The 57,186-nt window shown below is 70.1% G+C and carries 49 protein-coding genes, 1 tRNA gene and 1 pseudogene (1 of these 51 only partly in view); 27 read left to right on the forward strand and 24 right to left on the reverse strand.

Translation table 11 applies throughout. From position 1 onward, the window contains the following. The first annotated feature begins 169 nt into the window (after positions 1–169). Both ABD932_RS02275 and ABD932_RS02280 read left to right on the forward strand, forming a co-directional pair. The gene (locus tag ABD932_RS02275) at positions 170–832 is read left to right on the forward strand and encodes a DegT/DnrJ/EryC1/StrS family aminotransferase (RefSeq protein WP_345008371.1); all 663 of its coding nucleotides are present in this window, start codon (positions 170–172) and stop codon (positions 830–832) included. Positions 833–909: 77 nt separating this feature from the next. Beyond that, positions 910–985 (forward strand) — tRNA-Thr (locus ABD932_RS02280). A 62-nt stretch (positions 986–1,047) separates the two neighbouring features. On the opposite strand, the gene ABD932_RS02285 is transcribed toward ABD932_RS02280, so the two are convergent. After that, positions 1,048–3,795 carry a SpoIIE family protein phosphatase gene (locus ABD932_RS02285; RefSeq protein ID WP_345008372.1) on the reverse strand — a complete coding sequence of 916 codons (2,748 nt, stop codon included), beginning with the start codon at positions 3,793–3,795 and terminating at the stop codon, positions 1,048–1,050. Positions 3,796–4,173: 378 nt separating this feature from the next. Here ABD932_RS02285 and ABD932_RS02290 point away from each other — a divergent pair, with 378 nt between their 5' ends. The 9 genes from ABD932_RS02290 to ABD932_RS02330 all read left to right on the forward strand — a co-directional run bounded on the left by ABD932_RS02290 (position 4,174) and on the right by ABD932_RS02330 (position 18,739). Beyond that, on the forward strand, positions 4,174–9,648 hold the full coding sequence (locus ABD932_RS02290) for a HAMP domain-containing protein (RefSeq protein ID WP_345008373.1): 5,475 nt from the start codon (positions 4,174–4,176) through the stop codon (positions 9,646–9,648). A 244-nt stretch (positions 9,649–9,892) separates the two neighbouring features. Continuing rightward, complete coding sequence (locus ABD932_RS02295) at positions 9,893–10,573, forward strand: response regulator (protein ID WP_345008374.1); 681 nt, start codon at positions 9,893–9,895, stop codon at positions 10,571–10,573. 161 nt (positions 10,574–10,734) lie between these two features. Further along, the gene (locus ABD932_RS02300) at positions 10,735–13,476 is read left to right on the forward strand and encodes a DNA translocase FtsK (RefSeq protein WP_345008375.1); all 2,742 of its coding nucleotides are present in this window, start codon (positions 10,735–10,737) and stop codon (positions 13,474–13,476) included. A 279-nt stretch (positions 13,477–13,755) separates the two neighbouring features. Beyond that, positions 13,756–14,592 (forward strand): helix-turn-helix domain-containing protein, encoded by an 837-nt coding sequence (locus ABD932_RS02305; protein ID WP_126395509.1) that lies wholly within the window; start codon positions 13,756–13,758, stop codon positions 14,590–14,592. A 272-nt stretch (positions 14,593–14,864) separates the two neighbouring features. Next, positions 14,865–16,346, forward strand: a complete 1,482-nt coding sequence (gene rimO / locus ABD932_RS02310; RefSeq protein ID WP_345008376.1) for a 30S ribosomal protein S12 methylthiotransferase RimO — start codon at positions 14,865–14,867, stop codon at positions 16,344–16,346. Next, positions 16,343–17,137: a CDP-diacylglycerol--glycerol-3-phosphate 3-phosphatidyltransferase gene (gene pgsA / locus ABD932_RS02315; RefSeq protein WP_345008377.1), complete on the forward strand. Its 795-nt coding sequence runs from the start codon at positions 16,343–16,345 to the stop codon at positions 17,135–17,137. Before rimO ends, pgsA begins: the two co-directional genes overlap by 4 nt. Then, positions 17,134–17,679 carry a CinA family protein gene (locus ABD932_RS02320; protein ID WP_345008378.1) on the forward strand — a complete coding sequence of 182 codons (546 nt, stop codon included), beginning with the start codon at positions 17,134–17,136 and terminating at the stop codon, positions 17,677–17,679. The genes pgsA and ABD932_RS02320 overlap by 4 nt, the downstream gene beginning before the upstream one ends. A gap of 109 nt (positions 17,680–17,788) precedes the next feature. Next, complete coding sequence (locus ABD932_RS02325; RefSeq protein WP_030046881.1) at positions 17,789–18,169, forward strand: helix-turn-helix domain-containing protein; 381 nt, start codon at positions 17,789–17,791, stop codon at positions 18,167–18,169. Positions 18,170–18,460: 291 nt separating this feature from the next. Beyond that, positions 18,461–18,739: a hypothetical protein gene (locus ABD932_RS02330; RefSeq protein WP_126395513.1), complete on the forward strand. Its 279-nt coding sequence runs from the start codon at positions 18,461–18,463 to the stop codon at positions 18,737–18,739. Here ABD932_RS02330 and ABD932_RS02335 read toward each other — a convergent pair. From ABD932_RS02335 to ABD932_RS02345, 3 genes are all read right to left on the reverse strand, one after another. Beyond that, the gene (locus tag ABD932_RS02335) at positions 18,687–19,451 is read right to left on the reverse strand and encodes an SDR family NAD(P)-dependent oxidoreductase (protein WP_345008379.1); all 765 of its coding nucleotides are present in this window, start codon (positions 19,449–19,451) and stop codon (positions 18,687–18,689) included. The two genes, ABD932_RS02330 and ABD932_RS02335, sit on opposite strands and share 53 nt — an antisense overlap. 32 nt (positions 19,452–19,483) lie before the next feature. Continuing rightward, a complete protein-coding gene (locus ABD932_RS02340; RefSeq protein WP_345008380.1) occupies positions 19,484–20,377 on the reverse strand; it encodes an Fpg/Nei family DNA glycosylase in 894 nt (297 codons plus the stop codon). An 87-nt stretch (positions 20,378–20,464) separates the two neighbouring features. After that, the gene (locus ABD932_RS02345; RefSeq protein ID WP_345008381.1) at positions 20,465–25,546 is read right to left on the reverse strand and encodes an ATP-dependent helicase; all 5,082 of its coding nucleotides are present in this window, start codon (positions 25,544–25,546) and stop codon (positions 20,465–20,467) included. Between the two features lie 233 nt (positions 25,547–25,779). On the opposite strand from ABD932_RS02345, the pseudogene ABD932_RS02350 reads away from it, so the two are divergent. The 3 genes and pseudogenes from ABD932_RS02350 to ABD932_RS02360 all read left to right on the forward strand — a co-directional run. Next, positions 25,780–26,759 (forward strand): annotated as a pseudogene (locus tag ABD932_RS02350) (AraC family transcriptional regulator); the annotation flags it as partial. Next, positions 26,642–27,373 (forward strand): AzlC family ABC transporter permease, encoded by a 732-nt coding sequence (locus ABD932_RS02355; protein ID WP_345008383.1) that lies wholly within the window; start codon positions 26,642–26,644, stop codon positions 27,371–27,373. The pseudogene ABD932_RS02350 and the gene ABD932_RS02355, both read left to right, overlap by 118 nt. After that, positions 27,370–27,678, forward strand: a complete 309-nt coding sequence (locus ABD932_RS02360; RefSeq protein WP_250085885.1) for an AzlD domain-containing protein — start codon at positions 27,370–27,372, stop codon at positions 27,676–27,678. Before ABD932_RS02355 ends, ABD932_RS02360 begins: the two co-directional genes overlap by 4 nt. Positions 27,679–27,687: 9 nt before the next feature. Here the strand turns inward: ABD932_RS02360 and ABD932_RS02365 are convergent, their stop codons facing one another. Continuing rightward, on the reverse strand, positions 27,688–28,629 hold the full coding sequence (locus ABD932_RS02365) for a hypothetical protein (protein ID WP_345008384.1): 942 nt from the start codon (positions 28,627–28,629) through the stop codon (positions 27,688–27,690). An 80-nt stretch (positions 28,630–28,709) separates the two neighbouring features. Between ABD932_RS02365 and ABD932_RS02370 the strand changes: the two genes are divergently transcribed. From ABD932_RS02370 to recX, 4 genes are all read left to right on the forward strand, one after another. Further along, positions 28,710–28,904, forward strand: a complete 195-nt coding sequence (locus tag ABD932_RS02370; RefSeq protein ID WP_345008385.1) for a DUF3046 domain-containing protein — start codon at positions 28,710–28,712, stop codon at positions 28,902–28,904. 60 nt (positions 28,905–28,964) lie between these two features. Continuing rightward, the gene (locus ABD932_RS02375; RefSeq protein ID WP_345008386.1) at positions 28,965–30,242 is read left to right on the forward strand and encodes an AI-2E family transporter; all 1,278 of its coding nucleotides are present in this window, start codon (positions 28,965–28,967) and stop codon (positions 30,240–30,242) included. Positions 30,243–30,616: 374 nt separating this feature from the next. Next, the gene (gene recA / locus ABD932_RS02380; RefSeq protein WP_345008387.1) at positions 30,617–31,741 is read left to right on the forward strand and encodes a recombinase RecA; all 1,125 of its coding nucleotides are present in this window, start codon (positions 30,617–30,619) and stop codon (positions 31,739–31,741) included. 3 nt (positions 31,742–31,744) lie between these two features. Continuing rightward, on the forward strand, positions 31,745–32,728 hold the full coding sequence (recX, locus tag ABD932_RS02385; RefSeq protein ID WP_345008388.1) for a recombination regulator RecX: 984 nt from the start codon (positions 31,745–31,747) through the stop codon (positions 32,726–32,728). Positions 32,729–33,130: 402 nt separating this feature from the next. On the opposite strand, the gene ABD932_RS02390 is transcribed toward recX, so the two are convergent. The 8 genes from ABD932_RS02390 to ABD932_RS02420 form a co-directional block, all read right to left on the reverse strand. Continuing rightward, positions 33,131–33,565: a rhodanese-like domain-containing protein gene (locus ABD932_RS02390; protein ID WP_345008743.1), complete on the reverse strand. Its 435-nt coding sequence runs from the start codon at positions 33,563–33,565 to the stop codon at positions 33,131–33,133. A gap of 243 nt (positions 33,566–33,808) precedes the next feature. After that, entirely contained in the window at positions 33,809–34,396 is a 588-nt protein-coding gene (locus ABD932_RS02395; protein WP_345008389.1) for a cupin domain-containing protein, read from the reverse strand. Between the two features lie 94 nt (positions 34,397–34,490). Then, the gene (locus tag ABD932_RS43915) at positions 34,491–34,577 is read right to left on the reverse strand and encodes a putative leader peptide (RefSeq protein ID WP_313960178.1); all 87 of its coding nucleotides are present in this window, start codon (positions 34,575–34,577) and stop codon (positions 34,491–34,493) included. A 158-nt stretch (positions 34,578–34,735) separates the two neighbouring features. Further along, a complete protein-coding gene (locus ABD932_RS02400; protein WP_345008390.1) occupies positions 34,736–36,379 on the reverse strand; it encodes an FAD-dependent monooxygenase in 1,644 nt (547 codons plus the stop codon). A gap of 176 nt (positions 36,380–36,555) precedes the next feature. Next, positions 36,556–37,464 (reverse strand): amino acid ABC transporter permease, encoded by a 909-nt coding sequence (locus ABD932_RS02405; RefSeq protein WP_345008391.1) that lies wholly within the window; start codon positions 37,462–37,464, stop codon positions 36,556–36,558. Continuing rightward, positions 37,461–38,135 carry an amino acid ABC transporter permease gene (locus tag ABD932_RS02410; protein WP_345008392.1) on the reverse strand — a complete coding sequence of 225 codons (675 nt, stop codon included), beginning with the start codon at positions 38,133–38,135 and terminating at the stop codon, positions 37,461–37,463. Before ABD932_RS02410 ends, ABD932_RS02405 begins: the two co-directional genes overlap by 4 nt. A 96-nt stretch (positions 38,136–38,231) precedes the next feature. Then, positions 38,232–39,077 (reverse strand): glutamate ABC transporter substrate-binding protein, encoded by an 846-nt coding sequence (locus ABD932_RS02415; protein WP_345008393.1) that lies wholly within the window; start codon positions 39,075–39,077, stop codon positions 38,232–38,234. 82 nt (positions 39,078–39,159) lie between these two features. Then, positions 39,160–39,936: an amino acid ABC transporter ATP-binding protein gene (locus tag ABD932_RS02420; protein ID WP_345008394.1), complete on the reverse strand. Its 777-nt coding sequence runs from the start codon at positions 39,934–39,936 to the stop codon at positions 39,160–39,162. A gap of 286 nt (positions 39,937–40,222) precedes the next feature. On the opposite strand from ABD932_RS02420, the gene ABD932_RS02425 reads away from it, so the two are divergent. Together ABD932_RS02425 and ABD932_RS02430 are read left to right on the forward strand one after the other, a co-directional pair. After that, positions 40,223–40,909, forward strand: coding sequence for a response regulator transcription factor (locus ABD932_RS02425; protein ID WP_345008395.1), 687 nt, complete (start codon positions 40,223–40,225; stop codon positions 40,907–40,909). 9 nt (positions 40,910–40,918) lie between these two features. Further along, positions 40,919–42,310, forward strand: coding sequence for a sensor histidine kinase (locus ABD932_RS02430; protein ID WP_345008396.1), 1,392 nt, complete (start codon positions 40,919–40,921; stop codon positions 42,308–42,310). Positions 42,311–42,415: 105 nt separating this feature from the next. Here ABD932_RS02430 and ABD932_RS02435 read toward each other — a convergent pair whose 3' ends face one another. After that, positions 42,416–43,411, reverse strand: coding sequence for a TAXI family TRAP transporter solute-binding subunit (locus tag ABD932_RS02435; RefSeq protein WP_345008397.1), 996 nt, complete (start codon positions 43,409–43,411; stop codon positions 42,416–42,418). 131 nt (positions 43,412–43,542) lie between these two features. On the opposite strand from ABD932_RS02435, the gene ABD932_RS02440 reads away from it, so the two are divergent. Beyond that, positions 43,543–43,947 carry a pyrophosphohydrolase domain-containing protein gene (locus tag ABD932_RS02440; protein ID WP_345008398.1) on the forward strand — a complete coding sequence of 135 codons (405 nt, stop codon included), beginning with the start codon at positions 43,543–43,545 and terminating at the stop codon, positions 43,945–43,947. An 87-nt stretch (positions 43,948–44,034) separates the two neighbouring features. Here ABD932_RS02440 and ABD932_RS02445 read toward each other — a convergent pair whose 3' ends face one another. From ABD932_RS02445 to ABD932_RS02480, 8 genes are all read right to left on the reverse strand, one after another. Then, complete coding sequence (locus ABD932_RS02445; RefSeq protein ID WP_345008399.1) at positions 44,035–44,331, reverse strand: DUF2218 domain-containing protein; 297 nt, start codon at positions 44,329–44,331, stop codon at positions 44,035–44,037. Between the two features lie 171 nt (positions 44,332–44,502). Next, on the reverse strand, positions 44,503–45,285 hold the full coding sequence (locus ABD932_RS02450; RefSeq protein ID WP_345008400.1) for an enoyl-CoA hydratase/isomerase family protein: 783 nt from the start codon (positions 45,283–45,285) through the stop codon (positions 44,503–44,505). Next, a complete protein-coding gene (locus ABD932_RS02455) occupies positions 45,282–46,532 on the reverse strand; it encodes a cytochrome P450 (RefSeq protein ID WP_345008401.1) in 1,251 nt (416 codons plus the stop codon). The genes ABD932_RS02450 and ABD932_RS02455 overlap by 4 nt, the downstream gene beginning before the upstream one ends. 89 nt (positions 46,533–46,621) lie before the next feature. Beyond that, entirely contained in the window at positions 46,622–48,004 is a 1,383-nt protein-coding gene (locus ABD932_RS02460; protein WP_345008402.1) for a cytochrome P450 family protein, read from the reverse strand. Positions 48,005–48,014: 10 nt separating this feature from the next. Further along, positions 48,015–48,575 (reverse strand): GTP-binding protein, encoded by a 561-nt coding sequence (locus tag ABD932_RS02465; RefSeq protein ID WP_345008403.1) that lies wholly within the window; start codon positions 48,573–48,575, stop codon positions 48,015–48,017. Between the two features lie 3 nt (positions 48,576–48,578). Beyond that, complete coding sequence (locus tag ABD932_RS02470; RefSeq protein WP_345008404.1) at positions 48,579–48,962, reverse strand: DUF742 domain-containing protein; 384 nt, start codon at positions 48,960–48,962, stop codon at positions 48,579–48,581. Then, on the reverse strand, positions 48,955–49,806 hold the full coding sequence (locus ABD932_RS02475) for a roadblock/LC7 domain-containing protein (RefSeq protein ID WP_425587396.1): 852 nt from the start codon (positions 49,804–49,806) through the stop codon (positions 48,955–48,957). The genes ABD932_RS02470 and ABD932_RS02475 overlap by 8 nt, the downstream gene beginning before the upstream one ends. Next, positions 49,803–51,002 (reverse strand): ATP-binding protein, encoded by a 1,200-nt coding sequence (locus ABD932_RS02480; protein ID WP_345008745.1) that lies wholly within the window; start codon positions 51,000–51,002, stop codon positions 49,803–49,805. Before ABD932_RS02480 ends, ABD932_RS02475 begins: the two co-directional genes overlap by 4 nt. A 504-nt stretch (positions 51,003–51,506) precedes the next feature. On the opposite strand from ABD932_RS02480, the gene ABD932_RS02485 reads away from it, so the two are divergent. The 4 genes from ABD932_RS02485 to ABD932_RS02500 all read left to right on the forward strand — a co-directional run bounded on the left by ABD932_RS02485 (position 51,507) and on the right by ABD932_RS02500 (position 55,043). Continuing rightward, positions 51,507–52,340: an SDR family NAD(P)-dependent oxidoreductase gene (locus ABD932_RS02485; RefSeq protein ID WP_345008405.1), complete on the forward strand. Its 834-nt coding sequence runs from the start codon at positions 51,507–51,509 to the stop codon at positions 52,338–52,340. 112 nt (positions 52,341–52,452) lie between these two features. After that, positions 52,453–53,979: a tRNA (N6-isopentenyl adenosine(37)-C2)-methylthiotransferase MiaB gene (miaB, locus tag ABD932_RS02490; protein WP_345008406.1), complete on the forward strand. Its 1,527-nt coding sequence runs from the start codon at positions 52,453–52,455 to the stop codon at positions 53,977–53,979. 24 nt (positions 53,980–54,003) lie between these two features. Further along, positions 54,004–54,261 carry a hypothetical protein gene (locus tag ABD932_RS02495; protein WP_345008407.1) on the forward strand — a complete coding sequence of 86 codons (258 nt, stop codon included), beginning with the start codon at positions 54,004–54,006 and terminating at the stop codon, positions 54,259–54,261. A gap of 26 nt (positions 54,262–54,287) precedes the next feature. Continuing rightward, positions 54,288–55,043 (forward strand): class III extradiol dioxygenase subunit B-like domain-containing protein, encoded by a 756-nt coding sequence (locus ABD932_RS02500; RefSeq protein WP_345008408.1) that lies wholly within the window; start codon positions 54,288–54,290, stop codon positions 55,041–55,043. Positions 55,044–55,136: 93 nt separating this feature from the next. Here the strand turns inward: ABD932_RS02500 and ABD932_RS02505 are convergent, their stop codons facing one another. Continuing rightward, a complete protein-coding gene (locus tag ABD932_RS02505) occupies positions 55,137–55,406 on the reverse strand; it encodes an antitoxin (RefSeq protein ID WP_345008409.1) in 270 nt (89 codons plus the stop codon). 24 nt (positions 55,407–55,430) lie between these two features. Further along, entirely contained in the window at positions 55,431–55,700 is a 270-nt protein-coding gene (locus tag ABD932_RS02510; protein WP_345008410.1) for a hypothetical protein, read from the reverse strand. Positions 55,701–55,882: 182 nt separating this feature from the next. Between ABD932_RS02510 and miaA the strand changes: the two genes are divergently transcribed. Both miaA and ABD932_RS02520 read left to right on the forward strand, forming a co-directional pair. Beyond that, positions 55,883–56,821, forward strand: a complete 939-nt coding sequence (miaA, locus tag ABD932_RS02515; RefSeq protein WP_345008411.1) for a tRNA (adenosine(37)-N6)-dimethylallyltransferase MiaA — start codon at positions 55,883–55,885, stop codon at positions 56,819–56,821. Positions 56,822–56,929: 108 nt separating this feature from the next. Beyond that, positions 56,930–57,186, forward strand: the 5' portion of a protein-coding gene (locus tag ABD932_RS02520; protein WP_126400396.1) for a hypothetical protein. 247 nt of this gene lie beyond the right edge of the window; 257 of the gene's 504 nt are visible here — the first part of the coding sequence; its start codon is at positions 56,930–56,932; the stop codon falls past the right edge of the window.

Genomic DNA, 57,186 nt, shown 5'->3' on the forward strand with positions numbered 1-57,186 from the left:
ACAGCGCCGATGGTACTGCAGGGGGGACCCTGTGGGAGAGTAGGACGCCGCCGAACTCCTTTTATCGGGTTGGACCCGGAACTTCGGTTCCGGGTCCAACCCTTTTTTGTTGTGCGTCACCTGAAGTTCACGTTCCGCAACCAACATCCCCCACATGGGTACTGCTGCAATGCTCAGGGCTGCCGGCGTCGGAGTCGGTGACGAGGTTGTCGTACCGGCCTTCGGGAACGTCGAAGTCGCCGAGGCCGTGGTCCTGGCCGGGGCGCTGCCGGTGTTCGCCGACATAGACCGGGTGACCTACTGTGTGGACGCTGGCGCTGTCGAGGCGGCTGTTACGCCGCGGACGGCGGCCGTTGTCGCCGTACACCGCTTCGGTCGGTCGGCCGACATCGCGCGGTTGCACGAGATCGGGCAGCGGCATGGGCTGTTGGTGCTGGAGCAGGGCGAGTCCGAGGCTCCGTACGACGAGATTGCCCAGCGCCGGCAGCGGGCGTCGTATCTGGATGCGAAGTTGAAGGGCGTGCTCACGCCCGATGGTGGTGACGGGCACACCTATCAGCAGTACGTCGTGCGCGTCCCGGGGAACGGGCGGCCGGATCGCGATGCTTTCGCTCGGGCCGTTCGGGCCAGGGGCGTTGAATGTCGGGTGCCGGTGAAGACGCCCGTGCATCGGCTGCCCGAATTCCGGCGGTGTGTGTCCCTGCCGGAGACCGAGCGGGCCGCTGATGAAACGTTGGCTCTTCCGGTGGACGCCTCTCTGACCAAGAGGGAGATGCACCGGATCGTGTCTGCCTGCAACGCGCTCGGAGGACTGCTTCAGCCTGCCTTCTGAGCGGGTTTTGGAGCACGGGTGTGTTCGGGGTATGATCTATTCCGTTGCCGCGAGGGAAACTTCGCAAAAGGTAGCAAGCCCCTATAGCTCAGTCGGCAGAGCGTCTCCATGGTAAGGAGAAGGTCAACGGTTCGATTCCGTTTGGGGGCTCCAGACAGAAAGGCCCCGCCCATTCGGGCGGGGCCTTTTTTCATGCCCTTCTGCCAGTTCCTTCCTCAGTCCTTGTGGATGCCTGGCACACGCATCGCCAGGATGGCCATGTCGTCGGACGGGGCGTCCGAGGCGAAGCGTTCGACCGCGCGCATGATGCGGGCCGCCACTGCGCCGGCCGTCAGGCCCGTGCAGGTGGTGAGGACGTCGGTGAGGCCGTCGTCGCCGAGCATGCGGGTGCCTTCGCGGCGTTCGGTGACGCCGTCCGTGACGCACAGGAGGACGTCGCCCGGGTCGAGGGTGACCGTCTGCTCGTACAGTTCGAGGTCGTCCATGACGCCGAGGAGCGGCTGGGGTTCGGCGGCCGGTTCGACCGTGCCGTCCTGGCGCAGGCGGAGGGGGAGGGGGTGGCCGGCGCAGACCACCTTCAGTTCGGCGCTGCCGTCCTCCTGCGGCCGCAACTCGCCGTAGAGGAGCGTCAGGAAGCGGCTGCGGGCGCCCTCGTCGAGGATCGCGGAGTTCAGGCGCTCCAGCACCGCCGGGCCGCTCAGGCCCTCGCGGGCCAGGAGCCGGAGTGCGTGCCGGGCCAGGCCCGTCACCGCCGCCGCGTTCGGGCCCGTACCGCAGACGTCGCCGATGGCGAAGCCGTAGGCGCCGTCGCTGATCGGGAAGAGGTCGTAGAAGTCGCCGCCGACCTCGTTGCCCTCGCCGGCCGCGCGGTAGATGACCTCGACCTCGACGCCGTCGATCTCGGGGAGCTCGGGCGGCAGGAGGCTGCGCTGGAGGGACTGGCTGATGGCCGTGCGCTCGGAGTAGAGGCGGGCGTTGTCCAGGGCCAGGGCGGCTCGGCGGCTCAAGTCCTCGGCCAGTTCCAGGATTTCCTGGCGGAAGTGTTCGTCCGTCGGCTTGCCCAGCGTCAACATGCCGATGACGCGGTTGCGGGCCACGAGCGGCAGTACGACCGTCTCTCCGCCCACCGCGGCGGCTGTGGCGAGGGTGGGGCCGATGCCTGCGCTGATGCGGCCGATGGGCTGGCCGAGGCCCAGGCTTCGCATGGAGGTGCGCAGGGCCGCCTGGTGGGCCGACTGGGCGGGAGCCGACCAGACGCGGGCGCCGGGGGTGGGGACCGGGTCCGGCGGGGAGATCTTCGAGAGCAACGACTTGATGCCGTCGATGAGTTCCTCGTCCTCGTGCAGGACGTACGACAGATACGGCTCCGAGGCCTGGTCGGCGATCGTGTAGACCGCGCACCAGGTGGCCAGCGTCGGGACCGTCATCTGGGCCATCAGGGCCAGGGTCTGGTCGCGGTCCAGGGTGCCGGCGAGCAAGTCGGAGGCCTCGACGAGGAAGCTGAGGGAGCCTCGGCGCAGGCGTTCGAGTTCGCCGAGGCGGGCCGACTCCACCGCCAGCGCGATGCGGTCGGCGGCGAACTGGAGGCGGAGGGCCTCCTCGTTGGAGTATCTGTTGGGCGCTTCGGCGGCGACGCCGAGGGAGCCGGTGAGGCGGCCCTCGACCTTCAGCGGGACCGTGACGACCGAGCGCATGCCGGTGCCGCTCAGCAGGGGTACGGCGCCGGGGACCATCGTGAGGTCCTCGTGGACCGACGGCATGCGGGCCGAGCCGTAGCGGCCGGGTCCCGCTTCGACGGGCACGCGCGCGAAGCGCTGGCGAGCGGAGGGCAGGCCGGTCGAGGCGCGGACCTCCAACTCCGTTTCGTCGTCGGTCGCCAGCAGCAGGAAGGCGGAGTCGCCGTCGAGCATGTCGCGGGCGCGCTCCACCGTGCGCTGGAGGAGGCCGTCGAGGTCGTCCGGGGCGGGGGAGCCGATGAACACTTCGAAGGGGTCGGTGCTCTGGGCCTCGCCGGTCGCGGTGGCGTCGGACGGGACGCGCAACGGGGTCTGCAGGACGGCGCGTTCGTGGTCGCGGACCAGGAGGCAGACCGTGGACGGTTCGCCGCCGGTGTCGCGGACGCGGAGGTGGGAGGCGTACACCGGTGTGACGCGGCCGTTGGCGCCCCTTATGCCGTAGCTGCCCTCCCAGCGGGAGAGCTGGAGCGCCTCCGCGATGCCGGTGCTGGTGCCCGGTGTGTGCGGCCAGGCCGCGAGGTCGGTGAGGGGCTTACCGGTGACCTGCTCGGCCGCATAGCCGAAGAGATCCTCCGCGTCCTCGTTCCAGGACGCGATGGCGCCCGTACGGTCGATCTGGACCACGGCGACGCGGACGCGGCCGTCCGCGAGCGGGAGGAGGTCGGAGGGCAGGGACGGGCCTGCGGCGCGGGTGCCCACCGGGCGCTCGGGGAGGTCGAGTTGGAACCAGACCTGCTTGTGGGTCGGCGTGTACTCGACACCCCAGCGGCCGGCCAGAGCCGCGCAGAGCTGGAGGCCGCGGCCGCCCTCGCGGTCGGGGCTGCCCATGTTGACGGGCGAGCCCTGGAGGGGGATCTCGCGTTCCGGATACCGGTCGGCCACCTCGATCCGTACACCGTCGTCACTGCGTAGACACAGGACGTCCGCGGACGTGCCCGCGTGCACGACGGCGTTGGTCACCAGTTCACTGGTGAGGACTACGGCGTCGTCGACGATGTCGGCGAAGCCCCACCCCTGGAGTGTGTCGCGGACGAAGGAGCGGGCGCTCGCGACCGATCGCCCGACGGGATCGAAGCTGGCTGCCGCGCGCGCGGTGATCACAGAACTCCTCGTCCGGTTGTCGACGTGCAGGACCCCGTGGCCGACCGGGTCGCGCCGCTGGTGCGGCATCTGCGCGCCCGTCGGCCGGTCCGGGGATGGTCCCCCCGGGATCAGTCCGGTGGTCATGTCCGGCTGCCCCTCCGATACCCGCTCGTGCTCCTCCTGCCACCGCCCAGGCCGGACGGGACCGGCGCGGCTGGACAGCCGCATGCAAGGTTACTTACCTTCGCCGTCCATGCGGATGCCGGTCTGCAGTGTTTCCGTCCGGAGGGTGTGCGGACGATGTGCGAAGCTGCCGAACTGTTATGGCCGGGTTCAGCCAGGGTGAAACACTGGGCAAGCTTCTTGTGAAGGTCCGGGCAGGCTGAGTGTCATTCGCGTATCGCGGGCAGCAGCACGTGGTGTGGCCTGGTATATCCGGCAGGAATACCCAGCAGTAACGGGTACGCGCAGCAGTAGAAGCCGAGCACAGCAGTAACGGTCGACCCCTGCGGGAGGGACACAGTGGAGTCTGGCGCAGCGACGCGGGGCACTAAAACGCGCGCGAAAGGCGGACAGTCCCTGAAGAACGAGCGCAAATCGCGTGGCGGGACCACTGCCGTGGACACGGCCGCCCTGAACCGGCTGCTGGCGGCACTGGTGTCGATGCGCGACGGGAACTTCCGGAAGCGGCTCACGGTGTCCGGGGACGGCGTGATGTCGGAGATCGCCGCCGTCTTCAACGAGGTCGCGGACCGGAATCTCCACCTGACGGGTGAGCTGGCGCGGGTCCGGCGCATGGTCGGGCGGGAGGGCAAGCTCACGGAACGGCTGGAGACGGGAGCCTGTGAGGGCTCCTGGGCGTCCGCCATCGACAACTCCAACGCCCTGGTCGACGACCTCGTACGGCCCGTCTCCGAGGTCGGCCGGGTGCTGTCCGCGGTGGCTGAGGGTGATCTGTCGCCGCGCATGGAGCTGCGGACGCAGGCGCCGGACGGGACCGGGCATCCGCTGCGGGGTGAGTTCCTCAAGGTCGGGCGGACTGTCAACAACCTTGTCGATCAGCTGTCGACGTTCACCGACGAGGTCACGCGTGTGGCCAGCGAGGTGGGCACCGAGGGCAAGCTCGGCGGACAGGCACGCGTGCGTGGCATGTCGGGTTCGTGGAAGGACCTCACGGACTCCGTCAACACGATGGCGTACCGGCTGACGGCCCAGGTGCGGGACATCGCGCTGGTGACCACGGCGGTCGCCAAGGGTGACTTGTCCCGGAAGGTCACGGTTCACGTGGCCGGCGAGATGCTGGAGCTCAAGAACACCGTCAACACGATGGTGGACCAGCTGTCTTCCTTCTCCTCCGAGGTGACGCGTGTCGCCCGTGAGGTGGGCACGGAGGGCGAGCTCGGCGGGCAGGCGCAGGTGCCGGGTGTGGCCGGTGTGTGGAAGGACCTCACCGATTCGGTGAACCTCATGGCCGGCAACCTGACCGCCCAGGTGCGCGGAATCGCCCAGGTGACGACCGCGGTCGCCAACGGTGACCTGTCGCAGAAGGTGACCGTGTCGGCACGCGGTGAGGTCGCTCAGCTCGCGGACACGATCAACCAGATGACCGAGACGCTGCGGATCTTCGCGGACGAGGTCACGCGTGTGGCCAACGAGGTCGGCGCCGAGGGGCGTCTGGGCGGTCAGGCGAATGTGCCGGGTGCGGCGGGTACGTGGAAGGACCTGACGGACTCCGTCAACACCGTGTTCCGGAATCTGACCATTCAGGTGCGGGACATCGCGGCGGTGACGACGGCGGTGGCCAACGGTGACCTGTCGCAGAAGGTCACGGTCGACGTGGCCGGCGAGATGCTGGAGCTGAAGAACACCGTCAACGGCATGGTCGACCAGCTGTCGTCGTTCGGTGCCGAGGTCACGCGTGTCGCGCGGGAGGTCGGTGTCGAGGGTGAGCTCGGCGGGCAGGCGCAGGTGCCGGGGGCGGCGGGCACGTGGAAGGACCTGACGGACTCCGTCAACACGGCGTTCCGGAACCTCACCGGGCAGGTGAGGAACATCGCCCAGGTGACCACGGCGGTGGCCAACGGTGACCTGTCGCAGAAGGTCACCGTGGACGTCTCCGGCGAGATGCTCCAGCTGAAGAACACCGTGAACACGATGGTGGACCAGCTGTCGTCCTTCGCCGACCAGGTCACGCGGATGGCCCGGGACGTGGGTACGGAGGGCCGGCTGGGCGGCCAGGCGGTCGTACCGGGTGTGGCCGGTACCTGGAAGGAACTCACCGATTCCGTCAACGGAATGGCAGGAAACCTCACCGCCCAGGTGCGCAACATCGCGCAGGTCACCACTGCGGTGGCCCGCGGTGACCTGTCCCAGAAGATCGACGTCGACGCGCGCGGCGAGATCCTGGAGCTGAAGAACACCATCAACACGATGGTCGACCAGCTCTCCGGCTTCGCCGATCAGGTGACCCGGGTCGCCCGCGAGGTGGGCACCGAGGGCCGCCTCGGCGGACAGGCGCAGGTGCCCGGCGTCGCCGGTGTGTGGCGGGACCTGACCGACTCCGTGAACGGAATGGCAGGAAACCTCACCGCCCAGGTGCGCAACATCGCGCAGGTCGCCACCGCGGTGGCCCGCGGTGACCTCTCGCAGAAGATCACCGTGGACGCGCGGGGCGAGATCCTGGAGCTCAAGAACACGCTGAACACGATGGTCGACCAGCTGTCGTCGTTCGCGGAGGAGGTCACCAGGGTCGCCCGTGAGGTGGGTACGGAGGGCCAGCTCGGCGGTCAGGCCGAGGTGCAGGGCGTCTCCGGCACCTGGAAGGACCTCACCCAGTCCGTGAACTTCATGGCGAACAACCTGACCATTCAGGTGCGCAACATCGCCGAGGTGACGACCGCGGTCGCCAAGGGCGATCTGTCCAAGAAGATCACCGTCGACGCCAAGGGCGAGATCCTCGAGCTCGTCACAACGGTCAACACGATGGTGGACCAGCTGTCCAGCTTCGCCGAGCAGGTGACCCGGGTGGCCCGTGAGGTGGGCACCGAGGGCATTCTGGGTGGCCAGGCGAACGTCCCGGGCGTCGTCGGCATCTGGAAGGACCTCAGCGACAACGTCAACCTGATGGCCAAGAACCTCACCATGCAGGTGCGGAACATCTCCCAGGTCGCGAACGCGGTCGCCAACGGCGACCTCACGCGGACGGTGACGATCGAGGCACGCGGTGAGGTCGCGCAGCTCGCCGACACGTTCAACACCATGGTGAAGACGCTGAGTTCGTTCGCCGACCAGGTCACCAAGGTGGCCCGTGAGGTGGGCACGGACGGCATCCTCGGTGGTCAGGCGCATGTGCCGGGTGTGGCCGGTACGTGGAAGGACCTCACCGAGTCCGTGAACCAGATGGCGTCCAACCTGACCGGTCAGGTGCGGAACATCGCCATGGTCACCACGGCCATCGCCAAGGGTGACCTGACGAAGAAGATCGACATCGACGCTCGAGGCGAGATCCTCGAGCTGAAGACGACGATCAACACGATGGTCGACCAGCTGTCGTCCTTCGCCGAGGAGGTCACCCGAGTCGCCCGCGAGGTGGGCACCGAGGGGCAGCTCGGCGGTCAGGCACGCGTGCGTGACGTCGACGGAACCTGGCGCGACCTCACCGAGTCCGTGAACGAGATGGCCGGGAACCTCACCCGGCAGGTGCGTGCCATCGCGCGCGTGGCGACCGCGGTGACCCGCGGCGACCTGAACCTGAAGATCGACGTCGACGCGTCCGGCGAGATCCAGGAGCTCCAGGACTACATCAACAAGATGATCGCCAACCTGCGCGACACCACGATCGCCAACAAGGAGCAGGACTGGCTCAAGGGCAACCTCGCCCGGATCTCGGCCCTGATGCAGGGCCGCCGCGACCTGGAGGACGTTGCCTCGCTGATCATGAGCGAGCTGACGCCTGTGGTGTCCGCGCAGCACGGCGCGTTCTTCCTGACGATGCCGCTGGTCGACGGCAAGGACATGAGCGCCGAGGGCGAGGACCGGTACGAGCTGCGCATGCTGGGGTCGTACGCCTATTCGATGGGTTCCATGCCGACGTCGTTCCGGCCCGGGGAAGGACTGATCGGGACGGCCGCCATGGAGAAGCGCACCATCCTGGTGGAGAACGCGCCCAGCGGCTATCTCAAGATCTCCTCCGGGCTCGGCGAGGCTCCGCCGGCGCAGGTGATCGTCCTTCCGGTGCTGTTCGAGGGCCAGGTGCTCGGCGTCATCGAGCTGGCCTCCTTCACCCCCTTCACGCAGATCCAGAAGGACTTCCTCAACCAGATCGCCGAGATGATCGCGACCAGCGTCAACACCATCTCCGTCAACACCAAGACCGAGGTGCTGCTGAAGCAGTCGCAGGAGCTGACCGAGCAACTGCGTGAGCGGTCGGAAGAGTTGGAGAACCGGCAGAAGGCCCTCCAGGCGTCCAACGCCGAACTGGAGGAGAAGGCCGAGCTGCTGGCCCAGCAGAACCGCGACATCGAGGTGAAGAACACCGAGATCGAGGAGGCGCGGCAGGTCCTGGAGGAGCGCGCCGAGCAGCTCGCGGTCTCCATGCGCTACAAGAGCGAGTTCCTCGCCAACATGTCGCACGAGCTGCGTACGCCGCTCAACTCGCTGCTGATCCTGGCCAAGCTGCTCGCCGACAACGCCGAGGGCAACCTCTCGCCGAAGCAGGTCGAGTTCGCCGAGACCATTCACGGCGCCGGCTCCGACCTGCTCCAGCTGATCAACGACATCCTGGACCTGTCGAAGGTCGAGGCGGGCAAGATGGACGTCTCGCCGACGCGTATCGCGCTCGTCCAGCTCGTCGACTACGTGGAGGCCACCTTCCGGCCGCTGACCGCGGAGAAGGGCCTGGACCTGTCCGTCCGGGTCTCGCCGGAGCTGCCCGCCACGCTGCACACCGACGAACAGCGGCTGCTGCAGGTGCTGCGCAACCTGCTGTCCAACGCGGTGAAGTTCACCGACTCCGGATCGGTCGAGCTGGTCATCCGGCCCGCCGGGATGGATGTCCCGATGAAGATCCGGGAGCAGCTGCTGGAGGCCGGTTCGCTGACCGAGGCGGACGCGCCGCTGATCGCGTTCTCCGTGACCGACACCGGGATCGGGATCGCGGCCAGCAAGATGCGGGTGATCTTCGAGGCGTTCAAGCAGGCGGACGGCACGACCAGCCGCAAGTACGGCGGTACGGGGCTGGGGCTGTCCATCTCGCGGGAGATCGCGCAGCTGCTCGGCGGGGAGATCCATGCGCAGAGCGAGCCGGGGCGCGGCTCGACGTTCACGCTGTATTTGCCGCTGCACCCCAGCGAACTGCCTCCGCACGGATACCAGCAGCAGTTGCCGCCCCTCGACGCAGGCGCCCTGGTGGCCTCCGCGGCCGACCTGGCGGAGCTGTCCGACGTGGAGATCGAGACGCCGGCCGAGGTGCGGTCGTACCGGGAGACGCAGAACGGCGCCGCCGCGCTCTTCAGGCGCCGCCGCAGGATGGCGAACGAGCTGGAGGCCCGGCCCGCGCAGCAGGAGCAGTGGTCGGCGGCGGAGCAGAACGCGGCGCCGCAGTCGATGCGGGGCATCCGGTTCGGCGGCGAGAAGGTGCTCATCGTCGACGACGACATCCGTAACGTCTTCGCGCTCACCAGCGTCCTGGAGCAGCACGGCCTGTCCGTGCTGTACGCCGAGAACGGCCGTGAGGGTATCGAGGTCCTGGAGCAGCACGACGACGTGGCGGTCGTCCTGATGGACATCATGATGCCCGAGATGGACGGGTACGCGACGACCACGGCGATCCGCAGGATGCCGCAGTTCGCCGGGCTCCCGATCATCGCGCTGACCGCCAAGGCGATGAAGGGTGACCGGGAGAAGGCGATCGAGTCGGGCGCTTCCGATTACGTGACGAAGCCGGTCGATCCCGATCATCTGCTGACGGTGATGAATCAGTGGATGAGGGAGCAGTGACAGGAACCGACAGTGTTCACACGGAGTTGCTGACTCAGTGTGCTCGAAGCTGTGTAGAAGCGCGGTATTCGGGGAACCTTCTGGTCTCCTGCTGCGTTTCTGCTACGTGCACAGTGACATCGCGGTGACAGGGTGTGGCGACAGGCAGGGTGCGGCTACCATGACCGGCACGAGGGCGGGCGGCGTAAGGGAGTCGTCCCCTGGGGCGGAGCCCGGTGCACTGCCGGGGCGAGGAGGGCGGGCCATGGTGCAGAAGGCCAAGATCCTCCTGGTCGATGACCGGCCGGAGAATCTGCTGGCGCTGGAGGCGATCCTCTCTGCGCTCGATCAGACCCTGGTGCGGGCATCGTCCGGGGAGGAAGCGCTCAAAGCACTGCTGACGGACGACTTCGCGGTCATTCTGCTGGACGTCCAGATGCCGGGAATGGACGGTTTCGAAACCGCCGCGCACATCAAGCGGCGGGAACGGACCCGGGACATCCCGATCATCTTCCTCACCGCGATCAACCACGGCCCGCACCACACCTTCCGCGGCTACGCGGCGGGCGCGGTGGACTACATCTCGAAGCCGTTCGACCCGTGGGTGTTGCGGGCGAAGGTCTCCGTGTTCGTCGAGCTGTACATGAAGAACTGCCAGCTGCGTGAGCAGGCGGCGCTGCTGCGGCTCCAGTTGGAGGGCGGCGGCAAGACCGCGGGCGCCGAGTCGAAGGAGCCGGCGGGTCTGCTCGCCGAGCTGTCGGCGCGGCTCGCCGCGGTCGAGGAGCAGGCCGAGGCGCTGTCCAAGCAGCTGGACGACGACTCGGCGGACGCGGCCGCGGTGGCCACCGCGGCCCATCTCGAACGCAAACTCACCGGATTGCGGCGGGCGCTCGACGCGCTGGAGCCGGGCACCGGGAGCACGTCCTCGGTGCCCTCGCAGAACTGACGTCGTGAGGGCGCCGGTTGGCGGGCTGACGGCGCCGGATCGTCCGGTGTGTGACGGGTCCGTGAACGGGCGTCAGTTCGCCGCCTCCGCAAGGGCGACACGAACGGGTGAAGCAGTGGGCACACGTGTCCACTGTCTTCTCCACCGGTAACCTCACATCCATGGCCTCACGTTCCTCCGCAGCCAAGAAGCCGCCCGCGAAGAAGGCGGCCGCTTCCGCGAAGGCTCCGGCGAAGAAGGCCGCCGCCAAGAAAGCCCCCGCCAAGAAGGCGCCGGCCAAGAAGGCCGCGGCGAAGAAAGCCGCGCCCCCACCCAAGCCCGCGCCGAACCCCACCGGGGGCATCTACCGGCTCGTGCGCGCCGTCTGGCTCGGGCTCGCACATGCCGTCGGCGCCGTGTTCCGCGGCATAGGGCAGGGCGCGAAGAACCTCGACCCCGCCCACCGCAAGGACGGCATCGCGCTGTTGCTGCTCGGCCTCGCGCTGATCGTCGCCGCCGGCACCTGGTCCAACCTGCGCGGCCCCGTCGGCGACCTCGTCGAGATCATCGTGACCGGCGCCTTCGGCCGGCTCGACCTGCTCGTGCCGATCCTGCTCGCGGTCATCGCCGTACGGTTCATCCGGCACCCCGAGAAGCCCGAGGCCAACGGCCGGATCGTCATCGGCCTCTCCGCGCTCGTCATCGGCGTACTCGGCCAGGTCCACCTCGCCGTCGGCTCGCCCGCCCGCAGCGACGGCATGCAGGCCATAAGGGACGCCGGCGGGCTGATCGGCTGGGGCGCGGCGACTCCGCTGACGTACACCATGGGCGAGGTCCTCGCCGTACCGCTGCTCGTGCTGCTCACGATCTTCGGCCTGCTGGTCGTCACGGCCACCCCGGTCAACGCCATCCCGCAGCGGCTGCGGCAGTTGGGCGTGAGGCTCGGCATCCTGCCCGACCCCGAGGACGACGACGAGTACACCGAGGACGACCAGCGCTACGACGACCAGTGGCGCGGGACGCTGCCCGCGTCGCGCGGCCGCAAGCGCACTGCGGCCCCCGAGGCGTACGACCCCGACAGCGCCGAGCAGGAGGCCCTCTCGCGGCGTCGCGGCCGTCCGAGGCGCTCCGCAGTGCCGCAGCCCGAGATGGACCGTCCCATGGACGCTGTGGACGTCGCGGCGGCCGCCGCTGCCGCGCTCGACGGCGCCGTCCTGCACGGGATGCCGCCGTCGCCCATCGTCGCCGACCTCACCCAGGGCGTCACCGTCGGCGACCGCGCGGAGACCACCCCCGTGCCGACGCCCGTCCCGGCCGCGCGCCCCAAGCAGGAGAAGCTCCCGAAGACCGACGTCCCGGACCTGACCAAGGCCGGGGTGCCGGACCTCACCAAGGCCGCGCCCGACGAGATGCGCGACCTGCCGCCGCGCGCCGAACAGCTCCAGCTGTCCGGCGACATCACCTACTCGCTGCCGTCGCTCGACCTTCTGGAGCGCGGCGGCCCCGGCAAGTCGCGCAGCGCCGCCAACGACGCCGTCGTCGAGTCGCTGACCACCGTCTTCTCCGAGTTCAAGGTCGACGCCCGCGTCACCGGCTTCACGCGCGGGCCGACGGTCACGCGCTACGAGGTCGAGCTCGGCCCCGCCGTGAAGGTCGAGCGGATCACCGCGCTGACGAAGAACATCGCGTACGCCGTCGCCAGCCCGGACGTGCGGATCATCAGCCCGATCCCCGGTAAGTCGGCGGTCGGCATCGAGATCCCGAACACCGACCGCGAGATGGTCAACGTCGGTGACGTGCTGCGTCTCGCGGCCGCCGCCGAGGACGACCACCCGATGCTGGTGGCGCTCGGCAAGGACGTCGAGGGCGGCTATGTGATGGCCAACATCGCGAAGATGCCGCATGTGCTGGTTGCCGGTGCGACCGGTTCCGGTAAGTCGTCGTGCATCAACTGCTTGATCACTTCGGTCATGATGCGGGCGACCCCGGAGGACGTCCGGATGGTGCTGGTCGACCCCAAGCGCGTCGAGCTGACCGCCTACGAGGGCATTCCGCACCTGATCACGCCGATCATCACCAACCCGAAGCGGGCCGCCGAGGCGCTCCAGTGGGTCGTACGGGAGATGGATCTTCGGTACGACGACCTGGCGGCGTACGGCTACCGGCACATCGACGACTTCAACGAAGCCGTGCGCAACGGCAAAGTGAAGGCGCCCGAGGGCAGTGAGCGGGTGCTGCAGGCGTACCCGTATCTGCTGGTGATCGTCGACGAGCTCGCCGATCTGATGATGGTCGCGCCGCGCGACGTCGAGGACTCGATCGTGCGCATCACGCAGCTCGCGCGCGCGGCCGGCATCCACCTGGTGCTCGCCACCCAGCGGCCGTCGGTCGACGTCGTCACCGGTCTCATCAAGGCGAACGTCCCCTCACGGCTCGCCTTCGCCACCTCGTCGCTCGCGGACTCGCGCGTCATCCTCGACCAGCCCGGCGCCGAGAAGCTGATCGGCAAGGGCGACGGGCTGTTCCTGCCGATGGGCGCGAACAAGCCGAGGCGTATGCAGGGCGCGTTCGTGACCGAGGAGGAGGTCGCGGCGGTCGTCCAGCACTGCAAGGACCAGATGGCGCCCGTCTTCCGGGACGACGTCACCGTGGGCACCAAGCAGAAGAAGGAGATCGACGAGGAGATCGGCGACGACCTCGACCTGCTCTGCCAGGCGGCCGAGCTGGTGGTCTCCACGCAGTTCGGGTCGACGTCCATGCTGCAGCGCAAGCTGCGCGTCGGGTTCGCCAAGGCCGGGCGGCTGATGGACCTCATGGAGTCGCGGGGCATCGTCGGGCCCAGCGAGGGCTCCAAGGCTCGTGACGTTCTTGTGAAACCTGACGAGCTGGACGGAGTGCTGGCCGTGATCCGCGGGGAGGCTTAAGGGGAGTCCGGGGCGGAAACGGGACATGATGATCGCCTTGCGGACGGGTGGGTGATGGGTCGATGTCCGATCGTGACTCACCCGTAAGGGATCATTGAGCAACCGTTTCCCGTCGACGTACGTCAAGTTGAGCGAGGCGACAACCTCGTACCCCACCATCAGCGTGTCCGGCCATTCTGATGGCGTATAAAGTCCCACCGCCCGGTTGCCCCACCCTTTCGTACCCCCCCTAGACTGAACCTCCAGCACAGGTGGCTTAAACGCTCGAAAGGCGCCCCCGTGTCCATCGGCAACTCCCCTGAAGACGAGCGTCCGTTCGAAGACGTGTCCGACGAAGCCCGTCCCTCGATCGGCCGTGCCCTGCGGCAGGCTCGTATCGATGCCGGTCTGACCGTCGACGACGTCAGCAGCGCCACCCGGGTCCGCATCGCCATCGTGCACGCCATCGAGGCGGACAACTTCGCTCCCTGTGGGGGCGACGTCTACGCCCGAGGCCACATCCGGACCCTGGCCAAGGCCGTCCACCTCGATCCGGCCCCGCTTCTCGCCCAGTACGACGACTCGCACGGCGGACGACCGGCGCCGACGCCTGCTGCCCCGCTGTTCGAGGCGGAACGCATCCGTCCCGAGCGGCGCGGGCCGAACTGGACCGCGGCCATGGTCGCCGCGATCGTCGCGGTGGTCGGATTCGTCGGGTTCACCGCGTTCAAGGGCGATGGTGAGGGCGGCAAGTCGTCGGTGGCCGAGGGCGGCTCGACATCGACGGCGGACAAGACCACGCCCACGCCGAAGACCGACAAGCCCAAGGACCCCAAGCCGGAACCGTCGGACAGCGCCATCGCCGCCGTCCCCCAGGACAAGGTGACCGTCAAGGTCAGCGCCGTCGACGGAAGGAGCTGGGTCGGTGTCAAGGACCACAACGGCCGGCTCCTCTTCGACGACCTGCTGAAGCAGGGTGACTCGAAGACGTTCCAGGACAGCGAGAAGATCAACCTCGTCCTCGGTGACGCGGGCGCGATCGACCTCTACGTCAACGGCAAGAAGATCGAGGACGACTGGCAGCCGGGCGCCGTGGAGCGCCTCACGTACACGAAGGGCGACCCGCAGGCCGGATAGGACCGGCTGAAGGGATGAGCTCGGGACGGGGTCTGCCAAGATCGGCAGGCCCCGTCCGGCGTATCGGGCCGGCTGCGGGCCGCTTCGCCGCGAAACGGGGCTGAGCGGGGTCCGGGGCGTGTGGCTCCAACGGCGAGAGCGGTGTCGATCAGCCGCTGCCGCGGCGGGCCCACGCGCGGCGTCGGCAACGGACGGCAGTGCGGCATGGCCGACCGGGGAGGCCCTGGCCCCGTCGACATGGGCTGTCAGTGAGACAAAGTAGTCTTGAGCCCATGCCTGAACGCCGTACCGTCGCACTCGTCACTCTTGGCTGCGCCCGTAACGAGGTGGACTCGGAGGAGCTCGCAGGCCGTTTGGAGGCGGACGGCTGGGATCTCGTGGAGGACGCCGCGGACGCGGATGTCGCCGTGGTCAACACCTGTGGCTTCGTCGACGCCGCCAAGAAGGACTCCGTCGACGCCCTCCTGGAGGCCAACGACCTCAAGGGGCATGGAAGAACCCAGGCCGTCGTGGCGGTGGGCTGCATGGCCGAGCGGTACGGCAAGGACCTCGCCGAGGCCCTCCCCGAGGCCGACGGCGTGCTCGGCTTCGACGACTACGCGGACATCTCGGACCGCCTGCAGACCATCCTGTCCGGCGGTGTCCACGCCTCGCACACCCCGCGCGATCGGCGCAAGCTGCTGCCGATCAGCCCGGCCGAGCGGCAGGAGTCCGCGGTGGCCGTCGCGCTCCCCGGGCACGGCCCCGCCGACCTTCCGGAGGGGGTCGCTCCGGCCTCCGGCCCGCGTTCACCCCTGCGCCGCCGCCTCGGCGGCGCCCCGGTCGCCTCGGTGAAGCTCGCCTCCGGCTGCGACCGGCGCTGCACCTTCTGCGCCATCCCGTCCTTCCGCGGCTCCTTCATCTCGCGTCGGCCTTCGGACGTCCTGAACGAGACGCGGTGGCTCGCCGAGCAGGGCGTCAAGGAGATCATGCTGGTCTCCGAGAACAACACGTCGTACGGCAAGGACCTGGGCGACATCCGGCTGCTGGAGTCCCTTCTGCCGGAGCTGGCCGAGGTCGACGGCATCGAGCGCGTCCGCGTCAGCTACCTCCAGCCGGCCGAGATGCGGCCCGGGCTGATCGACGTCCTGACCTCGACCCCGAAGGTCGCCCCGTACTTCGACCTGTCCTTCCAGCACTCCGCTCCCGACGTGCTGCGCGCGATGCGTCGCTTCGGTGACACCGACCGCTTCCTGGAGCTGCTCGACACCATCCGCGGCAAGGCCCCCCAGGCGGGCGTGCGCTCCAACTTCATCGTGGGCTTCCCCGGGGAGACCGAGGCCGACCTGGCCGAGCTGGAGCGGTTCCTGAACAACGCGCGGCTCGACGCCATCGGCGTCTTCGGCTACTCCGACGAGGAGGGCACCGAGGCCGCGACGTACGACGACAAGCTCGACGAGGACGTCGTCGCCGAGCGGCTGGCACGTGTCTCCCGGCTGGCCGAGGAACTGGTCTCGCAGCGGGCCGAGGAGCGCCTCGGGGAGACCGTGCACGTGCTCGTCGAGGGGGTGGACGCCGAGGACGCGGCGGAGGGCGCGTACGGCCGTGGCGCCCACCAGGCGCCCGAGACGGACGGCCAGGTGCTGCTCACGAGCGGCGCGGGGCTGAGCATCGGTCGTATGGTCGAGGCGAAGGTGGTCGGCACGGAAGGTGTCGACCTGGTGGCCGAGCCGCTGCAGGGCACGCTCGCGTGTAGTGAGGAGGCGGGCAGATGACCGGAGTTCCGGCGTCCGCCGCGGGTGGCTCCTCCCCGGCGGGTGCGGCGGGCAAGGCCGGCGCGGTGGGTTCGTCCAAGGCCGGCGGTGCGAAGGCGGGCGGCGCGAAGGTCGCTGCCTCGAAGGCTGCCGGCACCGAATCCGACGGGCCGGACGGTGCCAAGCCCGCGCGCGGCGGGAAGATCGCGGCCGCGGCCGTCAACCAGGCCAGCGTCTGGAACATCGCCAACCTCCTGACCATGCTCCGGCTGGTCCTCGTGCCCGCGTTCGTCGCGCTGATGCTGGCCGACGGCGGCTACGACCCGGCGTGGCGCTCGTTCGCCTGGGCGGCCTTCGCCGTCGCCATGATCACCGACCTGTTCGACGGTCATCTGGCGCGGGCGTACAACCTCGTCACCGACTTCGGGAAGATCGCCGACCCCATCGCCGACAAGGCGATCATGGGGGCCGCGCTGGTCTGTCTGTCGGCGCTGGGCGATCTGCCGTGGTGGGTGACGGGCGTCATCCTCGGCCGGGAACTCGGGATCACGCTGCTGCGTTTCATCGTCATCCGGTACGGCGTGATCCCGGCGAGCCGGGGCGGCAAGCTCAAGACGCTCACCCAGGGCGTGGCCGTCGGGATGTACATCCTGGCGCTGACGGGGTGGCTGGCCACCCTGCGGTGGTGGGTGATGGCCGCGGCGGTCGTCCTGACCGTGGTGACCGGGCTCGACTATGTGAGACAAGCCATTGTGCTGCGCAGGCAGGGAATCGCCGAGCGCAAGGCGGCGTTGGAGGAGACGGAAGCGTGAGTTCCCCGGCCACCGACGTGGTGCGACTACTCACAGTGAGGGGTGAGACGCTCGCTGTCGCCGAGTCGCTCACGGGCGGATTGGTTGCGGCGGAAATCACAGCCACCCCTGGTGCCTCCAAGGCCTTCAGGGGGTCGGTGACCGCCTACGCCACCGGGCTCAAGCATGAACTGTTCGGGGTCGACGCCACTCTGCTGGCCCAGCACGGAGCGGTGAATCCGCAGGTGGTGGCCCAGATGGCAGCCGGCGTACGGAAGGCACTGGGAGCCGACTGGGGCATCGCGACGACCGGCGTCGCGGGGCCCGAGACACAGGACGGTCAGCCCGTGGGGACGGTCTTCGTGGCCGTGGACGGACCTCTCGGACCCGGTCCCGGTTCTGCCGGTGGCGGAAAAGTAGAGGCCCTGCGGTTGAACGGCGGCCGCGAGGAAATTCGTATGGAGAGTGTACGGAGCGTACTCGCCCTGCTCCTGAAGGAGCTTGCGAGCGAACACACTGGGAATGAGCGGGCACAGGATACGGAACAGAACGGGGGGTTTTGATGTTTGCAGCCCTTAGTGAACACGACATCGCTCCCCGCACGGCCGCGGCGCAAGGCGGTACGGTGGGGCGTGAAGGATGCGGCTACGCGGTCCGAGGAGGGAGCCACCGATGATTCTGCTCCGTCGCCTGCTGGGTGACGTGCTGCGTCGGCAGCGCCAGCGCCAGGGCCGTACTCTGCGCGAAGTCTCCTCGTCCGCCCGAGTTTCGCTCGGCTATCTCTCCGAGGTGGAGCGGGGGCAGAAGGAGGCTTCCTCCGAGCTGCTCGCCGCGATCTGCGACGCGCTGGACGTACGGATGTCCGAGCTCATGCGAGAAGTGAGCGACGAACTCGCCCTCGCCGAGCTGGCCCAGTCCGCTGCGGCCACTCCCAGCGAGCCTGTACCGGCATCGGTCCGTCCGATGCTCGGTTCCGTGTCGGTGACCGGTGTGCCACCGGAACGGGTGACCATCAAGGCGCCTTCCGAGGCGGTGGACGTGGTCGCCGCCTGACGGCGCCGCCGGTGCGCGTGGGCTGACCACGCGCTGAGGAGTTGTGTGAGGCCCCGGCCGGGGCTTCTCCAGGGAAACCTGGGGGAGTGCGGTCGGGGTTTCGTGCTGTGCGGGGCCGTACGGGGCGTGCCGGGTCCGTTTGCCGCCGCGGGGCGCGGAGGTCATCGTGGAGGGTGTTCACGGCGCGCTGACGCGCTGTGACGACGTTGGCCCGCGCTGCATCCGTGTGCCGCCGGTGCGCCCTCCCGGGCGGGTGAACGAGCGGCCTAGCCTCGGGCTGGAGGTGGGTGGATGGCACGGCCGATAGCGCGCTGGGGGGTGATCCTCGGGCTCGGGGCGCTGTGGTGGTGGGCCGTGCTGCGGCTCGCGCTCGCGCCGGAGGCGGGGGCGCTGGAGGCGGCTGTCGCCGCCGGAGGATGGGGGCTGAGCCTGCTGCCGGTGCACTGTGTGCCGAAGGCGAGGGCCGTGGGAGCCGTCGACCCGCGCCGGTGGGCGGAAGCCTGGCGGAGAGGGCGGCCTACCAAGGCATCGCCACACCGCCGTTCGGACGCAGGATCTGCCCCGTCGTGAACGACGAGGCGTCGGACGCCAGATGCAGCACGGCGTGGGCGATGTCCTCGGGTTCGCCCACCCGTCCCAGCGGCGACATCCGGGCCATGAACGCCTCGGTCTGTGTCTGTGCCGCGCTGTCGTGGCGGTCGGTCATGGGGGTGCGGATCCAGCCCGGGGCGACCGCGTTGACGCGGATGCCGTGCGAGCCCACCTCCGTCGCCAGGGTCTTCGTCAGCTGCACGACGGCCGCCTTGGCCGCGCCGTAGCAGAGCAGGCCGGGGCCGCCGGTGTCGACGGCGCCCGAGGCCATGGTGATGATGCTGCCCCTGACGCGCTGGGCGAGCATCGCGCGGGCGGCCTCCTGGCAGGCGTACAGCACGCCCTTGAAGTTGACGTTCAGCACCCGGTCGAGATCCTCGTCGCGGGTCTCCAGGACCGGGCTGCTGTGCATGATCCCGGCGACCGCGGCCATCACGTCGAGACGCTCGCAGGAGGCGACGGCCTGGCGGAGCTGTGCGCGGTCGGTGACGTCGAGGTGGTGGGTGCGGGCGGTGCCGCCGCTCGCCTTGATCAGGATCGCCGTGTCGTGCAGGCCCTGTTCGTCACGGTCGGCGCAGTGCACGGTGGCGCCGGCCTCGGCGAGCAGGACGGCAGAGGCGCGGCCGATGCCGCTGGCGGCGCCGGTGACGAATGCGGTGCGTCCGGTGAGGTCGTACGCCTTGACGGCCATGAAGGGACGGTACGAGGGTTTCTGACGGATCGTCAATTGGTCGTACGGTGCCGTGTTCTGCGGTGTGCGGCGGTGCCGGGTGGCGTGCTCGGGGTCGGGCCGGCCTGGCAGTCGGGGCACCAGTAGGTGGGGCGTTCGCGCGAGCCGTCGCCTTGGTCGGCGGCGCGGATCGGTGTGCCGCAGCGCAGGCAGGGACGGTCGGCGCGGCCGTACACGAAGAGGTCCTGGCCGCGGCGGCCCGTCGTACTGCGGACCGGGCGCTCGCGGTTGGCTTCCAGGAGCTTCTTGGCGAGTACGGGGAGTTGGGTGGTGTGCTCGGCGGGGAGTGCGCCGACGGGGAGCCAAGGTGTGACGCGGAGCAGGAAGCAGAGCTCACTCTTGTAGACATTGCCGATCCCGGCGAGGTTGCGCTGGTCCAGCAGGGCCTCGCCGAGGGGGCGGGCGGGGTCTGTGAGGAGGTTGGCGAGGGCGCGGTCGGGGTCCCAGTCGGGGCCAAGGAGGTCGGGGCCGAGGTGGCCGACCGTGCGGTGTTCCTCGGTGGTGCGCAGGAGGTCGAGGACGGGGAGGCGGTAGCCGACGGCTGTTCGGGCGGTGTCGGTGCCGGTGTCTTTGGTGGTGCGGGTGTCGGTGGCTGGGGCGGCAGTGAGGATCACACGGATCTGGTGGGCGGGGCCGCCCGTCCAGCGCTGCTGGTCGGCATAGACCTTCCAGGAGCCTTCCATGCCGAGGTGCGAGTGGACTGTCAGGCCGCCCTCGATGCGGGTGAGGAGGTGTTTGCCGCGTGGGGTGACGTCCAGGACGGTGCGGCCTGTGAGGTCGACCGTGGCGTACTTCGGGACCCGGAAGTCGGTGCGGGTCAGCGTCCTGCCCGCGAGGGCGGTGTGCAGCCGCCTCGCGGTCTGCCAGACCGTGTCTCCTTCGGGCATGGGTCAAGGGTGGCACGGGTTGGAGGGGCAGGGGGTGGGGGTGCGCGCCGGGGCGTGAGTCCCCGGGGGAGGCGCCGGCGGGTCGGGTCAGGCGCGTAGGCGTAGGCCTCGGGGGGTCGCGATGAAGCCCGCTCCTTCCAGGAGAGTGCCTATGGGGGAGGTCAGGGCCGCGGCGCCGTTCACGCGTTCCACCGTGACCGTGCCGAGGGAGCCCGCGCGGGCGGCTGCGGCGAGGGCTTCCGCGGCCGTGTGCAGGCGGAGGTCGTCGGTGGGCTCGGTGTCCGGGGCCGAGGGCCAGGCCAGCAGTGTCTTGCCGCCGCGCTCCATGTAGAGCGTCAGCTCACCGTCGACGAGCACCACGAGGGAGCCCGCCTTGCGGCCCGGCTTGTGCCCGGCGCCCGTGGGGGGCTCGGGCCAGGCGAGTGCGGCGCCGTACGCGTTCGCCGGGTCGGCGGCGGCGAGGACGACGGCTCTGGTGTCGGCGCCGGGACGGGTGTGGCGGGAGGCGAAGCCGGAGCCGGATCCGTACGGTGTGCCGCTGTTGTGCCACGCGGGGTTGGTCGGGGTGCGCCGACCGGTCTCGGGGGCGCGGTCGCGGGGGGAGACGTAGTCGCCGGGGCCGAGGTGGGCGTCCAGGAAGTCGTGGTCGAGGTCGGGGATGTCGTACGTGGGGGCCGTGTCAGGGGTGTTGTACGGGCTCGGGCTCTCCGGGGTGTTGTACGGAGTTGGGCTGTCGGGGGCGTCGTACCCGAAGGCGTCGCCTTGGCCGCTGGCGGAGGGGGGCGAGCCGTCGGAGGGGCCGAAGTCGCCGGTGGTGCCGAGGCCGTCAGTGGTGCCGAGGTCGTCGGAGCCGTTGGCGCCGGGAGCGCCGTATGCGTCGGGAGCGCCGTATGCGTCGGGGGTGCCCGGGCCGGGCAGGGTCTCGCCGCGGTCGCGGGCGTTGGCGACCGCGCGTAGGCGGTCCACCGCGCCGTCCATCGCGAACTGGGCGGCGCCGAGGCCTTCGACCACGTAGCCACGGCGTGCCTGGCCGCTCTCCTCGAAGGCGGACAGGATGCGATACGTCGCCGAGAAGCCGCCCTCGACGCCCTCCGCGGTGACCGCACCCCTGGTCACCACACCGTGCCGGTCGAGGAGTGTGCGGGCCAGGGCGTGGGCGCGCACGGTGGGGTCGGGCTCGTGGGCCGGGAGCAGGGACCAGCGGCCGGCGACGGTCGGCGGGCCGGTGCGGGAGGCGGTGCGGGCGGCGGCGGTGAGGGAGCCGTAACGGCCGCGGGGGACGGTGCGCTTGGCGCGGTGGGCCGTGGAGCCGGCGGTGCGGCCGGAGCCCAGCAGGGAGCGCATGGGTGCGAGCGTGTCGTTGGTCAGACGGCCCGACCAGGCCAGCTCCCACAGGGCGTCGGCGAGTTGGGGGTCGGTGGCGTCGGGGTGGGTGGTGGCGCGGATCTGGTCGGCGATCTGGCGGAAGAACAGGCCATAGCCGCCGGACAGGGCGTCCAGGACGGACTGGTGCAGTGCCGTCAGCTCCAGGGGGTGGGGTTGCGGCAGGAGCAGGGGGGCCGCGTCCGCCATGTAGAGGGAGACCCAGCCGTCCTTGCCGGGAAGCGAGCCCGCTCCGGCCCAGACGACCTCGCCGGCCGCGGTGAGCTCGTCGAGCATCGCCGGGGTGTAGCTCATGACGCGCGACGGCAGGACCAGTTTCTCCAGGGCGGACGCGGGCACGGACGCGCCCTGCAACTGCTCGATGGCGCGCACGAGTCCGTCGATGCCGCGCAGGCCGTGGCCCTTGCCGATGTGCTGCCACTGCGGGAGGAACTGCGCGAGCGCGGTCGGCGGCACCGGCTCCAGTTCATGGCGCAGGGCGGCCAGGGAGCGGCGGCGCAGGCGGCGCAGGACCGCCGCGTCGCACCACTCCTGGCCGATGCCGGCCGGGTGGAACTCGCCCTGTACGACCCGTCCGCTCGCCGCCAGCCGCTGGAGGGCGCCCTCCGTGATCGCCACGCCCAGGCCGAAGCGGGCCGCCGCCGTGGCCGACGTGAACGGGCCGTGGGTGCGGGCGTAGCGCGCGAGGAGATCGCCGAGCGGGTCCTTGACCGGCTCGGTGAAGGCCTCGGGGACGCCGACCGGCAGGGCGGTGCCGAGTGCGTCGCGCAGGCGGCCCGCGTCCTCGATCGCCGCCCAGTGGTCGGTGCCGGCGATGCGGACCTTGATGGCGCGGCGGGCGGACGCCAACTCCTGTGCCCAGTGCGCTTCGGCGCCCCGCTCGACCAGCTCGGCGCCGGTGAGCGGACCGAGGAGGCGGAGGACGTCCGCGACGCCTTCGACGTCCTTGACGCGACGGTCCTCGGTGAGCCACTGGAGTTCTCGCTCCAGCTCGGTCAGTACCTCGGCGTCGAGCAGCTCGCGCAGCTCCGCCTGGCCGAGCAGCTCGGCCAGCAGCCGCGAGTCCAGCGACAGGGCGGCGGCGCGGCGCTCGGCGAGCGGGGAGTCTCCCTCGTACAGGAACTGGGCGACGTACCCGAAGAGGAGGGAGCGCGCGAAGGGCGACGGCTCGGGGGTGGTGACCTCGACCAGGCGCACCTTGCGGGACTCGAGGTCGCCCATCAGCTCGACGAGTCCGGGGACGTCGAAGACGTCCTGGAGGCATTCGCGGACCGCCTCCAGGACGATAGGGAACGAGCCGAACTCGCCGGCCACCTGGAGCAGTTGGGCGGCTCGCTGACGCTGCTGCCACAGGGGTGTGCGCTTGCCGGGGTTGCGGCGCGGCAGCAGCAGCGCGCGGGCGGCGCACTCGCGGAAGCGGGACGCGAACAGGGCCGAGCCGCCGACCTGGTCCGTGACCACCTGGTCGACGTCGCCCTTGTCGAAGACGACGTCCGCCGCGCCGACGGGCGCCTGGTCGGCGTCGTACTCCGTGCCGGCCTTCCTGGGTTCCTGGTCCAGCAGGTCCAGGCCCATGAGGTCGGCGTCGGGCAGGCGCAGCACGATGCCGTCGTCCGCGTGCATGACCTGTGCGTCCATGCCGTACCGCTCGGAGAGCTTCGCGCCGAGGGCGAGGGCCCAGGGGGCGTGCACCTGGGCGCCGAAGGGGGAGTGCACGACGACGCGCCAGTCGCCGAGTTCGTCGCGGAAGCGCTCGACGACGATCGTGCGGTCGTCCGGGACGTGGCCGCAGGCCTCGCGCTGCTCGTCCAGGTAGGACAGGACGTTGTCGGCCGCCCACGCGTCCAGGCCGGCGGCGAGCAGGCGCAGGCGGGCGTCCTCCTTGGACAGCGAGCCGACCTCGCGCAGGAACGCGCCCACCGCGCGGCCCAGTTCCAGCGGGCGGCCCAGCTGGTCGCCCTTCCAGAAGGGGAGGCGGCCCGGTACGCCCGGGGCGGGGGACACCAGGACGCGGTCGCGCGTGATGTCCTCGATGCGCCAGGAGCTGGTGCCGAGCGTGAAGACGTCCCCGACGCGGGACTCGTAGACCATCTCCTCGTCGAGCTCGCCGACCCGGCCGCCGCCCTTCTTGGGGTCCGCTCCGGCGAGGAAGACGCCGAACAGGCCGCGGTCGGGGATCGTGCCCCCGGAGGTGACGGCGAGGCGCTGTGCGCCGGGGCGGCCGGTGATCGTGCCGGCGACGCGGTCCCAGACCACGCGGGGGCGCAGCTCCGCGAAGGCGTCGGACGGGTAGCGGCCGGCGAGCATGTCGAGGACCGCGGTGAAGGCGGATTCGGGGAGGGACGCGAAGGGCGCGGCCCGGCGGACGGTGGCGAGGAGGTCGTCGAGCTGCCAGGTGTCCATCGCCGTCATGGCGACGAGCTGCTGGGCGAGGACGTCCAGGGGGTTGGCCGGGACCTTGAGGGACTCGATGGAGCCGGTGCGCATCCGTTCGGTGACCACGGCTGCCTGGACGAGGTCGCCGCGGTACTTGGGGAAGACCACGCCGGTGGAGACGGCGCCGACCTGGTGGCCCGCGCGGCCGACACGTTGGAGGCCCGAGGCCACGGAGGGGGGTGACTCGACTTGGACGACCAGGTCGACGGCGCCCATGTCGATGCCCAGTTCGAGGCTGGAGGTGGCTACGACCGCGGGGAGGCGGCCGGCCTTGAGGTCCTCCTCGACCAGGGCGCGCTGCTCCTTGGAGACCGAGCCGTGGTGGGCGCGGGCGATGACCGGGGGCGCGCCCTGGGCCGCGCCCGATCCGCCCATGAGTTCGGCCGGGGCGTGGTGCTCGTCCAGGGACTCGCCGGTGGCCCGTTCGTAGGCGATCTCGTTGAGGCGGTTGCAGAGGCGCTCCGCGAGGCGGCGGGAGTTGGCGAAGACGATGGTGGAGCGGTGGGACTGGACGAGGTCGGTGATCCGCTCCTCGACGTGCGGCCAGATCGACGGGCGTTCCGCGCCTTCGCCGCCGTCGGCCACCGGTGAGCCGGCCAGTTCGCCCAGGTCCTCGACGGGCACCACGACCGAGAGGTCGAACTCCTTGCCCGACTTCGGCTGGACGATCTCCACCTTGCGCTGGGGGGAGAGATAGCGGGCCACCTCGTCGACCGGGCGGACGGTCGCGGAGAGGCCGATGCGGCGAGCCGGCTTCGGGAGGAGCTCGTCCAGACGCTCCAGGGTGAGCGCGAGATGGGCGCCGCGCTTGGTGCCCGCCACGGCGTGGACCTCGTCGAGGATCACCGTCTCGATGCCGGTCAGGGCGTCGCGGGTGGCCGACGTCAGCATCAGGAACAGGGACTCGGGGGTGGTGATCAGGATGTCCGGGGGGCGGGTCGACAGGGCTCGGCGCTCTGCGGCGGGGGTGTCGCCCGAGCGGATGCCGACCTTCACCTCGGGCTCGGGCAGGCCCAGGCGGACGGATTCCTGGCGGATGCCGGTCAGCGGGCTGCGGAGGTTGCGCTCCACGTCTACGGCCAGGGCCTTGAGGGGGGAGACGTAGAGGACGCGGCAGCGTTTCCTGGGGTCGGCCGGTGGAGGTGTGGAGGCGAGCTGGTCGAGGGCGGCGAGGAAGGCGGCCAGGGTCTTGCCGGATCCGGTGGGTGCGACCACCAGCACGTCCGAGCCCTCGCGGATGGCCTGCCACGCGCCCGCCTGGGCCGCGGTGGGCGCGGAGAAGGCGCCCGCGAACCAGCCGCGGGTTGCGGGGGAGAAGCCGGCGAGGGCTCGCTGCGCGTTGCTGACCATGCGTCCATCCTGCACCCGGGCACTGACAATGGGGCTGAGCTGGGGAAATGTGGTCGGCCTGCGGATGGGGCGGGTGCGCGTCGATGGCTGCGGGCGGCCGGCGTGGGTGTCGTGGGGGTTCGCGCAGCGACTGCGGTCGGTCGGTGGGTCGGGGCGGCACGTCCCCTTCCCGCCGTGGGCGGCCGCGGGCCGGTGGGCCTACTGCCTTCGGCGCTCTGTCGGAGAATGGACCCATGGCGGGTTCGGGCGAGCAGGCGCGGCACTGGCAGTACACCGAGTTGCCCGGCGTCGATCTGCTGCGGGCCCGGTACATACGGAAGACGTTCGTGCGGCACACCCACGAGAACTTCGTGATCGCCGCCATCGCGGACGGCGTGGAGGTCTTTCACTGCCGGGGTGCCGATCAGTACGCGGGGGCCGGTGCGCTGGCGTTGGTCAATCCGGATACGGCGCACACCGGGCGGGCGGGGGTTCCTGAGGGGTGGCAGTACGGGGCCGTGTACCCGTCGCCGGACGTGGTGGCGGAGATAGCGGCCGAGACCACCTCGATCCGCGGGACTCCGGGGTTCATCAGGCCGGTGCTGGACGATCCGTACACCGTGGGCCTGGTGCATCAAGTGCTGCGTGCCGCCGACGAGGGCAACGCGCTGGCTGCAGATACGTTGCTGCGCGTTGCGGTGACGCGGCTGCTGCGGCTGAACGGCGGGGCCCTGCCACAGCGGGACGTGCGGACGGCGGGGGCTCGGATCGCGGTACGCGCGCGTGAGGTGCTGGAGGAGCGGATGGCCGAGCCGCCGAGTCTGGAGAGGCTGGCCTCCGATCTCGGTACCGGGCCGTTCGCCTTGTTGCGGGCGTTTCGGGACCTGTACGGGATGCCGCCGCACACCTGGCTCACCGACGCGCGGGTACGGCGGGCTCGGCGGCTGCTGGACGCGGGAGGCTCACCGGCCGAGGCCGCAGTCGCGGTGGGGTTCACCGACCAGCCGCATCTGAACCGGCACTTCACCAGGATCGTGGGCGTGCCGCCGGGGGCCTATCAGCGGGAGCGCAAGAACGTACAAGACGCCTGGCAGGGGCTTTCGTAGCGTCGCAGGCGTGGCAGAACAGAGAACCATCGCAGACCTCCGCACCGCAGGAGGCAAGCCCGACGCGGCTGTCGTCCGGGACGCCCTGGGCGTCGGGGTCGCCGTCGGGCTGTCCGGGTTCGCCTTCGGGGTGACGTCGGCGGGCAGCGGCCTCACGCTCCTGCAGACCTGTGCGCTCAGCCTGCTGGTGTTCACGGGAGCGTCGCAGTTCGCGCTCGTGGGGGCGCTCGCGGCCGGCGGCACCCCGTTGACCGCGGCGGCGGGTGCCTTCTTCCTGGGGGTGCGCAACGCGTTCTACGGGCTGCGGCTGTCGCAACTGCTCAGCCTCCCGCGCGCGGTGCGGCCGTTCGCCGCACAGTGGGTGATCGACGAGACGGCCGCTGTCGCGCTGGCGCAGCCGACACGCCGCAGTGCGCGCATCGGGTTCGTGGTGACAGGGCTGAGTCTGTACGTGCTGTGGAACCTCACCACGCTGCTCGGTGCGTGGGGTGCCGAGGCCATCGGTGACACCGATGCCTGGGGGCTCGATGCCGCCGGGCCCGCCGTGTTCCTGGCACTGCTGGCGCCGATGCTGAAGTCCGCGACCGAGCGCGCCGTCGCCGCCCTGGCCGTGGTTCTGGGGCTCGGGCTGTTGCCCGTGCTGCCGGCCGGCGTGCCTGTTCTGGTGGCCGCACTGGCGGCGCCGGTCGTGCTGTGGGCCGAGGGGCGGCGCAGGGGAGATGCGCGGGAGGGAGAGCTGTGAGCACCTGGATCGCGATCGGCGTCACCGCTCTCGGCTGTTACGTCGTCAAGCTCGTCGGACTGCTCGTGCCCGCGGGTGCTCTCGAGAGGCCGCTCGTCCGGCGCCTTGCCGCCCTGCTGCCCGTCGCACTCCTCGCCGCCCTCACGGCTCAGCAGACGTTCGGCGACGGGCATGCACTGGTGCTGGACGCGAGGGCGGCCGGAGTCGCCGCGGCTGCCGTGGCGCTCGTCCTGCGGGCGCCGTTCCTGCTCGTCGTCGCGGCGGCCGTGGTGGTGACGGCGGGGGTGCGGGCCATGGGCGGGTGACGCGGCAGGTCAGCCGATGTGGCGGCCGTGGGCCCTGAGAGTGCGCAGCGCCTCGATCGTCGCCATGGGGCGCGCCTCCAGGGCGGTGCCCGGTGCCCACTGGCGACGGCGGACGGGCCAGCCGCCGTCCTCCTGCTGCTCGCCGACGAGGTGGTCCAGGGAGCGGGCCATCTCGTCGTCCGTGAACCACGCGCGCGCGAGGGAGCGCGGCGTCCTCGCGTAGTCGTGCGGGAAGTGGTGCCCGTCCGGGGCGTGGCCGGGTGGGGCCGGGTGCGTGTCGAGGTTGTCCGGCTCCAGTGCCGCCAAGCCCTGTTCGCGCACCATGCGGCCCAGGCGGTCGGCGGCCGCCTCCGCGCGCGTGCGGTCGGGAGCGGAGTCCAGGAAGGCCACGGCGGCCTCGATCTCGTACGGATGGGACTTCTCCAGGGACTCGACCGCCTGCCAGCAGAAGTCCGTGGCCCGGAACAGCCAGGCGTGCCACACCTCGTTGCGGTGCAGCAGGCCGACCACCGGCCCGGTGACCAGGAGCGCGCTGGGCGGGTCGTCCGTGATCGGCAGGAAAGGAGCCGTGGGGTAGCCGCGCTGGCTGGGGTGGATCGCGGGGAGGGCGCCGTCCGGCGTGGAGACCGAGGTGAGGTAGCGGCACACGCGGTCCACGCGCTGTCCGCCGCAGCGTTCGACGGCGTCGAGGATGTGCAGTGCGTGACCGGTGTGCAGCGGCTGGCTGACCGGACCGCGCAGGTCGGGCTCCAGCGCGTGGCCGTACCCGCCGTCCTCGTTGCGGTAGGCGTCCAGCGCGGTCTCCACCGGGTCGGCGGCGCCGTTCAGGAAGTGGTACGCGAAGAGGCGCTGTTCGAGCACGCGCGCGGTGAGCCAGACGAACTGCTCGGCGCGGAAGAGCGGGGAGTGCGCCGGGGGCGTCGGGGGGAGGGGGGCTCCTGTTTCGGCCATGCGACAGACCGTAGGACGGAAAGCGGTCTCGGCAAGCGGTCCCGGCGCAGGCCCACTCTCAGGGGCGGGATACTGGACGCATGCGGTTGACGGTCTTCTGGGAGCGGATGGCGGACCACTTCGGTCCGGGGTACGCCGACACCTTCGCGCGCGACCACGTGATGTCGGAGCTCGGTGGACGCACGGTGCACGAGGCGCTGGCGTCGGGCTGGGAGGCCAAGGACGTGTGGCGTGTGGTCTGCTCCGTCATGAACGTTCCGGGGGAGCGGCGCTGACCGGTAACGAAGATCGCAGGACGGCAGCCGGTTGTCGGTGGCGTGGGCGACACTTGCTCCGTGGCACGCACTGACGAGACCGGGCAGGTCGCCCGGCACGAATCACCGTTCGGCACGACGCCGCCCACCCCGCCGCCGGGCGAGGGCGCCGCCGGGCCGGACGCCCGCATGCCACGCTGGCTGCCGCGCGCCATGGTGCTCGCGCTGGCGCTCGTCGGTGCGTTCCAGCTGGGCAGCTGGGCCTTCCACCAGCTCACCGGGCTGCTGATCAACATCCTCATCGCGTTCTTCCTGGCCCTGGCCATCGAGCCCGCGGTGAGCTGGATGGCCTCGCGCGGCATGCGCCGGGGGCTGGCCACGGCCGTTGTCTTCCTCGCCGTGATCGTCGTGTCCGCCGGGTTCGTGACGCTGCTGGGATCCATGCTCGCGGGCCAGATCATCAAGATGGTCGAGGATTTCCCGGACTACCTCGACTCCGTCATCAACTGGATCAACACGCACTTCAACACCGAGCTGCGCCGCGTGGACGTCCAGGAGGGCCTCCTCCGCTCCGACTGGCTGCGCAACTACGTGCAGAACAGCGCCACCGGGGTCCTCGACGTGTCCGCCCAGGTCCTCGGCGGTCTCTTCCAACTGCTGACGATCACGCTGTTCTCGTTCTACTTCGCCGCCGACGGCCCGCGACTGCGCCGGGCCCTGTGCTCCGTGCTGCCGCCCGCCAAGCAGGCCGAGGTACTGCGCGCATGGGAGATCGCCGTCAACAAGACCGGCGGCTACCTGTACTCGCGCGGCCTGATGGCGCTCATCTCAGGCATAGCCCACTACATCCTGCTGGAGAGCCTGGACGTGCCGTACGCGCCCGCGCTCGCCGTGTGGGTCGGCCTGGTCTCGCAGTTCATCCCCACCATCGGCACCTATCTCGCGGGTGCCCTGCCCATGCTGATCGCATTCACGGTCGATCCCTGGTATGCGCTGTGGGTGCTGATCTTCGTCGTGGTCTACCAGCAGTTCGAGAACTACGTGCTGCAGCCCAAGCTGACCGCGAGGACCGTCGACATCCACCCCGCCGTCGCCTTCGGGTCGGTCGTCGCGGGCACCGCCCTCCTCGGCGCGGTGGGCGCGCTGATCGCCATTCCGGCGATCGCGACGCTGCAGGCGTTCCTGGGGGCGTACGTGAAGCGGTACGCCGTCACCGACGACCCCCGCGTCCACGGACACCGGAGACGGGGAACGGGGCCCAGGCTGTTCTCACGCGCGCGTGAGCGGTGGGCACGACGACCCCGGGGGGAGCGGCCCCCGACGGAGTCGGGGAGTTCCGGGGAGAACTCCTCTTCCTGAGCCCGGCCGCGCGGACCGGTTCGCCTTGGTGACAGCTGCTGGGCGGGGATCCGATGGCGACGGAGGTCCGCGCGGGAATCCGGCGGTGAGAGTGGTCGGGCGGGAGCCCGGCGTCACAGAGGCCGTGCGAGCCCGGGGCGTTGGCGGACCGCGGACGTAGTCTCGGAGGTGCCGGGTGGTGCGCTTGACACGAAAATCGAACATCCATTCTCATGGAGGCTCCGGCAAGGCTCCCGGCGGGCATTTCGCCACGGTTTCGACGTAGAAGTGCCCGAGTTTTCCACAGGCCGGACGGGCGTCGGGGCGCATTGTCAGTGGCAGGCGTTAGCGTCTTTGACGTGAAGCGATCGACTCAAGCAAACCGGGTGGAACCCATGGCAGGAACCGACCGCGAGAAGGCGCTCGACGCCGCGCTCGCACAGATTGAACGGCAATTCGGCAAGGGCGCGGTCATGCGCATGGGCGAGCGGTCGATGGAGCCCATCGAGGTCATCTCGACCGGCTCGACCGCCCTCGACGTGGCCCTCGGCGTCGGCGGCCTGCCGCGCGGCCGTGTCGTGGAGATCTACGGCCCGGAGTCCTCCGGTAAGACGACCCTGACCCTGCACGCGGTGGCGAACGCCCAGAAGGCCGGCGGCCAGGTCGCCTTCGTGGACGCGGAGCACGCCCTCGACCCCGAGTACGCGAAGAAGCTCGGCGTCGACATCGACAACCTGATCCTGTCCCAGCCGGACAACGGCGAGCAGGCGCTGGAGATCGTGGACATGCTCGTCCGCTCCGGCGCGCTCGACCTGATCGTCATCGACTCCGTCGCAGCGCTCGTCCCGCGCGCGGAGATCGAGGGCGAGATGGGCGACAGCCACGTCGGTCTGCAGGCCCGTCTGATGAGCCAGGCCCTGCGGAAGATCACCAGCGCGCTCAACCAGTCCAAGACCACCGCGATCTTCATCAACCAGCTCCGCGAGAAGATCGGCGTGATGTTCGGTTCGCCGGAGACCACGACCGGCGGCCGGGCGCTGAAGTTCTACGCCTCGGTGCGTATCGACATCCGGCGCATCGAGACCCTGAAGGACGGCACCGAGGCGGTCGGCAACCGCACCCGCTGCAAGGTCGTCAAGAACAAGGTCGCGCCGCCCTTCAAGCAGGCCGAGTTCGACATCCTCTACGGCCAGGGCATCAGCCGTGAGGGCGGCCTGATCGACATGGGCGTGGAGCACGGCTTCGTCCGCAAGGCCGGCGCCTGGTACACGTACGAGGGCGACCAGCTCGGCCAGGGCAAGGAGAACGCGCGCAACTTCCTGAAGGACAACCCCGACCTGGCCAACGAGATCGAGAAGAAGATCAAGGAGAAGCTGGGCGTCGGCGTACGACCGGAGCAGCCGGCCGCCGAGCCGGGTGCGGACGCCGCGGTCTCCGCCACCCCGGACGACGCCGCGAAGACGGTTCCCGCCCCGGCGGCCAAGGCAGCCAAGACCAAGGCCGCCGCAGCCAAGAGCTGACCCGTGACGCGACGAACGGACTGGGCCGAGTACGCCGCCTATCCGGATGCTCCGCTGGAGCGGGGGAGAGGCGGCGACGAGGGCTCCTCCGGGATGGGCGGAGAGGCCTACGGCGGGGACACGGCCCATGACACGGACGGGGGGAGCGGCGGCACGCGGCCGTACGGCACGAGTACGAGGGCGTCGTACGGGGGGTTCCGGAACGAGTCGGGCCATGCCTATGACGACGACCCGGGCCTGACGTACGGCGACGGGTCCGGCCATGGTGCGGTGGACGGCGAGGCGTGGCCGGAAGACGGCTCGGCGCTCGGTGCGGAGGCCGGAGCGCGCCGCGGTGGCTCGCGCCGGGTCCGTGGCGGGGCTCGGGATCGGGGTTCGGATGGCTCGGGCGGCCCAAGCGGGCGGCGTCGGCGCGGCCGCACAGAGCCGTCCGGTGAGGACGGAGGCGCTTCTTCCTCGTCGAGGGCCGAGGAGAGGACGCCCCCAGGGGACCCGGTGGAGCAGGCGCGGGCGATCTGTCTGCGTCTGCTCACCGGGACCCCGCGCACGCGGAAGCAACTCGCGGACGCCCTGCGCAAGCGGGAGATCCCGGACGACGCCGCCGAGGAGGTGCTGTCGCGGTTCGAGGAGGTCGGCCTTATCAACGACAGCGCTTTCGCGGACGCCTGGGTGGAGTCCCGACATCACGGCCGGGGACTGGCGCGACGCGCGCTCGCCCGGGAACTGCGGACCAAGGGCGTCGACTCCACGCTGATCGATGCGGCCGTCGCACAGCTCGACTCCGAGCAGGAAGAGGCGACCGCACGCGAACTCGTCGCCCGCAAGCTGGGCTCCACACGCGGCCTCGACCGCGACAAACGCCTGCGCCGCCTCACGGGCATGCTCGCCCGCAAGGGCTACCCCGAGGGGATGGCTCTGCGGGTGGTCCGACAGGCACTGGAGGAAGAGGGCGATGACACGGAGTTCCTCGGGGACGAGGGGTTCTGATCCCGTAGTGCGGCGGGGCGCGGGAGCGGGAGCCGGGGGCAGGCGGGCGGGGGAGGTCCGTGGCCGCGGGATTCCGGCCCTGGCCCCGGGCACGGTGGACGCGCGGGGGCGCCCATCGCGTTTGGGGCCGGGTTCGGAGCGGGGGTGGGCCGGAGGGCGCGTCTCGCCCGCGCAGCCAGAAGGCAGGCCGTGACTAAGGGCACGACACTGGCGTACGGGTACGACACTGGCGTAGGACTTCGCGGAACTGCGGGGCCATTACCGGCCCTTCGGGACCGTGCGTGCCGTCCACCCGATCGAGGCGCGATGGAGCGGCCGCCAGAGGCTCCAAGGCCACGCAGACACGGCCGCTCCCCTGCGCTCTCCGCCCCTGCCCTCCGGGACACCGGCGCCTCGGAACGTCTACGCCTTCACCTCCGCCGCGGCACCCGCTCGCGCCGTCACCGCAAGCTCCTCCGCCCGCCACGCCTGGAACCCCCCGACGAGATCGGTGGCCCGGTGCAGCCCCAGTCGTCGTAGGGACTCGGCTGCCAGACTCGACGCGTAGCCCTCGTTGCAGATCACCACGACTCGCAGGTCGTGGCTCGTGGCCTCGGGGGCGCGATGGCTGCCCTGTGGGTCGAGGCGCCACTCCAGTTCGTTGCGCTCGACGACGAGGGCGCCCGGGATCAACCCGTCCCGCTCGCGCAGGGCCGCGTACCGGATGTCGACCAGCAGAGCCTCGCCGTGCTGCGCCAACTCGTACGCCTCACGCGGCTCGACCCGCGTGTAGCCGGCGCGCACTCGCTCCAGCAACTCGTCGATGCCGACCGGCGGTTCAGCCACGCCGCCGCCCACGCACGCCTGAGCCTCGCCTCCACGGACCGCCTGCGTGCTCGCGCCGCTCAAGCCCACCGCCGGCTCGCCCCTGCGGTCGGCCTGCGCGCTCGCGTCGCCTATGCCCACCTCCAGCTCGCCCTGGCCGCCCGCCTGCCCGCTCGGGCCACTCACCGCCAACTCACCCCCCAACAACCGGCCGTCCGGCCAAGCCCCGCACCGAAGCAGCGCCACTGACCTGCACAGATCACGCCCCCGCCGCAGTCACTGCCAGTCCTCCGGACGCTCCACCTGCTCCAGGCGCAGAATCGGCCCGCTGCGGCTGAAGCGGCGGATCTGCGGCAGGGGCGGATAGTAGGCGTGCACGGAGATCGCGTGCTGGTCGGCGCTGGAGTCGTTGAGGACCTCGTGTACATGGTGGCGGCCGAAAGAGCGGCCCTTGCCGGCCGGCAGCCGGCGTTCGCGGTCCACGCCGTCCGCCAGTTCCAGCGTCTTCCAGCCGTCGGCGGGCAGCCGGACGGCGAGTGAGTGCTCCTTGAGCTCACCGGCCGCCGTCACGAAGGCCCCGACCGACTCGGCGTGGTCGTGCCAGCCGGTGCCGGTTCCGGGCGGCCAGCCGATCAACCAGGCCTCGCTGCCGCCGGGGCCTTCGAGCCGCACCCAGGTACGGCCCTCGGGGTCGAGTGGAAGCGAGGCGATCAGGTCGGCGTCGGCGGCGGCGCGCCGGACGAAGTCGAGGAGATCCGCCTGCGTAGGCGTGGAAGCGGATGTGGAAACCGGCGAGGAAGTGGGCGTCGAGACCGGTGCGGCAACCGGCTGAGAAGCGGCTACGGCGGCAGAAGAGACAGACACGGGCACCGTCCTGAAGAGAGTTCGCGAAGAGCGCGCGACGGCAGAGGCGTCATACGACGCGAGCGACGCGCGCTGGAAGAAAAGGGATGCGAGTTCAGCAGGACGGGCGACACACGCAGCCCGCATAGCGGACGAGGTCCATATGGACCCTCCGCCACAGGCGCACACAGGTGTCGGTCACGATCCGGAGTACACCATGCCGGTGCGAACCGGTCAACTCACTGTCACTATGCGGACCGCACAGTGACAGTGAGTTCTACTTCAGGTGGGTGCCAGTGCCGTACGACAGGTCAGTGCCACGTCCGTACGGCAGGTGAGAACCGGTGCCGTACGACGGCATCAGCGCGACCCAGCCGTGGCCCCCGCCTCTGCCGCCGCCCCGGCCTGCACCTTGACCGGTCCCCCCAGCGCCGCCTCGGCCGCCGCGTACAGATCGGCCGGCCGGACCCCGCTCAACGCCGTCACCAGGTGCCCGTCGGGCCGTACCAGCAGGACCGAGTGCGCGGCCGCACCCGGGTAGCTCTCCGCGACCAGCAGCTCCGCCGGATGGGGGAGTGCCGTCACCGCCGCCACCAGCCGGGGCATGATCCCCGCCGTCACCCAGTGCTTGCGCTCCCACACGCCCGTGCCCGGCGCGATCAGCAGGACCAGCAGAGCGTTGCGGCCGAGCCGGTCCCTTAGTCGTACGAAGGAGCCGTCCTCGGCAGTGACCTGTACGTCCATGACCTGCGCACCGCGTGGTGTGTCCACGGGGACCTCGCCCTCCAGGTCCCGGGGAGCGAGCGGCGAGGCGGCGTACGAACCCGGCCCGCCGATCGCTCCCTGTCCCAGGTGGCCGTCCATCAGCAGCGCGTCATGGCCGCGGGTGGAGCCGGGCACGTACGCGCGCAGCCCTCCGCCGCCGCGCAGCAGCGGCAGCGCCTGGTCGGCGGCGCGCAGCCGGGCGGAGACGACGGCGCGGCGCTCCGCCTGGTAGCTGTCGAGCAGCGCCTCGTGCGGCCCGTGGTGCCAGGCCGGTGCCAGCTTCCAGGCGAGGTTGTCGGCGTCCCGCAGCCCCTCGTCGAGCCCGTGCGTGCCCAGCGTGCCGAGGCAGTGCGCCGCGTCCCCGGCAAGGAAGACGCGGCCCACGCGCCAGCGGCGGGCCAGCCGGTGGTGGACCGTGTGAACTCCGGTGTCGAGGAGTTCGTACGGCGGTGTCGGCCCGTCGGTCCATCCGGCGAGCGTCTCCCGGACGCGAGCAACCAGTACCTCGGGCGTGACCAGGTCCTTGCCCGGCGGCAGCAGCCAGTCGAGGCGCCACACCCCGTCCGGAAGCGGCCGTCCGGTGACCTCCCCGCCCGAGGGTCCGGACGTCCGCCACGGCGGCATCCGATGGAGCAACGCCTTACCGTCCCATGGAAGTTCCGCCCGCAGTGCGGCCACGGCGTGTCGCTCCACCGCCGTACGGCCGGGGAAACGGATGTCCAGGAGCTTGCGGACGGTCGAGCGCGGGCCGTCGCAGCCGACCAGATAGCTGCCGCGCCACCAGGTGCCCTTGGGGCCGCGAGTGTGGGCGGTGACGCCCGAGGGCTCCTGCTCGATGGCGTCCAGGCGGCTGTTCACGGCGACCTTGACGAGCGGTTCGCCGGCGAGGGCGGCGCGCAGGGCGCCGGTCAGCACGTGCTGGGCGATGTGCAGGGGCGCGGGGTTCGTGGCGCCCTCGGGGCCTTCCGTCGCGTCGTCGAATTTGACCTCGCGCATCACCTGCTTGCGCCGGATCGCCCGCCATCCGGCCCAACGGGCCCCGGCCTCGGCGAGCGGTACACCTGTCAGGCGCTCCATGAGGGCGGCGGTGTCCTCGCGCAGGACGACGGTGCGCGCGAGACGGGGCTCGTCCTTGCCGGGCCCTTCGTCGAGAACGACGGACGGTACCTCCTGACGCGCCAGCGCCAGGGCGAGCGTGAGCCCGACGGGCCCCGCTCCGACGATGATCACCGGGTCCACGGCGCGGCGCTCCCTGCCCGCAGCGGTGTCCCGAAGGACGCAAGTGAACAGAAAGTTGGAGCAGGGTGCACGATCACAGAACGTATGCAACCCATTGCCGGTGCTTGCGTCAAGTGACGGAGGGCAGTGGCGATCACGCCACTGCCCTCCTGTTGCTCACGTCACTTGACGGTGTATCAGATGGATCCTCCGGCACCGGTCCCGTAGGTGCCACCCGTCGCCGCCGGGTTCAGCTCCTCCATGTCCTCGGCGCTGAGCACCGCGCCCGTGCTCTTCTTGCTGCGCCGCAGCCGCTTCTCCAGCCAGCTCGCGAAGCTGGTGAGGATGAAGTTGAGCACGATGTAGATGATCGCCACCACGACGAAGCTGGCGATGGGGTTGCCGTAGAAGGCCGCCAGCGTGGCGCGCGAGTTGAGCAGCTCGGTGAACCCGATCATCACGCCGCCCAGCGCGGTGTCCTTCACGATGACAACGAGCTGGCTGACGATGGCCGGCAGCATGGCGGTGACGGCCTGCGGCAGCAGGATGACTCGCATCGTCTGGTTCTTGCGCAGGCCGATCGCCATGGCGGCTTCCGACTGCCCCTTGGGCAGGGCGAGGATGCCGGCTCGTACGACCTCGGCGAGGACGGACGCGTTGTAGAGCACCAGGCCGGTGACGACCGCGTAGAGCGGTCGCTGCTCAGTGGTGACGTTCGTCCAGCGGTCGTAGAACTCGTTGGCGAACAGCATCAGCAGCAGGACCGGGATCGCCCGGAAGAACTCGACCACCCACGCGGCCGGAAGCCGCACCCACCGGTGGTCGGACAGGCGCGCGATGCCGAAGACCGCGCCCAGCGGAAGGGCGATCACCATCGCCAGCGCCGCGGCCGTCAGAGTGTCGGCCAGGCCCGGCAGCAGGTACGTCGTCCAGGCCTCGGACTGGGTGAACGGCTTCCACAGGGCCCACTCCAGCTGGTTCTTCTCGTTCATGGCGTCATAGACGAACCACATGAGGAGGGCAAGCAGGGCGAAGAAGACTACCGAGATGACCACATTGCGCCGCTTGGCGCGAGGGCCCGGGGCGTCGTAGAGAACGGAGGTCATCGCTTCACCGCCAGTCGCTTGCTCAGCCAGCCGAGGATGAGGCCGGTGGGCAGGGTCAGTACCACGAAACCGAAGGCGAAGACCGCTCCGATGAGCAGCACCTGAGCCTCGTTCTCGATCATTTCCTTCATCAGGTAGGCGGCTTCGGCCACGCCGATCGCGGCCGCCACCGTGGTGTTCTTGGTCAGGGCGATCAACACGTTGGCCAGCGGGCCGATGACCGAGCGGAAGGCTTGCGGCAGGATGATGAGCCGGAGGGTCTGACTGAAGGTCAGCCCGATGGCACGGGCCGCCTCGGCCTGGCCGAGCGGCACGGTGTTGATGCCGGAACGAATCGCCTCGCAGACGAAGGCCGCGGTGTAGGCGACGAGACCGAGGATCGCCAGGCGGAAGCCCTGGACCTTGAAGTCGGTGGCGCCCATCGTCACGCCGAAGACATCGGCGAGGCCGAGCGAGGTGAAGATGATGATGACCGTCAGGGGAATGTTCCGGACGATGTTCACATAGGCCGTGCCGAACCCACGCATGAGCGGGACCGGGCTGACCCGCATCGCGGCCAGAAGGGTGCCCCAGATCAGGGAACCGAGGCCGGAGACGACGGTGAGTTTCACCGTCATCCAGAAGGCACCCAACAAGGTTGGGTTGTCATAGTCAGAAAGAAAGTCGAACACGATCTCCCGCGCTTCCGGGTGGGTGGCGTATGTGGATAGCGCGGCGCGCCGCCGCCCTGATCGCGGTGGACGGCGGCGCGCCGGTGGATCCTTGCGCTACTGGACGATGACGCCGATCTTCGGCGCGGGCTCGTTCTTGTACTTGGCCGGACCGAAGTTGTCCGCGACCGCCTTGTCCCAGGCCTTCGAGCTGACCATCTTCTCGAGGGCGGCGTTGATCTTGTTCAGGGTCTCGGTGTCACCCTTCTGCACACCGATGCCGTAGTTCTCGTTGCTCAGCTTGAGGCCGGCGAGCTTGAACTGGCCCTTGTACTGCTCCTGCGAGGCGAAGCCGGCGAGGATCGAGTCGTCCGTGGTCAGGGCGTCCACGGCACCACTCTGCAGCGAGGAGATGCACTCCGAGTAGCCGCTGTTCTCCTTGAGGTTGGCCTTCGGGGCGAAGTCGTTCTTGACGTTCTGCGCCGAGGTGGAGCCGGTCACCGAGCACAGGTTCTTGCCGTTGAGGTCGGTGGCCTCGGTGATGTCGGAGTCGGCCTTGACCAGCAGGTCCTGGTGGGCCAGCAGGTACGGGCCGGCGAAGTCGACCGACTTCTTGCGCTCGTCGGTGATCGAGTACGTGGCCGCGATGAACTTGACGTCCCCGCGCTTCAGCGCGTTCTCGCGGTCCGGGGTCTTCGTCTCGACGAACTCGATCTGGTCGGCGTCGTAGCCGAGCTCCTTCGCCACGTACGTCGCCACGTCGACGTCGAAGCCGGAGAAGGTGCCGTCCGGCTCCTTCAGGCCCAGACCCGGCTGGTCGTACTTGATGCCGATCTTGATCTTGCCGCCGCCGTCGGAGCCCGAGCCGCCCTCGTTGTCACCGTCGCCGCCACCACAGGCGGTGGCAGTGAGGGAAAGGACGAGTGCAGCGGCCGCCGCGGCGGAGGCCTTGCGGAGCTTCATGGTGAACATCCTTTGCGTGATGAAGAGATGCGTCGTCCGTCGGAGACGGTGACACAGGTCGTCGGGTGCGTGAAGCGGTCCGTCAGTGGTGCAGGATCTTGGACAGGAAGTCCTTCGCACGGTCGCTGCGCGGGTTGCTGAAGAACTGGTCCGGCACAGCTTCTTCGACGATCTTGCCGTCTGCCATGAATACCACCCGGTTGGCGGCGGAACGGGCGAAACCCATCTCATGAGTGACGACGATCATGGTCATGCCATCGCGGGCGAGCTGCTGCATGACCTCCAGGACCTCGTTGATCATCTCCGGGTCGAGAGCCGACGTCGGCTCGTCGAAGAGCATGACCTTGGGGTCCATGGCCAGTGCCCGGGCGATGGCCACACGCTGCTGCTGGCCGCCGGAGAGCTGGGCGGGGTACTTGTCCGCCTGGTTGCCCACGCCCACCCGGTCGAGCAGGGCACGGGCCTTCTCCTCGGCCTTCTTCTTGTCCGCCTTGCGGACCTTGATCTGGCCCAGCATCACGTTCTCGAGCACGGTCTTGTGCGCGAAAAGGTTGAAGGACTGGAAGACCATGCCGACGTCAGCACGTAGCTTGGCCAGCTCCTTGCCCTCCGCGGGCAGGGGCTTGCCGTCGATGGCGATCGCGCCGGAGTCGATCGTCTCGAGGCGGTTGATGGCGCGGCACAGGGTGGACTTCCCGGACCCGGAGGGTCCGATGACCACGACGACCTCGCCGCGGGCGATCGTCAGATCGATGTCCTGGAGCACGTGCAACGCGCCGAAATGCTTGTTCACGTTCTTCAGGACGACCAGCTCGCCGGTCGCGGCCACGTCTTCCTTGGCCACCGATACTTCGGTCATCGCTCTCAGGCTCCGTCCTCCTCGGTTTCGGAGGACAGTAATAACCGTATCCGACCTGCGTCATTAGTTCTGAGGGGAATCTGAGCATCACGATCCGATAGCAATCGGACACGTGTCGTAGCACTTGCGACCTGGGCGCGTACCGGGTGGATAACGGAAGCCGCCCGCAACCGGAACCCACTTGACGGCGTCCTCGTCCATCAGCGTGACTTCCATGGTGCACGCGCGCGTGCACGCACTGTGTATCTATCTGAATCGTACGGCCAGTGAACCGAAGGAGGCCGGGATGAGACTGCTCCTCGTCGAGGACGACAACCATGTCGCCGCCGCTCTGTCCGCGGTTCTGGCGCGGCACGGTTTCGACGTCACGCACGCGCGTAGCGGCGAGGAGGCCCTCCAGGCACTCGTTCCGGAGGGCAACGGCTTCGGCGTGGTCCTTCTCGACCTCGGCCTGCCCGACCAGGACGGTTACGAGGTCTGCGGCAAGATCCGCAAGCGCACCAGCACCCCGGTGATCATGGTCACCGCACGCTCCGACGTCCGCTCCCGCATCCACGGCCTCAACCTCGGGGCCGATGATTATGTGGTGAAGCCGTACGACACCGGAGAGCTGCTCGCCCGGATCCACGCCGTCAGCCGGCGCAACGTGCAGGAGGACGCCGGGACGGGCGGCGAGGGTGTGCTGCGTCTGGGCGCGGTCCACATCGAACTGCCCACCCGCCAGGTCAGTGTCGACGGTTCGGTTGTCCAACTGACTCGCAAGGAGTTCGATCTCCTTGCCCTGCTCGCCCAGCGTCCCGGGGTGGTCTTCCGCCGGGAGCAGATCATCAGCGAGGTGTGGCGCACGAGCTGGGAGGGGACCGGGCGCACTCTCGAGGTGCATGTGGCGTCTCTGCGCGCCAAGCTGCGCATGCCGGCCCTGATCGAGACCGTACGCGGCGTCGGCTACCGACTCGTCGCCCCGGCGTCGTAGCGGGCAAGGGTGCGCACTCGTCTCCTCCCGCTGCTCATCGTCCTGATGGCGGCCGTGCTGCTCGCGCTCGGCGTACCGCTCGCCGTCAGCCTGGCCTCGGCCCAGCAGCAGAAGGTGGTCGTCGACCGGATCGACGACACGGCGTACTTCGCGGCCATCGCCCGCCCCGCCGCCGACACGACCACCGGATCCCGCGACGAGCTGCGCATCCTGAGCCGGGAACTCGAGAGCTACTACGAGGTCTACGGCATCCGGGCCGGCGTCTTCCTGCCCACGGACACCCCCCTGGCCAACGGGCCGACGACCTGGTTCCTGCCCGAGACCGGCGAGGTGCGCGACGCCTTCGAGGAGTCGCTGCTCAGTCGGCGCAGCCACGACCCCAAGCAGGTGTGGCCCTGGCAGCGGGGCCGTCTCGTCGTCGCGTCGCCGGTCATCCGGGACGGTGACGTCGTCGCGGTGGTCGTCACCGACTCGCCGACCGGGCAGATGCGTTCGCGGATCCTGGACGGCTGGCTGATCATCGGGGCCGGTCTGACGGCCGCGATGCTGGTGGCCGTCGGGGCCGCGCTCCGGCTGACCGGCTGGGTGCTCAGGCCGGTGCGCGTGCTGGACATCACCACGCACGCGATCGCGAGCGGCCGGCTGAAGTCACGGGTCGCGGTTGCCAGCGGTCCGCCGGAACTCCGGCGGCTGGCCCGGTCGTTCAACGAGATGGCGGACAACGTCGAGGACGTGCTGGAGCAGCAGCGCGCCTTCGTCGCCGACGCCTCGCACCAGCTGCGCAACCCGCTCGCGGCGCTGCTGCTGCGCATCGAACTGCTCGCTTTCGAACTTCCGGAGGGGAATCAGGAGATCGCATCGGTCCAGGCCGAGGGCAAGCGTCTGGCCGAGGTTCTCGACGACCTGCTCGACCTGGCCCTGGCCGAGCACACCGAGGCCGACCTGAGGCTCACCGACGTCGGCGCGCTGGCAGCCGAGCGTGTCGCGGCGTGGGCTCCGACCGCCGAGGCCAAGGGCGTACGACTGGTGGGGGACTGCCCGCCGACCACCGCCTGGGCCGACCCGGTGGCGCTGTCCAGCGCGCTGGACGCCGTGATCGACAACGCCGTCAAGTTCACTCCGAAGGACGAGCGCGTCGACGTGACGGTGACCTCCAACGGCGGTGCGTCGACCATCGTGGTGTCCGACCACGGGCCCGGACTCGCCGACGAGGAGCTCGCCCGTATCGGCGACCGCTTCTGGCGCAGCGGCCGGCACCAGAACATCAAGGGCTCGGGCCTCGGCCTGTCGATCTCGCGGGCGCTGCTCGCGGCGGGCGAGGGCTCCATCTCGTTCGGCCGCAACGAGCCGCACGGGCTGCGGGTGACGGTGACGGTGCCGAGGTCGGCGCCGACGCAGTGACGGGGCGGGCCCATGGCCGACCAGGTGCCGTCAGCTGCCTACGGCCCGGCGTCGCCGCGTGCTACGGCCTGGCGGCGCCGCCCACGGCCGGGCCTCGCCGGGTTCCTACGGCTTGACCGAGCGGTAGTAGCGCTTGGCGCCCTCGTGCAGGGACAGGGGGTCGGTGTAGATCGCCGTACGCAGGTCGACCAGTTGCGCCGAGTGGACGTGGGCGCCGATGCCGTCACGGCTCTTGATCACCGTACGGGTCAGCCATTCCGTGAGCCGGGGATCCATGTCCTTGCGGGTGATCAACAGGTTGGAGACGGCGATCGTCGGCACCGTGTCGCCGTTCTGGATGGTGGGGTACGCCGACTCCGGCATGTTGGTCGCGCGGTAGAAGTGGGCCGTGTCCCCTGTGGCGTGCACCTTGGCGACGAGGTCGGCGTCGATCGGCACGAACCGGAACGAGGAGGTCTCGGCGATCTCCTCCAGCCCGTCCGTGGGCACCCCGCTCGACCAGAAGAACGCGTCGAGCTCGTGCCCCAGCCGCTTGGGCCCGGTGTCGATGCCGTCCGACCGGGGGGTGATGTCCTTCTCCGGGTCGATCCCGGCGGCCTCCAACACCCGGGTGGCGATCAGCCGCACGCCGGAGTTCGCCCGCCCTATGGCCACCCGCTTGCCCTTCAGGTCCGCGACGGAGCGGATGTCGGAGTCCGGCGGGACGACCAGCTGGACATAGTCGTCGTAGAGGCGGGCGACACCGCGCAGCCGGTCGGTGACGGGCTTGCCGTCGATCTTGAACGTGTCCACCGCGTCCGCCGCGGCGATCGTGAAGTCGGCCTGCCCGGTCGCCACACGCTTGACGTTCTCCTGCGAGCCGTCACTCGTCTGCAGCTGCACCTTCAGCTGTGGCATGTCCTTGGCGAGCTCCTTGCGCAGGAGGGCGCCGTACTCCTGGTAGACACCCGCGCGCGTGCCCGTACTGAACGTGATCGTCCCGCTCGGCGGTTCCTCGCCCAGGGGCAGCAGCCACCACAGCAGCAACCCGAAGGCAACGAACCCGGCGGCCGCGCCCTGCAGGGCCCGGCGCCTGCTGATGCGGGTGAGTGCCTTGGACATGGCCGAGATCCTGCCAGCCGGTACACGGTGCTGACCAGGGCAGGGGTCACAAAGGGCGGGTGCGTGGGCGGCCTCTCGTGCCGGGGGCCTTCGCAAGGGGGACTGTCGGACCCGGCCGCTAGAGTCGGCGCATGAGTTCCTCGCCCGCCGACCTGGTCCGTGAATTCCACCTCGCCTTCGGACTCGAAGCCCGCAGTACGCCGACCGAGGTGTCCCCGAACATGGCCGCGCACCGGGGAGAACTGCTTGCGGAGGAGGCCGCGGAGGTCGCCGAGGTGTCCGTCACCGGCCCGCTCGACAGGCTCGCGCACGAGCTGGCGGACGTCGTCTACGTCGCGTACGGCACGGCCCTGGTGCACGGCATCGACCTCGACGCCGTACTCGCCGAGATCCACCGCTCCAACATGACCAAGCTGGGCCCCGACGGCCAGGTCGCCCGCCGGGCCGACGGCAAGGTGCTCAAGGGCGAGCACTACGAGGCACCGGATGTGTCGGGAGTGCTGCGCAGCCAGGGGTGGGGTGCTGGCGGGGCGTAGTGCCGCTGTCGGCCGGACGGCCGTGCCTGCCGGTCCGTCCTGGGGCGCGGGCCTTACAGGTCAGTCCCGGGACGCGGCTCTCTCCGGTCAGTCCTGAGCGGGCGCGTCCCAGGTGACGGTGAGTTCGTTGCGGCGGCCGAAGCGTTCGAGGTGGCTGCCCACGACCCCCTGGATGGTGGTGAGCGTGGGTGCGTCGGGTGCGGTGACGCGGATCAGCAGGTGGTCGTCCTGCGGTTCGAGGACGACGTCGGTGTTCTGGAAGGTGAGGCGGTGCCCGCCGTCGGCTGACTCCTCGACGGGGATCTTCCGGCCGAAGTGCGAGGCGAGCTGCTTGGCGTAGCGCGGGGCAGCGTCGGTGGCGACGCGGGCGAGGGAGGAGGGCATGCGAGTACTCCTTCGAGGGCTGGACGGGCCGGCTGATTCAAATTTGCCAGAGCGGGCTCGCGATCAACGCCTACGGCCGGGACGAGGTCACCCGCCGCATGCAGGACGGCGAGGCCGGCCCCGTGAGGTGGACCGCTCCCGGCCCACCGTGCACGGCCTCGCCGGGCGCTCTCAGCCACCGCCTCCGTGGGGAACCAACTGGGCGGTCAGGAGATGGGAGTCGAGCAGGGTGACGTCGGCTGTGCGGGCGGCTTTCGCGTAGCCGGTGAGCATGCGTTTGGTCAGGAGGAGAGCCTCGGGGGAGCGCCGGGCGAGGGGTCTTGTCCAGGCGGCGACGGTGTCGTCCAGCTGGTCCAGGGGGGCGACCTTGTGGAGGAGACCGAGTCGGTGGGCGGTGGCGGCGTCGAAGGCGTCGCAGGTGAGCATGAGTTCGCGGATCCTCGCGGCGCCGGCCTCCGCGATCAGGCGTCCCATGGCGCCGCCCCAGGCAGGGGCGAGACCGATGCCGACCTCCGGCATGCGGAACCGGCAGGAGTCCGCGCCCGCGCGGAGATCGCAGTAGGCGGCGAGTGCGAGGCCTGCTCCGATGACCTTGCCGTGCAGTCGGGCGATGGTGATGGCGTGGGTGTTCTCCAGGGCCTGGCACAGCCGGTGGGCCTTGTCCGTGACGCGGCGCAGCGCGGCTCCGGTCGGATCCAGCGTCAGGGCGTCCCGGTACTCCCGACGGTCGGCTCCCAGGCAGAAGTCGTCGCCCATGGAGGAGAGGACCAGGATGCGGATGTCGGGTCGTTCGTGGAGGTTGTCGAGTACGGCGATGAGGTCGTCCAGGACGGCGGTGCTCAGCGTGTCGTCCTGGAGGGAGGGGTTGAGCCGCACGTGCAGGACTGGGCCGTCCTGCGTGACGCCTACGGGCGTGCGCGCGGGTATGGAGGGGGTGGCGGTCGGCGGGTTCATGCGAGGGCGACATCCAGGTTCAGCAGACGCCTGAACGCCACCCGGGGCGCCCGGTCAGGGCGGCGGGCCAGGGTCAGGCGAGGCAGGCGTGTGACTATTCGGTGCAGAAGGATCTGGGCCTCCAGCCGGGCCAGGGGCGCCCCGAGGCAGTAGTGGATGCCTCCGCTGAAGGAGAGGTGAGTGGCCTTGCGGCGGGGGTCGAACACATCGGGGCGGTCGTACTGGGCGGGATCCCGGTGGGCGGCGCCCACCAAGAGGTGGACCATCTCGTCCGCGCGGACCTCGACGCCGTGCAGTAAGCAGTCCTCGGCGGCGACCCGGCTGATCACATGGGTCGGAGGGTCGTAGCGCAGCGCCTCCTCCACGAACGCGGGGACGAGGTCGGGTTGTGCCGCGAGCAGGCTCCACCGGTCGGGGTGTTCGACGAGCAGGAGCGTCATGGTGGACAGCAGGGTGGAGGTCGTCTCCAGGGCTGCCAGCAGGACGAACAGAGCCAGGAAGTAGACCGCTTCGTCGGCCTTGTCCCGGTCCGATTCCATGGAGTCCCATGTCTTGATCCACCGGGACACGGGATCCTCGCCGGGACGCGCGCGCCGCTCGCGCACCAAGTGCAGGAAGTAGGCGCGGAGTTCGGCCATGGCGGCGTCGGACCGGGCCAGCTGGCTGGCGGAGGGCAGCAGCTCCTGGGTGAAGACCTGGTCGTGGGTCAGCTCGCGCAGGCGGGGCCAGTCCGCGCGCGGCAGTCCGAGCCAGTTGCCAATGGTGGCGACGGGGAGTTCCTCGCTCACCAGGGCGGCGAAGTCCGCCTCCCCTGTGTGCAGATGCTCCATCAGAGTGTCGAGCAGGTCGTCGACCACCTGGCTCACTCTGCGGCCCATGCGCTCGATGGTGGTGCGGTCGAAGTTACCGGCGGACCGGCGCACCCTGGTGTGCTCCGGGGGGTTGAGGGCGGGCAGCGTGCGGCTGATCTCACGGGAGGAGGGGGCGCCCCAGCGTGTGCTCACCCCCTGCTGTTCTCGCCAGCGCGTATCCGGTTCGAGCCAGGCGTTGCTGCGCAGTATCTGGTCGCAGGTGCTGAAACTCGTCACGAGGAACCCTCCCCAGGGCGCGGGGCTGATGGCGCCGCCCCGCGCTCTGAGCTCCGCGTAGATCGGGAACGGATCTGCCTGCCCCTCGGCCTTCCGGAGACGGGAGAAGAGGGAGAGGTTGGCCCGACGGTCAAAAGACGGAGTGGTAATGCTCGCCACGTTGGCGGCTCCTTTCTGCCAGCCGCCATACGTACCCCTGGGGTACTTGAAGCATCCACTAACACTGTGTCCTCACAGGGTTACCTGCGTCACTCCCCCCTCACCCATGCGCGGAAGCGGCTGAACAGCCCGCCCTTGTGCTGCGCCGCGTGCTGCGCCGCATGCTGGGCCGACCGCGGTGCCGCATACGCCTGGGGCGGGGCAGCAGGCGCCGACTGGGCGGACCGGGGTGCCGTGGGCTGGGCGGCCGGGGCCGAGGGCACGGTGCGCGGGGTGAACCGGATGGGAATCGTCACCAGGGAGCGGCTCCATGGCGTCGGAGCCCAGGCGAGGTCCTTGAACGGGACGCGCAGTTCGATGTCGGGCAGCCGGTTGAGCAGGGACTCCACGGCCGTCGCCACGAGCATGAACGCGGGGTCCTTGGCCGGGCACGAGTGAGGGCCGGCGCCGAAGGCCAGATGGGCCTTGGCGCTGAGCTGTTCGCGGTGTGCGGTCAGCTTGGGGTCGGTGTTGGCCGCGGCGAAGGAGATCACGACCGGGTCGTTGGCCCTGAGCGTCCTGCCGTTCAACTCGACGTCCTGCGTGGGGTAATGGGCCGCGTAGTTGGCGATCGGCGCATAGTTCCACAGGGTCTTCACCAGCGCTTCCTCGACCGGCAGGCCGGCCGGCCAGTCGTCGCTGAGATACAGCGCGCTGCTGGTGCCGATCGCGGCGGTCAGGGGTGCCGTTCCGCCGGAGAGCAGGGTCACGAGCTGGTGCAGCACCTCCTCGTCGGACAGCCGCGCGGAGTGCACCATCAGGCGGGTGGTGAGGTCCTCGCCGGGCTGGTGGCGCTTGAGGGCGATCAGCTCGGCGAGCGCACCGCCGAGTATCTCGTCGGCACCGGGCGTGCCTTCGAAGATGCCGCTGATCCCGACGATGACGCGGTCGCCGATCTCGGGCGGGCAGCCGAACAGGTCGCTGAAGACCAGGAGGGGCAGCGGCTGGGCGTAGGCGGAGATCAGCTCGGCCTGGCCGAGGGGTTCGGCGCTGAAACGGCTGATCAGGTAGTCGGCCGACTGCTGGGTCAGACGGACGAGTCGGGCTTCGTCGAGGGTGGCGAGGCTGTCCGTGACCGCCTGCCGCAGACGGGCGTGTGCCGCTCCGTCGCTGAACAGCGCGTTGGGGCGGTAACCCATCATGGGCAGAGCCGGGCTGTCCGCGGGCACGCGCCCTTCGTTCAGCGCGTTCCAGCGGCGTGAGTCCCGCACGAACAGGGCGGGGTTCTGCAGGATGTGCAGGCTCGCGTCGTAGCTGGTCACCAGCTCGACCTGGACGTCCGGTGCTATGTCGACCGGGGCACTGGGCCCGAGCGAGCGCAGGTGGGCGTAGTGACGCTCGGGGTCCGAGCCGAATTCGGGTCCGTACAGCTGGATGTTGCCGTGAGCGGGGCAGCCGGCCGGTGCCCCGGTCCTGTCGGAGTGCTGTTGCATGCCGTGGTTCCTAGCCGAGTGTGGACATGAGGTGTTTCACGAGGGTGATGAGTGACTCCGCCGAGGAGTTCTCGTCACGGACGTCGCAGTGGACGATGGGGGTGTCCTCGGAGAGGTTGAGCGCCTCGCGTACCTCGTCGAGTGGGTAGGCGGGGGTGCCGTCGAAGCGGTTGACGCCGATGGCATAGGTCAGGCCGAACTGCTCGACCAGATCCAGGATGGGGAAGCTCTCGTGCAGCCGCTCCGGGTCCACCAGGACCAGGGCACCCAGCGCGCCCCGGGACAGGCCCTGCCACATCTCCTTGAAGCGTTCCTGTCCCGGGGTTCCGAAGAGGTAGAGGACCAGGGTGTCGCTGAGGGTCAGGCGCCCGAAGTCCATCGCCACTGTCGTGGTCGTCTTGTCCGGCGTCTCCGAGAGGTCGTCGAGGCCCTCGCTGGCCTCGGTGATCTCTTCCTCGGTCTGCAGTGGCTCGATCTCGGAGATGCTTCCGATGAAGGTGGTCTTCCCGACCGCGAAGTGGCCCACGACCAGGACCTTCACGGAGCGCGAGACGGCTGGATCCAGGTACACGGCTTACGCTCCGAATCGGGTCTTCAGGCCGTCGAGCACGGCGGTGAGCAGTTCCCGGTCGACACGTTGGTGATCTGGCACCGGATTCCTCACGAAGATCAGGCCGTCCTCGGCCAGCTGCGCCAGCAGGATGCGCACGATGCCCAGCGGCAGCCGCGTGTAGCCGGAGACCTCGGCCACGGACAGGAAGCCGTCGGTGATCAGCTCCATGACCGCGCGGCCTTCGGGGGTCAAGGTGCGGGCCGCGGCCGACGTGCCCTCCTGGGCGGTGACGAGCGTGGTGTGCTCGTACTCGTGCTCCGCGGGCAGCGCACGTCCCTTCGCGATGACGAAGAGCGGGACTAACGCGGACGTCAGCTCCAGCTCGCTGTCCGGTTCGTCATGCATCGCCGAGCACCCCTCCCTGCGGTACCTGCCGCGCGGTGAGCGTGGGTATCACGTCGCTCAGACGGCTGGTGAACTCCTCGATGTCGCAGTCCGGTTCCGCGGCCGCCGCCAGGAAGGCGCCTTCGCCGGCCGCGATGAGAAAGATCCAGCCGTGCTGGAACTCGATGACCGTCTGCCGCCACTCGTCGTCCTGCAGCCCGCTCGCGAAGGGCGCCGTCGCACGGCTGTAGGCGTGGATGCCCGTCATGGCCGCCGAGATCGTGTCGGCCAGGTCCCGGCCGATCCCCGCGCTCGCACCGCGGGGCAGACCGTCCGCTCCGAGCAGCAGGGCGTGCCGGGCACCGTGGACGGAAGCGATCGCCTCGTCCAGTTCGGCGAGGGCGAACCCCGCACTGCCCGCCCCTTCGTCCGGCACCGCGGCATCGCGTCCGATGCGAGCGGGGTCACCGGCGTTCACCCGCGGCGCTGCGGTGAGGTTGTTGCCCAGCCGGGCTACCAGCCGGTGCATCCGGAAGGAGATCTGCTGCATGTCGACATCGGACTCCGCGGCGGCGGCCAGGTAGGCGCCCTGCCCGGCACCGATCAGGAACACCCAGCCGTGCGCGAACTCGATGATCGTCTGGCTCCACTGCCGGTCCTGCGACGGTCCGGCGAAGTGAGCGGTGGCCCGGCTCAGCGACTGCATTCCGGCCATGGCCGCGGAGATGGTCCGTACGTCCTTGGGGGCCAGGCCGTTCGTCGCCCCGCGGGTGATCCCGTCGGCGGACAGCACCACGGCGTGCCGTGCCCGGGGGACGTTGTCCACGATGTCCTGGACCATCCACGACATGTCTGTAGTAGTCATCCGTCTTCGGACCCTTCCGGCGTCGGGGCGTCGAGGTCACGGCCCGTCAGCGTGCCGCGCTGGAAAGCCCCAAGGCCTCCGCCGGAGCCACGAGGAACTCTTCTGGGCTTCTGCTCCCCGCCGAGGGCATTTCCGCCAAGGGCACTTCCGCCAAGGGCACTCCCGCCGGGGGTGCCCCCACCGGACGGGACACCGACGATGGGCGACTTGCGGGCGCCACGCTTCGGCAGGCCGTGCATCGTACGGGCGTCGCCCTGCTCACGGGCGTCGACCCGTCGGATGCCACTCACCGGCGCCGATGCCTCGGTGGCCTGCGGCGGGGTCTCCTCCATGGTCCACAGCTCCTCGGGCAGCAGGACGACGGCACGGACACCGCCGTACCGGGAGACTCCGGTGACATCCACCTTGAAGCCGTACTGGCGGGCGATCAGGCCTATGACGGGGAAACCGAACTTCGGCTGGGTGCCCAGCTGGGACAGCCGGGGGACGGCATCGCCGGAGAGCAGCGCGGTCGCCTTCTGGCGGTCCTCGTCACTCATGCTCACGCCGGCGTCGTCGATGACGATGCACAGGTTCTTCTGGACCCGCTGGAACGTCACTTCGATCGGTGCGTCCGCCTGGGAGAAACTGGCGGCGTTGTCGAGCAGTTCGGCGACGGCCAGGGCTACCGGCGCCACGGCGGACGCCTTGAGCGCGATGCCGCTCGGCTGCATGATCTCGACGCGATGGAAGTTGCGGATCTGGCTCTGGGCGCTGCGGACGACGTCGTAGACGCTGGCAGGCTGGTTGCGGCGGCCGAGGGGCGCACCGCACATGACCGCGATGCCCTGGGCCTTCCGCGCCATCTGCGCGTTGGCGTGGTTGACGTCCATCAGGTCGGTGAGGACCGCGTGCCCGCCGTAGGTGCGCTGGATCTCGTCCAGCAGGTTCGTCTGCTCGGCCGCGAGGCTCTGCAGGAAGCGGGCGGCACCCTTGAGGACTGCCTTGGTGCTCTCCTCGGCCGTTCGTTCGGCCTCCCGGATGGCACCGTCCTGCTCGTCCCGGACCCTCTGCAGCTCGCCCCGCACACGGCTGAGCTCGGTTTCGGTGTAACTCAGCCGCTGCCCCAGAGCGGCTTCGGCTTCCCTCTTTCTCACCTCGAGGGCTCTGTTGCGGAGAGCGAAAGCCACGACGGCGGCGGTGGCTATCGCCACCATCGCAACCAGGCACCAGAGAAGCGCGTCTTGAGTCATGGAAACCTTTCCCGGCGCGTGGCATGCAGGCGTCGACGGATACGCAACGCGAGGATCCGCGACCCGTCACGAGGGGACTGCATGAATGCCGGCGTGAAGCGCACGCCGATGTCAGGTCAGCACCTGAGAAAAGATGATCAAGGTCGCAGACGGCGGAATGTTATCACCTTCAATTAACCCGTCAGAGACCGCTTACTAGCGCCCTTCACACGGTCAACAGACCTTTGTTCAAGGGAGGTTGGCGAAGGCGGACAGAACGCCGCGAGCCCGGGCCTGACCTCGCACGGGCCCTGCGTCGCCGCGGTCCGCACTCCCTGCCTGGGCGCCGGCTGTTCTCCAACCGGCGATCCTGTGCCGGGACATGGGTCGGTTGGCTCCCGCCGTCGCCACCGGCGGTGGTCGTGGACGGATGGCTGATCCTAGACTCGGATGCACGCTCGGTGATCTTGGTGAGGGGGCCCGACTACGGTGTCGGACAAGCGGGTTGTCGTCGTGACCGGCGGAGGTACGGGCATCGGGGAGGCCACGGCCCGGTTGCTGCGCGAGGAGGGTCACCGTGTGGTCGTCTCCGGACGGCGGGCCGAGCCGCTGCGGCGCGTGGAGCGGGAGACCGGAGCTCTCGCCCATCCCTCCGACGTCGGTGATCCCGCAGCGGCCGAGGGTCTCGTCCAGGCGGCTCTGGCCGCGTACGGGCGGCTCGACGGGCTGGTGCTCAACGCGGGCATCGGGCGGGGTGGAGCCGTCGGCGACCTGTCGTTGGCGGACTGGGACGAGGTGATGCGCACCAATGTCACCGGTCCGCTGCTCCTGCTGCGTGCGGCGGTCCCGCACCTGCTGGAGAGCAGAGGCGCGGTCGTCGGCGTCGCTTCGGTGTCCGCGCTGCGCAACGGCACGAGCAACGCTCCGTACGCCACCTCCAAGGCGGCCCTGCTCCAGCTCTGCCGTTCCGTCGCCGTCGATTACGGGCGTCAGGGGGTGCGCGCCAACATCGTGTGCCCCAGCTGGGTCCGGAGCGAGATGGCGGACCGGCGCATGGCGCGTTTCGCCGAGGAGACGGACCTGGCCGGTGGGGGCGTGGAGGCCGCTTACGAGGAGGCGACCCGGTTGCTGCCCATGGGGCGGCCCGGCGAGCCGCGTGAGATCGCGGAAGCGATCGGCTGGCTGCTGTCCCCGGCGGCGTCGTACGTCAACGGCGCGGTACTCACCGTCGACGGCGGGGCGACCGCCCTCGACCCCGGAACGCTCGCCTTCGACTTCCACATCGCGCCACGTGGCGGCGAGGGCTCCGACACCCCTCGGTGAGCATCAGGCGGCCGAGGTCCGGCGGTGTCGATGCTCCACGGGTTCCTCCGAGGGCCCGGCGGTCCGGCGGACCTCGGGCCTGGCATCTCCGGGGAGCACCTACCCTTGACTCATGACCACCAGCAGCGACCGGAGCCCGGCAGTGGACGTTCGATCATCCAAGAGCTACGAGATCCGCACCTACGGGTGCCAGATGAACGTCCACGATTCCGAGCGATTGTCCGGGCTGCTCGAAGAGGCCGGTTACGTACGCGCCCCCGAGGGCTCGAACGGCGACGCCGACGTCGTCGTCTTCAACACCTGCGCGGTCCGCGAGAACGCCGACAACAAGCTGTACGGCAACCTCGGCCACCTCGCCCCGATGAAGACGAAGCGCCCCGGGATGCAGATCGCCGTCGGTGGCTGCCTCGCACAGAAGGACCGCGACACCATCGTGAAGCGGGCACCCTGGGTCGACGTCGTCTTCGGCACGCACAACATCGGCAAGCTGCCCGTCCTGCTGGAACGCGCGCGCGTGCAGGAGGAGGCGCAGGTCGAGATCGCCGAGTCGCTGGAGGCGTTCCCGTCGACGCTGCCGACCCGGCGCGAAAGCGCCTACGCGGCCTGGGTGTCGATCTCCGTCGGCTGCAACAACACCTGCACCTTCTGTATCGTCCCGGCCCTGCGCGGCAAGGAGAAGGACCGCCGCCCCGGCGACATCCTCGCCGAGGTCGAGGCCCTGGTCGCCGAGGGCGTCTCCGAGATCACACTGCTCGGCCAGAACGTCAACGCGTACGGCTCCGACATCGGCGACCGCGAGGCGTTCAGCAAGCTGCTGCGGGCCTGCGGGAAGATCGACGGCCTGGAGCGCGTCCGCTTCACCTCCCCGCACCCGCGCGACTTCACCGACGACGTCATCGCCGCCATGGCCGAGACGCCGAACGTGATGCCGCAGCTGCACATGCCGCTCCAGTCCGGCTCGGACACGGTCCTGAAGGCGATGCGCCGCTCCTACCGCCAGGAGCGCTACCTCGGGATCATCGAGAAGGTCCGCGCCGCCATCCCGCACGCCGCGATCACCACCGACATCATCGTGGGCTTCCCCGGCGAGACCGAGGAGGACTTCGAGCAGACCCTGCACGTGGTCCGCGAGGCCCGGTTCGCGCAGGCGTTCACCTTCCAGTACTCCAAGCGCCCCGGCACCCCGGCCGCCACCATGGATCACCAGATCCCCAAGCAGGTCGTCCAGGCGCGCTACGAGCGTCTCGTCGCCCTCCAGGAGGAGATCTCCTGGGAGGAGAACAAGAAGCAGGTCGGCCGCACGCTCGAGCTGATGGTCGCCGAGGGTGAGGGCCGCAAGGACGACACCACCCACCGACTGTCCGGCCGCGCCGCCGACAACCGCCTCGTCCACTTCACCAAGCCGGACCAGGAGGTCCGCCCCGGCGACGTGGTCACCGTCGAGGTCACGTACGCCGCGCCGCACCACCTCCTCGCCGAGGGCTCCGTCCTCGACGTACGCCGCACGCGCGCGGGTGACGCCTGGGAGAAGCGCAACGCCGCCGAGGCCGCCAAGCCGGCCGGTGTGATGCTCGGCCTGCCCAAGGTGGGCGTGCCGGAGCCGCTGCCGCTGGCCACCGGGGGCTGCGCCGTCGACTGACCGAACACCACGGGGGGTGGCCGCATGGCCCATTGGGTGATCACCGAGGAGTACCTGGACAGGCTCCGGCCGATCGCGCGCTTCGAGACGACCCGTGAGGAGGCGCTCAGCATGCTGTACGAGACGGCGTGTTCACACCGCTTCACCAAGGGGCTGATTCAACAGCGCCGAGAGGTGTTCCGGGTGGACGACTGCACGTACTACGTGGAGGTGCTGGGCGCCATGAGCACCTACCGCCTGCGGTACTGCCTCGCCGAGCGAGTGTGGAGCACGGACACGTAGGGGCATGGAGACGTAGGCTCCCGATCATGCTTGTCGCCGCCGCAGTCTGCCCCTGCCCGCCCCTCCTCGTGCCCGAGCTCGCCGCGGGCGCCGCACCCGAGCTGGCCGCCGCACGTGCCGCCTGCACGGACGCGCTCGGTGTGCTCGCGGCCGCCCGGCCGGACCGACTCGTGGTTGTGGGGCCCGCCGAGGAGAGCGGGCACGGGTTGTCCGAAGAGGAGAACGGGTACGGGGCGTACGCCGAGGGGGCGCGGGGGTCGTTCCGGGGGTTCGGCGTGGACATCGACGTACGGCTGGGCCGGGCCGGGGACGGAGCGACGACCACGGAGTCGCCGCGTCGACCGCTCCCGTCCTCGCTCGCCGTCGCCGCCTGGCTGCTGGAGCGGACCGGATGGGCGGACGCACCGATCGAGGGACTCGCGGTGGGGGAACTTCTGGCGGCCGAGCGGTGTACTGATATCGGAAGGGACATCGCCGCCCGGGCCGAGCGGGTGGCGCTGCTGGTGATGGGCGACGCCAGCGCCTGCCGCACGCTCAAGGCACCCGGCTACCTCGACGAGCGGGCGGAGCCGTTCGACGCGTCCGTCGCGCGTGCGCTGGGCAAGGCGGACGTGGCGGCGCTCAAATCGCTGGACATCGAGCTCGCGCGCGACCTGAAGGCCTCGGGCCGAGCGCCCTGGCAGGTCCTCGCGGGCGCCGCCGAGCAGGCGGGCCTTTCGGGCACTTTGCTGTACGACGACGCGCCGTACGGGGTGGGGTACCTGGTCGCGACCTGGTCGTAGGGCATACCGACCGAAGCCGCCGGTGGGGCAGGCCGGTCAAACGGCGGACGGCCGGGAGCAGTCAAGCTCCGCGGCCGTCCGGCGATGTGCCGTTCAGGTCGTCGGCGGGGGTGAGTCCGGAGGCGGCGTGCTGCTTCCGGTCGCCCTGTCGTGGCCCTTGTGCGTGAGTCGGTCCATGGCGCCCTTGGCCTTGCCCGTGCCCGTATGGATCTTCTCGCTGTACTTGCCCTTGGTCCTCTTGTCGACGACCCTCGCGGCCTTGTCGAGACCGTGCTGGACCGTGTCCTCGTGCCGGTGCGCGAAGTCGGAGACCTTGCCCTTGGCCGGGCCGAGTTTGGATTTCAAATTGTCCAGAAGACCCATCGTTCACCTTCCCGCGCGGGGCAGTTACGTGCGGGCGCCCTCACCGGCCTCGCTGTCGGCCGCCTCGTCGGAGGACTGCTGCTTGGGGATCTCGACACCGTCGTCGCCGTCGGCCTCGGTGGACTCCGCCGCGGCCGGCTGGGCCGCGTCCTCGGCCTTGGTCTCGGTGGACCCCTTCGCTTCTGCAGCCTCCTCCGCCGCGGATTCGGCCGTTGGTGTGTCGGCCTGTACCGCGGCGGTTGACGCCTCCTCCGTGGCCTTCGACCGCCGAAGAAGTCGTGCAAAAACGCCCATATCCACTCCATACGTTACTCGTGCGGGCGAAATCCCGCGTCGTCCGGTGCGTCCGTTTGCGCCCCCGGGTCGCCGCCTCCGTGAAACCGGCGGCGAGAACCTCGCAACTGGCAACGACGCCGCACGCGTGGCGTCACCTAACTCGTTCGAGTCCACCCCGTGAGGTTTGCGAGACTGGGGCGGTGAGCAGTGCGCCTTCCACCCCCCGTGTCATCGCCGTCGTCGGGCCCACCGCGGCCGGAAAGTCCGATCTGGGCGTATTCCTCGCCCGGCGGCTCGGCGGTGAGGTCGTCAACGCCGACTCCATGCAGCTCTATCGCGGGATGGACATCGGCACCGCCAAGCTGACGCCCGAGGAACGCGCCGGCGTCAGGCACCACCTGCTGGACGTCTGGGACGTGACGGTCACGGCATCGGTCGCCGAGTACCAACGGCTCGCGCGGGAGCGGATCGACACACTGCTCGCCGAGGGGCGCTGGCCGATCCTCGTCGGCGGTTCGGGGCTCTACGTCCGTGGCGCCGTCGACAATCTCGAGTTCCCCGGCACCGACCCCCAGGTCAGAGCCCGGCTGGAGGAGGAGCTCGCGCTTCGCGGCTCGGGCGCGCTGCACGCCCGCCTGGCCGCCGCCGACCCTGAGGCGGGGCAGGCGATCCTGCCGAGCAACGGCCGCCGTATCGTCCGCGCCCTCGAGGTGATCGAGATCACCGGCAAGCCCTTCACCGCCAACCTCCCGGGGCACGACTCGATCTACGACACGATCCAGATCGGCGTCGACGTGGCACGCCCCGAACTTGACGAGCGCATCGCGCGTCGGGTCGACCGGATGTGGGACGCCGGGCTCGTCGACGAGGTCCGCGCGCTGGAGGCGCAGGGGTTGCGCGAAGGGCGTACGGCCTCGCGTGCGCTCGGCTACCAGCAGGTGCTCGCGGCGCTCGCCGGGGAGTGCACCCTCGAAGAGGCGCGGGCCGAGACCGTACGTGCCACCAAGCGCTTCGCGCGCCGTCAGGATTCATGGTTCAGGCGCGACCCGCGGGTGCACTGGCTGAGTGGGGCTGCGGCGGACCTCACAGAACTTCCGCAGCTCGCAGTGGCGTTGGTCGAACGACCGGTTACAGCCTGATCACGTGATGGCATCGGGACGCTCCGGCCGTCATCGCGGCCTCCGACGCCATGCCATCATCGAGCTTCGATCGACCAAGTGGAGTCCGAGTTGGGAGGGCGCGTGGCGATGGAGGCCGGCCCTCGCGACACCGCACAAGACACCGAGAACGTCACCTCCGACCGGGGTGAGCGGGAGCAGGACGGCGACCGTCTGAGCCCCGACGGGCTCGACGAGGCGGAAGGCGGCGTCACCGACGACGGCCCGGAGCCCGAGGAGATGTACGCGAGCGGCCCGGAGGTCGAGGTCGAGCTGCGCCCGCAGCGGAGACTGCGTATCTGGCAGCTCGCGCCCATCGTGACCCTGGCCGCGGTCGGCTCCCTGAT

The sequence above is a fragment of the Streptomyces shaanxiensis genome, from assembly GCF_039537145.1.
Classification (GTDB): domain Bacteria; phylum Actinomycetota; class Actinomycetes; order Streptomycetales; family Streptomycetaceae; genus Streptomyces; species Streptomyces shaanxiensis.

Bases quoted from the DNA above. Each gene is read 5' to 3' on its own strand.
- ABD932_RS02370 (WP_345008385.1), top strand. From the start codon at position 28,710: ATGCGGTTGACGGTCTTCTGGGAGCGGATGGCGGACCACTTCGGTCCG.
- pgsA (WP_345008377.1), top strand. From the start codon at position 16,343: ATGACCGGAGTTCCGGCGTCCGCCGCGGGTGGCTCCTCCCCGGCGGGT.
- ABD932_RS02365 (WP_345008384.1), bottom strand. From the start codon at position 28,629: ATGGCCGAAACAGGAGCCCCCCTCCCCCCGACGCCCCCGGCGCACTCC.
- ABD932_RS02445 (WP_345008399.1), bottom strand. From the start codon at position 44,331: ATGCCCTCCTCCCTCGCCCGCGTCGCCACCGACGCTGCCCCGCGCTAC.
- ABD932_RS02435 (WP_345008397.1), bottom strand. From the start codon at position 43,411: ATGTCCAAGGCACTCACCCGCATCAGCAGGCGCCGGGCCCTGCAGGGC.
- ABD932_RS02425 (WP_345008395.1), top strand. From the start codon at position 40,223: ATGAGACTGCTCCTCGTCGAGGACGACAACCATGTCGCCGCCGCTCTG.
- ABD932_RS02330 (WP_126395513.1), top strand. From the start codon at position 18,461: ATGGCACGGCCGATAGCGCGCTGGGGGGTGATCCTCGGGCTCGGGGCG.
- ABD932_RS02495 (WP_345008407.1), top strand. From the start codon at position 54,004: ATGGCCCATTGGGTGATCACCGAGGAGTACCTGGACAGGCTCCGGCCG.
- ABD932_RS02475 (WP_425587396.1), bottom strand. From the start codon at position 49,806: ATGACTACTACAGACATGTCGTGGATGGTCCAGGACATCGTGGACAAC.
- ABD932_RS02335 (WP_345008379.1), bottom strand. From the start codon at position 19,451: ATGGCCGTCAAGGCGTACGACCTCACCGGACGCACCGCATTCGTCACC.
- ABD932_RS02345 (WP_345008381.1), bottom strand. From the start codon at position 25,546: ATGGTCAGCAACGCGCAGCGAGCCCTCGCCGGCTTCTCCCCCGCAACC.
- ABD932_RS02415 (WP_345008393.1), bottom strand. From the start codon at position 39,077: ATGAAGCTCCGCAAGGCCTCCGCCGCGGCGGCCGCTGCACTCGTCCTT.
- ABD932_RS02470 (WP_345008404.1), bottom strand. From the start codon at position 48,962: ATGCATGACGAACCGGACAGCGAGCTGGAGCTGACGTCCGCGTTAGTC.
- ABD932_RS02450 (WP_345008400.1), bottom strand. From the start codon at position 45,285: ATGAACCCGCCGACCGCCACCCCCTCCATACCCGCGCGCACGCCCGTA.
- ABD932_RS02460 (WP_345008402.1), bottom strand. From the start codon at position 48,004: ATGCAACAGCACTCCGACAGGACCGGGGCACCGGCCGGCTGCCCCGCT.
- ABD932_RS02505 (WP_345008409.1), bottom strand. From the start codon at position 55,406: ATGGGTCTTCTGGACAATTTGAAATCCAAACTCGGCCCGGCCAAGGGC.
- rimO (WP_345008376.1), top strand. From the start codon at position 14,865: ATGCCTGAACGCCGTACCGTCGCACTCGTCACTCTTGGCTGCGCCCGT.
- ABD932_RS02300 (WP_345008375.1), top strand. From the start codon at position 10,735: ATGGCCTCACGTTCCTCCGCAGCCAAGAAGCCGCCCGCGAAGAAGGCG.
- ABD932_RS02295 (WP_345008374.1), top strand. From the start codon at position 9,893: ATGGTGCAGAAGGCCAAGATCCTCCTGGTCGATGACCGGCCGGAGAAT.
- ABD932_RS02340 (WP_345008380.1), bottom strand. From the start codon at position 20,377: ATGCCCGAAGGAGACACGGTCTGGCAGACCGCGAGGCGGCTGCACACC.
- miaB (WP_345008406.1), top strand. From the start codon at position 52,453: ATGACCACCAGCAGCGACCGGAGCCCGGCAGTGGACGTTCGATCATCC.
- ABD932_RS02480 (WP_345008745.1), bottom strand. From the start codon at position 51,002: ATGGTGGCGATAGCCACCGCCGCCGTCGTGGCTTTCGCTCTCCGCAAC.
- ABD932_RS02510 (WP_345008410.1), bottom strand. From the start codon at position 55,700: ATGGGCGTTTTTGCACGACTTCTTCGGCGGTCGAAGGCCACGGAGGAG.
- recA (WP_345008387.1), top strand. From the start codon at position 30,617: ATGGCAGGAACCGACCGCGAGAAGGCGCTCGACGCCGCGCTCGCACAG.
- ABD932_RS02405 (WP_345008391.1), bottom strand. From the start codon at position 37,464: ATGACCTCCGTTCTCTACGACGCCCCGGGCCCTCGCGCCAAGCGGCGC.
- ABD932_RS02420 (WP_345008394.1), bottom strand. From the start codon at position 39,936: ATGACCGAAGTATCGGTGGCCAAGGAAGACGTGGCCGCGACCGGCGAG.
- ABD932_RS02500 (WP_345008408.1), top strand. From the start codon at position 54,288: ATGCTTGTCGCCGCCGCAGTCTGCCCCTGCCCGCCCCTCCTCGTGCCC.
- ABD932_RS02325 (WP_030046881.1), top strand. From the start codon at position 17,789: ATGATTCTGCTCCGTCGCCTGCTGGGTGACGTGCTGCGTCGGCAGCGC.
- ABD932_RS02275 (WP_345008371.1), top strand. From the start codon at position 170: ATGCTCAGGGCTGCCGGCGTCGGAGTCGGTGACGAGGTTGTCGTACCG.
- ABD932_RS02285 (WP_345008372.1), bottom strand. From the start codon at position 3,795: ATGACCACCGGACTGATCCCGGGGGGACCATCCCCGGACCGGCCGACG.
- ABD932_RS02440 (WP_345008398.1), top strand. From the start codon at position 43,543: ATGAGTTCCTCGCCCGCCGACCTGGTCCGTGAATTCCACCTCGCCTTC.